This window comes from Stutzerimonas stutzeri (assembly GCF_013522825.1).
GTDB classification, from domain to species: Bacteria; Pseudomonadota; Gammaproteobacteria; order Pseudomonadales; family Pseudomonadaceae; genus Stutzerimonas; species Stutzerimonas stutzeri_AK.
This window is the reverse complement of the sequence record NZ_JAAMQZ010000034.1, coordinates 1-48094: the sequence shown is the minus strand read 5'-3', so window position 1 is coordinate 48094 and position 48094 is coordinate 1. Positions and strand designations below refer to the sequence as shown.

43 protein-coding genes and 2 pseudogenes are annotated in these 48094 nt (G+C 63.3%); 24 read left to right on the top strand and 21 right to left on the bottom strand.

The features are described from left to right. The 6 genes and pseudogenes from G7020_RS24130 to lnt form a co-directional block, all read left to right on the top strand. A pseudogene (locus tag G7020_RS24130) lies at positions 1-106 on the top strand (IS110 family transposase); the annotation flags it as partial. Positions 107-329: 223 nt separating this feature from the next. Further along, on the top strand, positions 330-1658 hold the full coding sequence (gene miaB, locus G7020_RS18535) for a tRNA (N6-isopentenyl adenosine(37)-C2)-methylthiotransferase MiaB (RefSeq protein WP_181086615.1): 1329 nt from the start codon (positions 330-332) through the stop codon (positions 1656-1658). Positions 1659-1851: 193 nt separating this feature from the next. Further along, positions 1852-2844, top strand: a complete 993-nt coding sequence (locus G7020_RS18530; RefSeq protein WP_181086614.1) for a PhoH family protein — start codon at positions 1852-1854, stop codon at positions 2842-2844. Beyond that, a complete protein-coding gene (ybeY, locus tag G7020_RS18525; RefSeq protein WP_181086613.1) occupies positions 2837-3298 on the top strand; it encodes an rRNA maturation RNase YbeY in 462 nt (153 codons plus the stop codon). Before G7020_RS18530 ends, ybeY begins: the two co-directional genes overlap by 8 nt. 39 nt (positions 3299-3337) lie before the next feature. After that, positions 3338-4183 carry an HlyC/CorC family transporter gene (locus tag G7020_RS18520; RefSeq protein WP_181086612.1) on the top strand — a complete coding sequence of 282 codons (846 nt, stop codon included), beginning with the start codon at positions 3338-3340 and terminating at the stop codon, positions 4181-4183. A 94-nt stretch (positions 4184-4277) separates the two neighbouring features. After that, positions 4278-5789 (top strand): apolipoprotein N-acyltransferase, encoded by a 1512-nt coding sequence (gene lnt / locus G7020_RS18515; RefSeq protein WP_181086611.1) that lies wholly within the window; start codon positions 4278-4280, stop codon positions 5787-5789. Between the two features lie 192 nt (positions 5790-5981). Here the strand turns inward: lnt and G7020_RS18510 are convergent, their stop codons facing one another. Next, complete coding sequence (locus G7020_RS18510; RefSeq protein WP_181086610.1) at positions 5982-6776, bottom strand: YdcF family protein; 795 nt, start codon at positions 6774-6776, stop codon at positions 5982-5984. A gap of 82 nt (positions 6777-6858) precedes the next feature. Then, complete coding sequence (locus G7020_RS18505) at positions 6859-7308, bottom strand: hypothetical protein (protein WP_181086609.1); 450 nt, start codon at positions 7306-7308, stop codon at positions 6859-6861. 250 nt (positions 7309-7558) lie between these two features. Here G7020_RS18505 and leuS point away from each other — a divergent pair, with 250 nt between their 5' ends. The 7 genes from leuS (at position 7559) to lipA (ending at position 16201) form a co-directional block, all read left to right on the top strand. Further along, positions 7559-10165, top strand: a complete 2607-nt coding sequence (gene leuS, locus G7020_RS18500; RefSeq protein WP_181086608.1) for a leucine--tRNA ligase — start codon at positions 7559-7561, stop codon at positions 10163-10165. A 45-nt stretch (positions 10166-10210) separates the two neighbouring features. Next, positions 10211-10816: an LPS assembly lipoprotein LptE gene (lptE, locus tag G7020_RS18495; protein ID WP_181086607.1), complete on the top strand. Its 606-nt coding sequence runs from the start codon at positions 10211-10213 to the stop codon at positions 10814-10816. A gap of 39 nt (positions 10817-10855) precedes the next feature. Beyond that, the gene (holA, locus tag G7020_RS18490) at positions 10856-11884 is read left to right on the top strand and encodes a DNA polymerase III subunit delta (protein ID WP_181086606.1); all 1029 of its coding nucleotides are present in this window, start codon (positions 10856-10858) and stop codon (positions 11882-11884) included. A 150-nt stretch (positions 11885-12034) separates the two neighbouring features. Next, positions 12035-12193 carry an alternative ribosome rescue factor ArfA gene (gene arfA / locus G7020_RS18485; protein ID WP_181086605.1) on the top strand — a complete coding sequence of 53 codons (159 nt, stop codon included), beginning with the start codon at positions 12035-12037 and terminating at the stop codon, positions 12191-12193. Positions 12194-12254: 61 nt separating this feature from the next. Then, complete coding sequence (locus G7020_RS18480; RefSeq protein WP_181086604.1) at positions 12255-13553, top strand: lytic murein transglycosylase; 1299 nt, start codon at positions 12255-12257, stop codon at positions 13551-13553. Between the two features lie 140 nt (positions 13554-13693). Beyond that, on the top strand, positions 13694-15010 hold the full coding sequence (locus tag G7020_RS18475) for a methyl-accepting chemotaxis protein (protein ID WP_181086603.1): 1317 nt from the start codon (positions 13694-13696) through the stop codon (positions 15008-15010). A 138-nt stretch (positions 15011-15148) separates the two neighbouring features. Beyond that, positions 15149-16201 carry a lipoyl synthase gene (gene lipA, locus G7020_RS18470; RefSeq protein WP_181086602.1) on the top strand — a complete coding sequence of 351 codons (1053 nt, stop codon included), beginning with the start codon at positions 15149-15151 and terminating at the stop codon, positions 16199-16201. A gap of 94 nt (positions 16202-16295) precedes the next feature. Here lipA and lipB read toward each other — a convergent pair whose 3' ends face one another. From lipB to G7020_RS18415, 11 genes are all read right to left on the bottom strand, one after another. Continuing rightward, entirely contained in the window at positions 16296-16952 is a 657-nt protein-coding gene (gene lipB, locus G7020_RS18465) for a lipoyl(octanoyl) transferase LipB (protein ID WP_181086601.1), read from the bottom strand. 58 nt (positions 16953-17010) lie between these two features. After that, a complete protein-coding gene (locus G7020_RS18460; RefSeq protein ID WP_181086600.1) occupies positions 17011-17295 on the bottom strand; it encodes a DUF493 domain-containing protein in 285 nt (94 codons plus the stop codon). Positions 17296-17361: 66 nt separating this feature from the next. After that, positions 17362-18519, bottom strand: coding sequence for a D-alanyl-D-alanine carboxypeptidase family protein (locus G7020_RS18455; RefSeq protein ID WP_181086599.1), 1158 nt, complete (start codon positions 18517-18519; stop codon positions 17362-17364). A 62-nt stretch (positions 18520-18581) separates the two neighbouring features. Then, positions 18582-19574, bottom strand: a complete 993-nt coding sequence (locus G7020_RS18450; protein WP_181086598.1) for a septal ring lytic transglycosylase RlpA family protein — start codon at positions 19572-19574, stop codon at positions 18582-18584. After that, positions 19571-20548, bottom strand: coding sequence for a lytic murein transglycosylase B (gene mltB, locus G7020_RS18445; protein WP_181086617.1), 978 nt, complete (start codon positions 20546-20548; stop codon positions 19571-19573). The genes G7020_RS18450 and mltB overlap by 4 nt, the downstream gene beginning before the upstream one ends. A gap of 43 nt (positions 20549-20591) precedes the next feature. Continuing rightward, positions 20592-21737: a rod shape-determining protein RodA gene (gene rodA, locus G7020_RS18440; RefSeq protein WP_258189391.1), complete on the bottom strand. Its 1146-nt coding sequence runs from the start codon at positions 21735-21737 to the stop codon at positions 20592-20594. Next, entirely contained in the window at positions 21734-23623 is a 1890-nt protein-coding gene (gene mrdA / locus G7020_RS18435) for a penicillin-binding protein 2 (protein WP_181086597.1), read from the bottom strand. Before mrdA ends, rodA begins: the two co-directional genes overlap by 4 nt. An 18-nt stretch (positions 23624-23641) precedes the next feature. Beyond that, complete coding sequence (gene rlmH / locus G7020_RS18430) at positions 23642-24109, bottom strand: 23S rRNA (pseudouridine(1915)-N(3))-methyltransferase RlmH (protein ID WP_181086596.1); 468 nt, start codon at positions 24107-24109, stop codon at positions 23642-23644. A gap of 7 nt (positions 24110-24116) precedes the next feature. Continuing rightward, positions 24117-24476 carry a ribosome silencing factor gene (gene rsfS / locus G7020_RS18425; RefSeq protein ID WP_181086595.1) on the bottom strand — a complete coding sequence of 120 codons (360 nt, stop codon included), beginning with the start codon at positions 24474-24476 and terminating at the stop codon, positions 24117-24119. Between the two features lie 14 nt (positions 24477-24490). Further along, positions 24491-25150 carry a nicotinate-nucleotide adenylyltransferase gene (gene nadD / locus G7020_RS18420; protein WP_181086594.1) on the bottom strand — a complete coding sequence of 220 codons (660 nt, stop codon included), beginning with the start codon at positions 25148-25150 and terminating at the stop codon, positions 24491-24493. Continuing rightward, positions 25150-26415 (bottom strand): glutamate-5-semialdehyde dehydrogenase, encoded by a 1266-nt coding sequence (locus G7020_RS18415; RefSeq protein ID WP_181086593.1) that lies wholly within the window; start codon positions 26413-26415, stop codon positions 25150-25152. Before G7020_RS18415 ends, nadD begins: the two co-directional genes overlap by 1 nt. Before the next feature lie 192 nt (positions 26416-26607). Here G7020_RS18415 and G7020_RS18410 point away from each other — a divergent pair, with 192 nt between their 5' ends. Beyond that, entirely contained in the window at positions 26608-27924 is a 1317-nt protein-coding gene (locus tag G7020_RS18410) for a bifunctional DedA family/phosphatase PAP2 family protein (protein WP_181086592.1), read from the top strand. A gap of 4 nt (positions 27925-27928) precedes the next feature. On the opposite strand, the gene G7020_RS18405 is transcribed toward G7020_RS18410, so the two are convergent. The 3 genes from G7020_RS18405 to G7020_RS18395 form a co-directional block, all read right to left on the bottom strand. Further along, positions 27929-28519, bottom strand: coding sequence for an LON peptidase substrate-binding domain-containing protein (locus tag G7020_RS18405; protein ID WP_181086591.1), 591 nt, complete (start codon positions 28517-28519; stop codon positions 27929-27931). A gap of 152 nt (positions 28520-28671) precedes the next feature. After that, complete coding sequence (locus G7020_RS18400) at positions 28672-29403, bottom strand: LrgB family protein (RefSeq protein ID WP_181086590.1); 732 nt, start codon at positions 29401-29403, stop codon at positions 28672-28674. Further along, positions 29400-29762, bottom strand: coding sequence for a CidA/LrgA family protein (locus tag G7020_RS18395; protein ID WP_181086589.1), 363 nt, complete (start codon positions 29760-29762; stop codon positions 29400-29402). Before G7020_RS18395 ends, G7020_RS18400 begins: the two co-directional genes overlap by 4 nt. Before the next feature lie 185 nt (positions 29763-29947). On the opposite strand from G7020_RS18395, the pseudogene G7020_RS24125 reads away from it, so the two are divergent. Next, a pseudogene (locus G7020_RS24125) lies at positions 29948-30073 on the top strand (MaoC family dehydratase); the annotation flags it as partial. Between the two features lie 136 nt (positions 30074-30209). Then, complete coding sequence (locus G7020_RS18390; RefSeq protein ID WP_181086588.1) at positions 30210-30851, top strand: oxidoreductase; 642 nt, start codon at positions 30210-30212, stop codon at positions 30849-30851. Positions 30852-31045: 194 nt separating this feature from the next. Here G7020_RS18390 and orn read toward each other — a convergent pair whose 3' ends face one another. After that, a complete protein-coding gene (gene orn / locus G7020_RS18385) occupies positions 31046-31588 on the bottom strand; it encodes an oligoribonuclease (RefSeq protein ID WP_181086587.1) in 543 nt (180 codons plus the stop codon). Between the two features lie 39 nt (positions 31589-31627). After that, on the bottom strand, positions 31628-32422 hold the full coding sequence (locus tag G7020_RS18380) for a class I SAM-dependent methyltransferase (RefSeq protein WP_181086586.1): 795 nt from the start codon (positions 32420-32422) through the stop codon (positions 31628-31630). A 123-nt stretch (positions 32423-32545) separates the two neighbouring features. Between G7020_RS18380 and rsgA the strand changes: the two genes are divergently transcribed. Then, positions 32546-33568 carry a small ribosomal subunit biogenesis GTPase RsgA gene (rsgA, locus tag G7020_RS18375; protein WP_181086585.1) on the top strand — a complete coding sequence of 341 codons (1023 nt, stop codon included), beginning with the start codon at positions 32546-32548 and terminating at the stop codon, positions 33566-33568. Positions 33569-33773: 205 nt separating this feature from the next. On the opposite strand, the gene motB is transcribed toward rsgA, so the two are convergent. Continuing rightward, on the bottom strand, positions 33774-34748 hold the full coding sequence (motB, locus tag G7020_RS18370) for a flagellar motor protein MotB (RefSeq protein WP_181086584.1): 975 nt from the start codon (positions 34746-34748) through the stop codon (positions 33774-33776). Positions 34749-34754: 6 nt separating this feature from the next. Continuing rightward, positions 34755-35606, bottom strand: a complete 852-nt coding sequence (motA, locus tag G7020_RS18365) for a flagellar motor stator protein MotA (RefSeq protein ID WP_181086583.1) — start codon at positions 35604-35606, stop codon at positions 34755-34757. Positions 35607-35777: 171 nt separating this feature from the next. Here motA and G7020_RS18360 point away from each other — a divergent pair, with 171 nt between their 5' ends. The 6 genes from G7020_RS18360 to G7020_RS18335 all read left to right on the top strand — a co-directional run bounded on the left by G7020_RS18360 (position 35778) and on the right by G7020_RS18335 (position 44680). After that, the gene (locus G7020_RS18360) at positions 35778-37283 is read left to right on the top strand and encodes an HDOD domain-containing protein (protein ID WP_181086582.1); all 1506 of its coding nucleotides are present in this window, start codon (positions 35778-35780) and stop codon (positions 37281-37283) included. A gap of 45 nt (positions 37284-37328) precedes the next feature. Next, positions 37329-38144, top strand: coding sequence for a rhodanese-like domain-containing protein (locus G7020_RS18355; RefSeq protein ID WP_181086581.1), 816 nt, complete (start codon positions 37329-37331; stop codon positions 38142-38144). Positions 38145-38155: 11 nt separating this feature from the next. Then, entirely contained in the window at positions 38156-39055 is a 900-nt protein-coding gene (gene asd, locus G7020_RS18350) for an archaetidylserine decarboxylase (RefSeq protein WP_181086580.1), read from the top strand. A gap of 521 nt (positions 39056-39576) precedes the next feature. Further along, the gene (locus G7020_RS18345; protein WP_181086579.1) at positions 39577-41382 is read left to right on the top strand and encodes a molecular chaperone; all 1806 of its coding nucleotides are present in this window, start codon (positions 39577-39579) and stop codon (positions 41380-41382) included. Positions 41383-41443: 61 nt separating this feature from the next. Beyond that, positions 41444-43510 carry a GGDEF/EAL domain-containing response regulator gene (locus tag G7020_RS18340; protein WP_181086578.1) on the top strand — a complete coding sequence of 689 codons (2067 nt, stop codon included), beginning with the start codon at positions 41444-41446 and terminating at the stop codon, positions 43508-43510. Positions 43511-43606: 96 nt separating this feature from the next. Further along, complete coding sequence (locus G7020_RS18335) at positions 43607-44680, top strand: NAD(P)-dependent alcohol dehydrogenase (RefSeq protein WP_181086577.1); 1074 nt, start codon at positions 43607-43609, stop codon at positions 44678-44680. A 76-nt stretch (positions 44681-44756) separates the two neighbouring features. Here G7020_RS18335 and serB read toward each other — a convergent pair whose 3' ends face one another. Further along, positions 44757-45971 (bottom strand): phosphoserine phosphatase SerB, encoded by a 1215-nt coding sequence (gene serB, locus G7020_RS18330; RefSeq protein WP_181086576.1) that lies wholly within the window; start codon positions 45969-45971, stop codon positions 44757-44759. Between the two features lie 302 nt (positions 45972-46273). Between serB and G7020_RS18325 the strand changes: the two genes are divergently transcribed. Next, positions 46274-47794 carry an AhpA/YtjB family protein gene (locus tag G7020_RS18325; RefSeq protein ID WP_181086575.1) on the top strand — a complete coding sequence of 507 codons (1521 nt, stop codon included), beginning with the start codon at positions 46274-46276 and terminating at the stop codon, positions 47792-47794. The last annotated feature ends 300 nt before the right edge of the window (positions 47795-48094 follow it).

The window sequence follows — 48094 nt, the reverse complement described above, 5'->3', positions numbered from 1 at the left end:
CGGCAAACAGATCGTCTGCGCGGCGATGCGTAAATTGCTCTGTATCGCCTATGGCGTGTTGAAATCCGGCGAACCGTTCAACCCCGAACTCGCTATTGCGAAGTGAGGGGCAAGACGGTATCTACAACTGACGACTGCCACCTGTAGGGCCGAATTCATTCGGTCAAAGATGCGCAGCCGAACAAGTTCGGCCCTACAAGCTCCCGCCATGCGGCAGCCCTTTTACTTGAAGCTTGCGGCTTGAAGCTTGCCGCTGTTCTTACGCTTTTCTCCCCCTCTTCCTGCGCCTATAATCGCCGGTCATTTTTTGCACAACGCCGGCCCGTAACATGACCCGCAAGCTCTACATCGAAACCCACGGCTGCCAGATGAACGAGTACGACAGCTCGCGCATGGTGGACCTGCTGGGCGAACAGCAGCCGCTCGAAATCACCAGCAATCCGGCCGAGGCCGATGTGATCCTGCTCAACACCTGCTCGATTCGCGAGAAGGCGCAGGAGAAAGTCTTTTCGCAGCTGGGTCGCTGGCGCGAACTGAAGCAGGGCAATCCCGAGCTGGTCATCGGCGTCGGCGGCTGCGTGGCCAGCCAGGAAGGTGCGGCGATCCGCGACCGTGCACCCTACGTGGACGTGGTATTCGGCCCGCAGACCCTGCATCGCCTGCCGGAAATGATCGATGCGGCGCGCACCACCCAGCAGCCGCAGGTGGATATCTCCTTCCCCGAAATCGAGAAATTCGACCGCCTGCCGGAGCCCCGCGTCGACGGCCCGACGGCCTACGTCTCGGTCATGGAAGGCTGCAGCAAGTACTGCACCTTCTGCGTGGTGCCCTATACCCGTGGTGAAGAAGTCAGCCGGCCCTTCGATGACGTGCTGGCCGAGGTGATCCACCTGGCCGAGCACGGCGTGCGCGAAGTCACCCTGCTCGGGCAGAACGTCAACGGCTATCGCGGCGCGACCCATGACGGGCGCAGCGCCGACCTGGCCGAGCTGATCCGCGTGGTGGCCGCCATCGACGGCATCGACCGCATCCGCTACACCACCAGCCATCCGCTGGAATTCTCCGACGCCCTGATCCAGGCGCACGCCGAGGTGCCGGAGCTGGTGAAGTACCTGCACCTGCCCGTGCAGTCCGGCTCCGATCGCGTACTGGCCGGCATGAAGCGCAACCACACGGCGCTGGAGTACAAGTCGCGCATCCGCAAGCTCAAGGCGGCGGTGCCGGACATGCTGATCAGCTCGGACTTCATCGTCGGTTTCCCCGGCGAGACCGACAAGGATTTCGAGCAGACCATGAAGCTGATCGAAGACATCGGTTTCGACTTCTCCTACTCCTTCGTCTACAGCTCGCGCCCCGGCACGCCGGCGGCGGACCTGGCCGACGACACCCCGGAAGAGGTGAAGAAGCAACGCCTGGCGATCCTGCAACAACGGATCAACCAGCAGGGCTTCGAACACAGCCGGCGGATGGCGGGCACCACCCAGCGCATCCTGGTCACGGATTACTCGAAGAAAGACCCCGGCATGCTCCAAGGTCGCACCGAGCACAACCGTATCGTCAACTTCCGCTGCGACAACCCGCGCCTGATCGGCCAGTTCGTCGACGTGCACATCGACGACGCCCTGCCGCACTCGTTGCGTGGCACCCTGCTCGGCTGAAGCCAGACCAGGTTGGGCTGTTGCGCCTTACCCCGTACCGTAGGGCCGAACGTGTTCGGCCACGCCCATTGTCCGAATGCATTCGGCCCTACGGGAATGTCATTCAGCTGCGTGATTGCTTGCCGCTGCTTTTTTCCTTCTACAGCGCTATTCTTCAGTTCCTTATCTGCCGAGCACGGTCAATCAAAAGCCCTTGAACGCCCCCACCGAACCGCTACGTTTTACCCTCGAACCCTTCGAAGCCAATCGCTTCGCCAATCTCTGCGGCCAATTCGACGAGCACCTGCGACTGATCGAACAGCGTCTGAACCTGGAGATTCGCAACCGCGGCAACCAGTTCGAGCTGGTTGGCCCGAGCGATGTCGCCAGATCTGCCGAAAGCCTGCTGCGTCGCCTGTACCGCGAGACCAAGAGCACCGAGCTGTCGCCGGATCTGGTTCATCTGTTTCTGCAGGAATCGGGCATGGAGGAGCTGGTCAACCCCTCCACCACGCCGAACATTTCATTGCGCACCCGCAAGGGCAACATTCGCCCGCGCGGCGCCAACCAGCAGCGCTACGTGCAGTCGATCCTCGATAACGACATCAACTTCGGCATCGGCCCGGCGGGCACCGGCAAGACCTATCTGGCCGTCGCCTGCGCCGTCGATGCGCTGGAGCGCGAGCAGATCCGCCGCATCCTGCTGGTGCGCCCGGCGGTGGAAGCCGGCGAGAAACTCGGCTTCCTGCCCGGCGACCTCGCGCAGAAGATCGACCCCTACCTGCGCCCGCTGTACGACGCGCTCTACGAAATGCTCGGCTTCGAGCACGTGGCGCGGCTGATCGAGAAGCAGGTGATCGAGATCGCGCCGCTGGCCTATATGCGCGGTCGCACACTGAACAACAGCTTCATCATCCTCGACGAAAGCCAGAACACCACGCTGGAACAGATGAAGATGTTCCTCACCCGGATCGGCTTCGGCTCCACCGCGGTGATCACCGGCGACATCACCCAGGTCGACCTGCCGCGCGGCACCAAATCCGGCCTGGCGCATGTAATCGACGTGCTCAAGGACGTCAACGGCATCAGCTTCACCCACTTCCAAGCCAAGGACGTGGTGCGCCACCCACTGGTGCAACGCATCGTCGAAGCCTACGAGGCCTTCGAAGACAAACAGCCGCCAGTGAGCAGGCCAGCCCGTGATTGAACTCGACCTGCAGTGCGCCAGCAGCGGTGCAACGCCCGCCGAGGCGGACCTGCGCCGCTGGTGCGAACTGGCCCTGCGCCAGCGCAGTGCGGACTCCGAACTGACCATTCGCCTGGTCGATGAGCCCGAAGGCCGCGAACTGAACCGCACCTGGCGGCAGAAGGATTACGCCACCAACGTGCTGTCGTTTCCCGCCGATGTGCCGGAAGGTCCGGGCGGCGTGCCGCTGCTGGACATTCCCCTGCTCGGCGACCTGGTCATCTGCGTGCCGGTGGTCGAGCGCGAGGCCGCCGAACAGGGCAAGGCACTGGCTGCGCACTGGGCGCATCTGGTCATCCACGGCTGCCTGCACCTGCTCGGCTACGACCACATCGACGACGATGAAGCCGAAGAAATGGAAAGCCTCGAACGTCAACTGCTGGCCGAACTGGGTCACCCCGACCCCTACGAATAGCCCGCACGGGCATCTACAAGAGACCATCGAGTCAAAGACATGAGCGAAGATCGATCGAGCAACGGGCAGAAGTCGTGGTTTGGAAAAATCACCCAGGCTTTTGCCCAAGAGCCGAACAGCCGCGAAGAACTGCTGGAGACCCTGCGCGGCGCCCACCAGAACAAACTGCTCGACAGCGAAGCCCTGGCCATCGTCGAGGGTGCCATCCAGGTCGGCGACCTGCAGGTGCGCGACATCATGGTGCCGCGCTCGCAGGTGATGAGTATCAGGGCCGACCAGTCGCCGAAGGAGTTCCTGCCGGCGATCATTTCCGCCGCGCACTCGCGCTACCCCGTGGTTGGCGACAGCCTCGACGAAGTCATCGGCGTGCTGCTGGCCAAGGACCTGCTGCCGCTGATCCTGCAGGACGAGCAGCCCAATTTCGACATCAAGGACCTGCTGCGCCCGGCGACCTTCGTCCCCGAATCCAAGCGCCTCAACGTGCTGTTGCGCGAGTTCCGCGCCAACCACAGCCACATGGCCATCGTCATCGACGAGTACGGCGGCGTCGCCGGCCTGGTGACCATCGAGGACGTGCTGGAGCAGATCGTCGGCGATATCGAGGACGAGCACGACATCGAGGAAGACAGCTACATTCGTCCGTTGCCCAGCGGTGATTTCCTGGTCAAGGCGCTGACGCCCATCGACAGTTTCAACGAGTTCTTCCAGAGCGAATTCCCCGATGAAGAGTTCGATACGGTCGCCGGCCTGGTCATGAACAGCTTTGGCCACCTGCCCAAACGCAACGAGGTGGTGGAGATAGACCGCTTCCGCTTCCGTGTTCTCAACGCCGACAGCCGCCGCGTGCATATGCTGCGACTCACCCGCATGGCGGAAAACCGCTAGCACAGCGGGAGGCTGGAGCGGGATCGGCCCTTCGTCCAGCCTTCCAGCCTCAAGCGCTTCTATCGGCTTCTATCGTCTTTCAAAGGATTTGCCGATGCACTGGATCACCCGCTCCGGCTGGCCGGGCAACCTACTGGCGCTGGCCGCCGGCGCCCTGGCCACCCTCTCGCTGGCGCCCTTCGATATCTGGCCGCTGGCGCTGCTCTCGGTCGGCCTGCTTTATCTCGGCCTGCGCGAACCGGCTGCGAAGCAGGCCGCGGGCCGTGGCTGGTGCTATGGCTTCGGCCTGTTCGCCTCGGGTGTCAGCTGGGTGTATGTCAGCATCCACGACTTCGGCTCCGCGCCACCATTGCTGGCCGGCGCCCTGACGCTGGGCTTCGTCGCCGGGCTTGCGCTGTTCTTCGCCCTGCTGGGCTGGGTCTGGGTACGTTGGCTGCGCCAGACGAACGCCCCCCTGCCCGACGCGCTGGCCTTCGCCGCCCTCTGGCTTGCCCTGGACGCCCTGCGCGGCTGGGTACTGACCGGCTTCCCCTGGCTGTACGTCGGCTACAGCCAGCTCGAAGGCCCGCTGGCCGGCCTCGCGCCGCTGGGCGGCGTCTGGCTGCTGAGCTTCGTGATCGCACTGAGCGCAGCCCTGCTCATCCAGCTGCCACGCCTGCTGACGCAAAAAGCCTCGCTGGCGGTCGCGCTGGTGGTTCTGGTTACGCTCTGGGGCGGCGCGCTGGGTCTCGGCCAGCATGCCTGGACCAACGCCAGGGGCGCGTCCATCAGCGTCGCGGCCATGCAGGGCAACGTCGCCCAGAGCCTCAAATGGGACCCGCAAAAGCTCGAAATGCAGCTGCTGCTCTACCGCGACATGACCTTCCGCAGCCGCCCTGCCGACCTCATCGTCTGGCCGGAAACGGCGGTACCGATCCTCAAGGATCACGCCGAAGGCTATCTGGGCATGATGAGCCGCTTCGCCGAAGATCGACAGTCGGCACTGATTACCGGCGTGCCGGTACGCCAGCCGAACGCCGACGGTGAGCTGCGCTACTACAACGGCCTGACCAGCACCGGCGACGCTCAGGGCACCTACCTCAAGCAGAAGCTGGTGCCCTTCGGCGAATATGTACCGCTGCAGGACGTGCTGCGCGGGCTGATCGCCTTCTTCGACCTGCCCATGTCCGACTTCGCCCGTGGCGAGCCGGGGCAGGCGCTGTTGCAGGCCAAGGGTTACCAAATCGCCCCCTTCATCTGCTACGAAGTGGTCTACCCCGAGTTCGCCGCCAGCCTCGCCGCGCAGAGCGACATCCTCCTCACCGTCAGCAACGACGCCTGGTTCGGGCGCTCCATCGGCCCGCTGCAACACCTGCAGATGGCGCAGATGCGCGCGCTGGAAGCCGGTCGCTGGATGATTCGCGCCACCAACAACGGCGTCACCGTCCTGATCGACCCATACGGTCGCATCACCGAGCGGATTCCCGCGTTCGAGCAAGCCGTGCTCTACGGTGAAGTCACGCCCATGCAGGGCCTGACGCCCTACCTGCAATGGCGCTCCTGGCCGCTGATCGTGCTGTGCGCGGCGCTGCTGGGCTGGGCGGTGTTCAGGCGGAGAAACGGATAACGACTCACCCTGCCCTCGGCTCGCCAAAGCGTGACCCGATCGCGTGGTGGATTGATTAAACGACGGAAGCGCCTGCGGCGATTCCATCCTACAAAACCGGACAGACCGTAGCCTGGATTAGCCGAAGGCGTAATCCGGGTATCCGAAGGCGTAATCCGACGATCCAAACACTCAAGCCGACCTGCTTTTCGTTCAGCCCTCCCAACCTCCAGCGCTCTTATCGGCCCCTTCGTATAACAGCGGATAAACCAGCAGCCCCGCCGCCTCGTTGAGCAGCATGCCGCTCTGCCAGACGGCCTTGGTCTCCGGCAGCCAGCCGCCGAAAGGCCGGCCATGCGGGACGCCGAGAAAGCCCACCGGCGCGGCGATCACCTCAAGGCCATGCTGCTCGAAGCACCAGCGCGAGCGCGGCATGTGCGCGGCAGAGGTCACCAGCACGATGCGCTGGATGCCGGCGGCCTTGAGCATTTCGGCGCTGTACAGGGCATTTTCCCAGGTAGTGCGGCTGTGCTCTTCCAGCCAGCGCACAGGCGTATCGAAATCCCGCTGCAGGGCTTCAGCCGCCAACAGGGCCTCGCTCGGCGGCTTGCCATAATGCAGCCCACCGCTGGCCAGGATCGGCAGGCCCGAGTCCTTGGCCAGCCGTGAGGCATAGCGCAGCCGTTCGAGGGCGATATGGCTGGGCTGGTCCGAACCCCAGCCCGGATCGGCCTGTTCGCGACCGGCGCCGAGCACCACGATCGCCTGCGCCTCCCTGTTCAGACTGCTCCACTGCGCGCGCTCCAGCGCCGGCTCGCTTTCCAGCGCCCGCGCGGCCCACTCCACCGTGACCGGCAGGCTCATCAGCCACAGACCGCCAAACCCCAGCACGAAGCAGAGCGCTGCCAGCCGTGGCGCCCGTCGCCGCAGCCACCAGGCCGCGAGCAGCAGCAACAACAGGCCGCCAGGGGGCAATATCAACTGTTTGAAGAAATAGCGAATCGGCATGCCCGGCTCCTACGTGGCGGTAGCCGCAACTCTACTCTTCAAGGCATTCAACATGCAGCCGCTGACTGCAATCAAATAGCCATCAATGCTTGGGATAGGTATGTAAACGCTGCCGCGCACGCAGCAGTTGCGAGCCGCAGGACGTACAGGCAGCCGGGCCGGCGGCTTCCGGCCAGTTCACCGTCGCGCCACAGATCGCACACGTCAGCACCTGTCGAAGGGCAAGAGGGGCCTGCTTGCACGCCTTGCCTGGATGCTGGCGCAAGGCGCGCAGCGTAGGTCGCGCAGCCTGACGCAGCATCTGCGCCTGCTCCTCGGCAGCCGCATGCCAGCCCGACAACCATTGCGCATCCTGCTGCAGATACGCCCGTATCAATTCAAACTCCGCCGGCGTCAGCCCGCCGACTTCCAGTTCGCCACCAACATCCCCGCCTGCGCTCGCCGCTCGCTCAGCCTCCTCCAGGGCCAGCGTCAGCCGTTGCAGCACACGTCCATACAGGTTGCCCTCATCCACCTGGCGCTCTTCAGTCATGATTCACCTCTTTGCTCGTCCCGCCCCCGTTACAAGCGTAGCTCAGGCTCAGGCATCCAGGCCGTCTGCGACAAACGGGGCGCACGGCAAATCGGGTTTCCCTCGATCAAGGGGGGTCATGTATGCTACTGGGCTTTCAGGCTTCCGCATCCAGCCCGCAGTGCCGCCGCCGTAGTCAGACGGCGAGCCGGCATGACGCAACCCGCGCTGCTTCGCGGACAGCCAGCCACTTCTTCCTATGCCAGTAGCCATGCACGAACAGTATCAGCCCCGCGAAATCGAAGCCGCCGCGCAGTCCCACTGGGACACGCAGAAATCCTTTGAAGTAAGCGAACAGCCCGGCAAGGACACGTTCTATTGCCTGTCGATGTTCCCCTACCCCAGCGGCAAGCTGCACATGGGGCACGTGCGCAACTACACCATCGGCGACGTGATCGCCCGCTACCAGCGCATGCAGGGCAAGAACGTGCTGCAGCCCATGGGCTGGGACGCCTTTGGCATGCCGGCGGAAAACGCCGCTATCCAGAACCAGGTCGCGCCCGCCAAGTGGACCTACTCGAACATGGCGTACATGAAGGCGCAGTTCCAGCGCCTGGGCCTGGCCATCGACTGGTCTCGCGAGATCACCACCTGCAAGCCGGATTACTACCGCTGGGAGCAGTGGCTGTTCACCCGCCTGTACAAGAAGGGCGTGATCTACCGCAAGAACGGCACCGTGAACTGGGACCCTGTCGACCAGACCGTACTGGCCAACGAGCAGGTCATCGACGGTCGCGGCTGGCGCTCCGACGCGCTGGTGGAAAAGCGCGAAATTCCCATGTACTACTTCAAGATCACCGCCTACGCCGATGAGCTGCTGGAGAGCCTGGACGAACTGGACGGCTGGCCGGAACAGGTCAAGACCATGCAGCGCAACTGGATCGGCAAGTCCCGCGGCATGGAGATCGGCTTCCCCTACGACGTCGCCAGCATCGGCAACGAAGGTGTGATGAAGGTCTTCACCACCCGCCCCGACACCCTGATGGGTGCCACCTACGTCGCCGTGGCCGCCGAACACCCGCTGGCCACGCGCGCAGCCCAGGGCAACCCCGAGCTGCAAGCCTTCATCGACGAATGCAAGCGTGGCGGCGTGGCCGAAGCGGACATCGCTACCCAGGAAAAGAAGGGCCTGGCCACCGCCCTGCGCGTACAGCACCCGCTGACCGGCGAACTGCTGCCGGTGTGGGTCGCCAACTACGTGCTGATGGGCTACGGCGAAGGCGCTGTCATGGCCGTGCCGGCGCATGACGAACGCGACTTCGAGTTCGCCAGCAAGTACGGCCTGCCGATCAAGCCGGTGGTGCGCACCAGCGCGGGCGACGAAACGCCTGCCCCTTGGCAGGACGCCTACGGCGAACATGGCGAGCTGATCAATTCCGGCACGTTCGACGGTCTGGACTTCGACGGCGCCTTCGACGCAATGGAAGTCGCCCTGCAGAACAAAGGCCTCGGCCAGGCCCGCACCCAGTTCCGCCTGCGCGACTGGGGCATCAGCCGTCAGCGCTACTGGGGCTGCCCGATCCCGATCATCCATTGCCCAAGCTGTGGCGACGTGCCGGTGCCGGAAGACCAGTTACCGGTGGTGCTGCCCGAAGACGTGGTGCCGGACGGCGCTGGCAGCCCGCTGGCCAAGATGCCGGAATTCTATGAGTGCAGCTGCCCGCAGTGTGGCGCCGCGGCCAAGCGCGAAACCGACACCATGGACACCTTTGTGGAGTCGTCCTGGTACTACGCCCGCTACGCCTCGCCCCACTACGACAAGGGTTTGGTCGACCCGGTTGCAGCCAACCACTGGCTGCCGGTGGACCAGTACATCGGCGGTATCGAGCATGCCATCCTGCACCTGCTGTACGCGCGGTTTTTCCACAAACTGATGCGTGACGAAGGTCTGGTGACGTCCAACGAGCCGTTCAAGAACCTGCTGACCCAGGGCATGGTGGTGGCCGATACCTACTACCGCCTGCAGCCCAATGGCAGCCGTCAGTGGTTCAATCCAGCCGAAGTGGACATTGAGCGTGACGCGAAAGCCAAGATCATTGGCGCCTCCCTCAAGGCCGACGGCCTGCCGGTGATCATCGGCGGCACCGAGAAGATGTCCAAGTCGAAGAACAACGGCGTCGACCCGCAGGCGATGATCGATGCCTACGGCGCCGATACCTGCCGCCTGTTCATGATGTTCGCCTCGCCGCCGGACATGAGCCTGGAGTGGTCCGACTCCGGCGTCGAAGGCGCGAGCCGCTTCCTGCGTCGCGTCTGGCGTCTGGCCCATGCCCACGTCAGTGCCGGCCTGCCGGGCACGCTGGACCTCGCCACGCTGTCGGACGAGCAGAAGGCCGTGCGCCGCGCGATTCATCTGGCGATCAAGCAGGCCAGCATCGATATCGGCCAGCATCACAAGTTCAACACCGCCATCGCTCAGGTGATGACCCTGATGAACGTGCTGGAGAAGGCCGCGACAGACAGCGGGCAGGACCGCGCGCTGTTGCAGGAAGGCCTGGAAGCGGTTGCACTGCTGCTGGCACCGATCACACCGCATATCAGTCATGAGCTCTGGCAGCAGCTGGGCAAGCAGGGTGCGATCATCGATGCGGCCTGGCCCGCCGTGGATGAGAGCGCATTGGTACAGGACAGCCTGACGCTGGTGGTGCAGGTCAACGGCAAGTTGCGTGGCCAGATCGAAGTGTCGGCCAGCGCCAGCCGCGAAGAAGTCGAGGCCAGTGCGCGCGCCAACGAGAACGTGGTGCGCTTCACCGAAGGCCTGACCATTCGCAAGGTCATCGTGGTGCCGGGCAAGCTGGTCAATATCGTCGCAAACTGATTTTGCCGTGGCGCACAGCGCCGGGGCTGGCAAGGGGATAACAGGATGGTCAAACGCAATCTAATGATGGTCGCTCTGGCGTTGCTGCTCAGCGCCTGTGGCTTCCAGCTTCGCGGAACCGGCGCAAGCGGCTTCGCCCTTGAGGAAATCAACCTGCAGGCACGCAACAGCCATGGCGACACCGTCCGGCAACTGGAAGAACTGCTTGGCAACAGCGGCGTGCGAGTCCATCCCGGCGCGCGCTACACCCTGGATCTGGTCCGTGAGCAGAACCGTCAGCGCACGGCCAGCTACACCAGTTCGTCGCGCAGTGCCGAATACGAGCTGACCAGCGTACTTGACTATCAATTCCGCGGCCCGCAGAACACCGTGCTGCTGGAAGACAGCATCGAGGTGCAGAAAGTCTACGTACACGACAGCAGCAACCTGATCGGCTCCGATCAGGAAGCCAACCAGTTGCGCGTGGAAATGCGCCGCGAACTGCTCCAGCAGTTGAGCATGCGCATCAGCGACATTACCCCGGCGCAGCTCGACCAGTTGCAGCAGACCGCCGAAGCCCGCCAGCGCGCAGAGGCCGAAGCCATTGAGGCACAGCGGCGTGAGCAGGGTGCGCAACCACAGCAATCGCCCATCGACCTGCCGAACCAGTGACCATCGGGAGCCCTTGCGGCTCCCGAATTTCTATCGATCATGAAACTCTCCCCCGCCCAGCTCGGCAAACACCTGCAAGGCCCGCTCGCGCCTGTCTACGTGGTCAGCGGCGATGAGCACCTGCTGTGCCAGGAAGCCTGCGACGCCATTCGCACCGCCTGCCGCCAACAGGACTTCAGCGAACGCCAGGTGCTCAATGTCGAAACCGGCTTCGACTGGGGCCAGCTCGTCGAAGCTGGCGCCAGCCTCTCGCTGTTCGCCGAAAAACGTCTTCTGGAACTGCGCATACTCAACGGCAAGCCTGGCGACAAGGGCGCGGCGGCGCTGATCGATTACCTGACACGGCCCGCCGAAGACACCGTGCTGCTGATCAGCCTGCCGAAACTCGACGGTAACACCCAGAAAACCAAGTGGGCCAAGGCGCTGATCGATGGCAAGCAGGTGCAATTCCTGCAAATCTGGCCAGTGGATGCCACACAACTGCCCCAGTGGATTCGCCAGCGCCTGTCGCAGGCCGGGCTGGCCGCCGATCAGGAAGCCGTGGAGCTGATCACCGCACGGGTCGAAGGCAACCTGCTGGCCGCCGTACAGGAAATCGAGAAACTCAAACTTCTCGCCGAAGCTGGCCAGATCACCGCAGCAACCGTCCAGGCCGCTGTCGCCGACAGCGCCCGCTACGATGTCTTCGGTCTGATCGATGCGGCACTGCAAGGCCAGCCCGAGCATGTCCTGCGGATGCTCGACGGCCTGCGTGGTGAGGGAGTCGAACCGCTGTTCATCATGACCATGCTGGCCCGCGAAGTGCGTCAGCTGGCCAATATCGCCCTGCTCTACAGCCAGGGCGTTCCTCTCGACCGGGCTTTCAGTCAGGCCCGCCCGCCGGTCTGGGACAAACGCCGCCCTTTGGTCAGCAAGGCCCTGCAACGCCACGATGCCAGTGGCTGGCAGCGGCTGCTGCTGAGCGCCCAACTCATCGATGAACAGATCAAGGGCCAGGCCGAAGGCGATCCCTGGGTCGGCCTGAGCGACCTTTGCCTGCAACTGAGCGGACGACGGATCGGGCTTTAGCGCACCTGGCCGAACAAGTTCTGCTCTACGCGCCCTGCACGCTTCCAAAGCCATGCCCCGTAGGGTCGAATTTATTCGACCACTTCCCCGCTGGACATTTTTTGCACAACGCCTATGATGCGCCCAACTCCAACCCCAGAGGACGAGCCCATGGCAAAGAGCCAAAAGCGACCGAACAAGGCCAAATCACTGGTAGCGCAACCGCTGTTCCGCAGCCGCCAGGAACAACCGAAAAAAGGCAAAGGCAGCTACCGCCGCGAAGCCTCCCAGTCCGAAAACTGGGGGGCTTCACTCCTTCTGGCGGCTTGAAAAGCCAAGCCATTCAAAGCGTGCTAATGTCACCCACCGATGTCCTGTCGAGAAGTGGTGCATGCTTTACACCTTCGCCCCCGTTGTACTGCCAAGAATCCTGATAGCCGCTTCAGCCCTGAGTATCATGGCTGCCTGCGCCGCCGAGCCTCTTGCCCAGTCCACACCGAACACTGATACACAGCACGCCGTACTGTCCCAGGCTGCAGATGCCGCCCCAGCTACTGAAGCCGACTTGCCGCAACCAAGCTTCGCCCAGTGGCGCGACGCCTTTCGCGTAGAAGCCCTGCAGGCCGGCGTGCCGGCAGCGCTGTTCGACCGCGCCTTTGCCGGCGTCACTCCCGATCCAAGCATCATCACCGCTGATCGCAGCCAGCCGGAATTCACCCGACCGGTCTGGCAATACCTCGAAGGCGCCCTCGCCGCACAGCGCGTGGATGGCGGCAAACGCCTGCTGAGCCAGCACGAGGCGACCCTCGCGGCCATCGAGGCGCGTTATGGTGTAGGGCGCAATACGCTGGTGGCAATCTGGGGGCTGGAAAGCAACTTCGGCAAGATCATGGGCGACAAGTCGGTGATTCGCTCACTGGCCACCCTGGCCCATGAAGGACGCCGTCCCGGCTTTGCCAAGACCCAGCTGCTGGCCGCCCTGGACATTCTCCAGCACGGTGACGTTTCTCCCGACAACCTGCGTGGTTCCTGGGCTGGGGCCATGGGGCAGACCCAGTTCATTCCCACCACCTACAACACCTATGCCGTGGACTTCGACGGCGATGGCCGGCGCGACATCTGGAACAGTTCCGCCGATGCGCTGGCCTCGGCGGCTCACTATCTGCAGTCCTCAGGCTGGAAAAAGGGGCAGCGCTGGGGTTTCGAAGTCGCACTGCCGAAGGGGTTCGACTATGCGCTGGCCGACAGCAGCATCCGCAAGCCTCTGAGCGAATGGCGCGGCATGGGCGTCCAGGGCCTGCCGGGCGGCGAGCAGGAGGCGAGCGCCAGCCTGCTACTGCCCGCCGGCCATCGCGGCCCGGCGTTTCTGGTGCTGGATAACTTCCGCACCATCCTGCGTTACAACAACTCGTCCTCCTATGCACTGGCCATCGGCCTGCTCTCCGAGCGTTTCGATGGTGCCGGCCAGGTTCGCGCCAGCTGGCCGCTGGGCGAGCAGCCGCTGAGCCGCTCCGAACGGCTGGAATTGCAGGAACGCCTGGCTGCCAGAGGCTTCGATCCGGGCACTGCGGACGGCATCATCGGGGCCAACACGCGCAGCGCCATTCGCGGCTTTCAGCAACAGTTGGGGTGGCCCGCCGATGGGCATCCAACCCAGGAACTGCTGGGTCGTTTGCGCAGCGCTCGTTAAGCCTGCGGCGTGCTTGCGCAAAGCCGAATGTTCGGCTGCACTCTCAAGGATTTCATCGGCAAGCGCTTCGCCGGTTAGCCGGTTAGCCGGTTAGCCGAGACAAAGACACACCCTATGGGATTCTCATGGAGATGCTGCCCATGTTCAACGGTCGTCTCAAGCAGCAGTTGGCCGAAATGCAGGACGAACTCTCCAGCACCCGGCAGATCAAGGACTCGCTCTACAGCGAAATGCTGGTGATCGAATTCGACCCCAAGGGCAGGGTTCGCTTCGCCAACGACAATCTTCTGGAGGCCTTGCAGTACCGCAGGGATGAATTGATCGGTCGCGCACTGGACGAACTGATCCCCGACTCCTTCCGCAGCCATCCCAATCATCCTGCGCTGCTGAGCGCCCTGCGCACTCCGGAGCACTGGAGCGGAGCCTTCCGCCTGCTGCGCGGCGATGGCAAAGAGGCCTGGTTGCGGGCCATCTGGCAACCGGTAAACAACGGGCGCGGCGAGCTGCAGTATTTCACGCTCTGCGCCAACGACCTGACCGCCACCATCACCACCGCCAAGGAGCACGAAAGCCTGATCAAGGCGCTGCTGCGCTCCACGGCAGTGATCGAGTTCGACCTGACCGGTCAGGTCATCACTGCCAACGAAAACTTCCTGCGCGTCATGGACTATCGCCTGGACCAGGTCCAGGGCAAGCATCACCGGCTGTTCTGTTCACCCGAGGAGGCCGACTCGCCGGAGTATCGCGAATTCTGGGCGCAGCTCAATCGAGGTGAGTTCGTCGCTGGGCGCTTCAAGCGTCTCGACAGCATGGGCCGCACCGTATGGCTCGAAGCCTCCTACAACCCGGTCCTCAATGCCCATGACAAGCTTTACAAGGTGGTCAAGTTCGCAACCCTGATCACCGACCAGGTCAATCAGGAACAAGCCGTATCGGAAGCTGCCGGCATCGCCTACGACATTTCCCGCAAGACCGACCAGAGCGCCGACAAGGGTGCTGCCGTGGTGCAGCAGACGCTGGATGTGATGCAGCAGATCGTCGAAAAGGTCCAGGAAGCCGCCGCCGGTATCGAGGCCCTGGACAAGCAGTCTCAGCTGATCAGCACCATCATGCAGACCATTCGCGGCATCGCCGACCAGACCAACCTGCTGGCCCTCAACGCGGCCATCGAGGCGGCCCGCGCCGGTGACCAGGGCCGTGGCTTCGCGGTGGTCGCCGACGAGGTGCGCCAGCTGGCTGGCCGCACCAGCCAGGCCACCGAGGAAATCGTCGACGTGGTGCAGAAGAACCAGAGCCTGGCGCAGGCCGCGGTGCAGAGCATGGCCAGCGGTCGCGAGCAGGCCGAGCAGGGGCTGCAACTGGCCGACGAAGCCGGCGCGGTGATCGTCGAGATCCAGCAGGGCGCCAAGCGAGTCGTGGACGCAGTGGGTCACTTCAGCAGCCATCTGAAGAGCTGATCAAGCGGCTGCTTCGATTGATGAACGTTCCCCTGCTCTGCGCGGGCACCCTCAATCAACGGTCAGTGCCTGTGATAAACTGCGCGGCGGCCACGAGCCGCCTCGTCCACGGAGCCTCTAGCGGAGCCCAGAAAGCCGATGTCCGATATCTCCCAGCCCAAAACCGTTGCCAGCGGCGAAAAATTCCGCACCACTCAGGGCATCACCGCGATCAAGGACGGGCAGAAGCGCCGCGCCTCGAGCGATCCCCAGGTGTTCGAACCCAAGCCCAAGTGGCTGCGGGTCAAGGCTCCCAGCGGTAGCCGCTTCGAAGCGGTCAAGCGCAATGTCGGCGAACATCGGCTGAGCACCGTGTGCCAGGAATCCCACTGTCCGAACATGGGCGAATGCTGGTCCAACGGTACCGCCACCATCATGCTGATGGGCTCGGTGTGCACCCGCGCGTGCCGCTTCTGCGCGGTGGATACCGGCAACCCCAACGGCTGGCTGGATCAGGAGGAGCCACAGAACACCGCCAAGTCGGTAGAGCTGATGGCGCTGCGCTATATCGTGTTGACCTCGGTGGACCGCGACGATCTGGACGACGGCGGTGCCGCACACTACGCCGCCTGTGTACGCGCCATCAAGGAGCGCACCCCGCAGGTGGTAGTCGAGGCCCTGACCCCGGACTTCGACGGCGACCTGCAAGCCATCGAACGTGTAGCGGACTCAGGCCTGGAAGTCTTCGCGCAAAACGTCGAGACGGTCAAACGCCTGACCCATGAAGTACGCGACCCCCGCGCCGGCTACGAGAAGACCCTGCGCGTGCTGGAGCACGCCAAGCGCCATCGTCCGGATTTGCTGACCAAGACCAGCCTGATGCTGGGCCTGGGCGAAAGCGACGAGGAAGTGCTGCAGACCATGGATGACCTGCGCGCCATCGGCGTGGATATTCTCACCCTCGGCCAGTACCTGCAGCCGACCCGCAACCACCTGCCGGTCAAACGCTGGGTCAGCCCGGAAGAATTCAACCGCTTGCGCGATATCGGCCTGGAAAAGGGCTTTATGGAAGTCGCCGCGGGCCCGCTGGTGCGCTCCAGCTACCGGGCCGACCGGGTGTTCGAGAAGAACAACCTGGGCCTGGCCGCCCCGGTGCCCGTGCCGGGCCAGGCGTTCGACAGCAGCCTGATTCCGGCACTCAACCTGAACTGAAAACCCGGATTACGCCTTCGGCTAATCCAGGCTACGGGCCGATCGGGCCGAATAACGCCTGCTGGAGGCAGGCGTTTCATATCCGCCATGCTTCTTAGCAATCTATTGCGCCCGTCAGCGTCTGCTGCTGCGTGTAACCGAGGTGCTTGACCAGCTGTTCACGCAGGCGGGCACTGACCTCGGAAAACGCTACCGGTCCAGCGACCAGATCGGCCAGCTGGGTCATGCTCATGCCGGCGTAGCCGCAGGGATTGATCCGTCCGAAGGGTTCCAGATCCATGTCCACGTTCAGCGCCAGGCCATGAAATGAGCGACCGTTGCGGATTCGCAGGCCGAGGGATGCGATCTTCGCGCCGTTGACGTAGACACCAGGCGCATCGGGCCTGGCTACGGCCTGCACATCGTAGCTGGCAAGCAGATCGATCAGGCTTTGCTCGATGCGGCTGACCAGTTCACGCACGCCGATCCCCAGACGCCTGACATCCAGCAACAGGTAACACACCAACTGCCCTGGGCCATGATAGGTCACCTGACCGCCACGGTCGGCCTGCACCACCGGAATGTCGCCGGGCAGTAACAGATGCTCGGCCTTGCCGGCCTGCCCCTGAGTGAACACCGGCAGATGCTGCAACAGCCAGATCTCGTCGTCGCTGGCTGGGCCGCGCGTATTGGTGAAGCGCTGCATGGCCTGCCATGCAGGCTCATATTCGGTCAGACCAAGCTCTCGTACGCCGAGCACGGAGCCGCTCATCGACGGGCTCCGAAGGCGCTTCGCACAGGCAGCCTGGCGTGCAGGAAGGCGGCGCTCATCAGAGCACCATTTGCACGCGCCCGGTTGCACGCAGGTCGACGTGAATCGCCTGCAGCTGTTCGACTCCAGTCGCGGTGATCAGCACCTGGACGGAGAGGAAGCGCCCGTTACGGCTGTCGCGTATCACCAGTGTGGTTTCATCGAAATCCGGTGCGTGCCGACGTATCACCTCGACCACTGCCTCGCGGAAACCCTCTCCGGCCTCGCCGATTACCTTGATCGGGTAACGCTCGCAGGGGAATTCGATTTTTGGCGCCTGTGTATCGCTTGTACTTTCGTTCATGGCTGTGACGGACTCGTGATCCGCAAGCGCATCCTGGCGGGGTGGCCAGGACGCACGCAAGGGTTGTCAGTTGAATAGGTTGAAGAAGAACAATCGAATGCTATCCCAAAACCGACGGAACAGCCCACCTTCTTCAACCGTTTGCAGAGCGATCAGGTCAGAGCTGTGCAGCACCTGATCGTTGAGGCTGACCTCGACCTTGCCAATCACATCACCCTGCTGGATGGGTGCGGTCAGCTCGGGGTTGAAGGCCATGCCAGCCTGCAGCTTGTCCAGCTGGCCGCGCGGCAGGGTCAGAGTCAGATCCTCGGCCAGTCCGGCGCTGACCTGATCCTGCTGGCCTTTCCAGACACGGGATTTGGCCAGCTCGACGCCCTGCTGGTAGAAAGTGCGTGTCTCGAAGAAGCGGAAACCGTAGGTCAGCAGCTTCTGTGTCTCAGCGGCGCGCGCCTGCTCGCTGCTGGTGCCGAACACCACGCTGATCAGACGCATGCCGTCGCGTACCGCCGAAGCCACCAGGCAGTAACCCGCCTCTTCGGTATGCCCGGTCTTCAGGCCATCGACCGTCTTGTCGCGCCACAGCAGCAGGTTGCGGTTAGGCTGCTTGATGTTGTTCCAGAGAAATTCCTTCTGCGCGTAGATATCGTAGTGCGCCGGGTCCTCGTAGATGATCGCACGAGCCAGCTTGGCCATGTCGGAGGCCGAAGAGTAGTGCTCCGGGTGCGGCAGGCCGGTGGAGTTGACGAAGTGAGTGTTGCTCATGCCCAGACGCTGCGCGGCGGCGTTCATCAGGTCGGCGAAGGCTTCCTCGCTGCCGGCGATGTACTCGGCCATGGCCACGCTGGCATCGTTGCCGGACTGGATGATGATGCCGTGCAGCAGGTCGTCCACCGAAACCTGGGTATTGACCTGGATGAACATCCGCGAGCCGCCGGTGCGCCAGGCCTTTTCGCTGACGGTGACCATGTCGCTCTCGGCAATCTTGCCCTTCTGGATTTCCAGGGTGGCGATGTAGGCGGTCATCAACTTGGTCAGGCTGGCGGGGGGCAGGCGCTCGTCGCCGCCGCTCTCCACCAGTACCTTGCCGCTGGCGGCATCCATCAGCACGTAGGATTTGGCCGCCAGTTGTGGCGCTGAAGGGATGACCGGCTGGGCCAGCGCAACCGGCGCCACCGTCAGCAGGACAAGAAGAAACAGGCGATGCACGAAGGTGGTGATAGTCATTGCTCTCTCGAAAATGGATATAGGCAAAACAGAATCGGTGTCATGGGTTCCGCTACGGCACATCATTCGCCTCGCACCCGCCGTGGCTGACCGAGGTTGGCGAGACGCACGCTCTGCTCGATCTGCTCGGCCTCGTCCACCGAGTCGATGGGGCCAAGGCGAACCCGATGCAACACCTGCTCGCGATGGACCACCGAGCTGACGAATACCGGCGCGCCGGTCATGCCGCTGAGCTTGTCGCGCAGCAACTGGGCGGCATCCGGGTTGGCGAATGCGCCGACCTGCAGAAACAGGCCGGATGCGACAGCGCCACCGTCGTTGCCGACTTCCACCGGCAGCGTAGCACCGGCATGCTGCGCCGGTGGCGGCGTGTACTGTTCGACCGGCTGGGCCAGCGTGCTGGCGGCAGGCTTGCTGGCAACCTTCTGCGGCTGGGCCAGGACCATTGGAGGCTGCTGGCCGCGGTCGGCCCACCACTGCACGGGGTCGATGCCCTCGACCTTGACCCGCGCCGTTCCCGACTCGGCGAAGTTCAGCTTTTTTGCCGCAGCGAAGGACAGGTCGATGATGCGATCCGAATAGAACGGACCGCGATCATTGACCCGCAGCACCACGGTCTTGCCGTTGTCGATATTGGTCACCCGGACATAACTGGGCAGCGGCAAGGTCTTGTGCGCGGCGCTCATGCCGTACAGATCGTACTTCTCGCCATTGGCGGTCGGCTGCCCGTGAAACTTGGTGCCGTACCAGGACGCCGTACCGGTCTCCCGGTAGTTGCGCCCATCACCTATCGGATAATAGGTCTTGCCCAGCACCGTATAGGGATTGGCCTTGAACGGGCCGAAATGGGGCGTCGGCACCGCATCGGGAATCGCCGATACATCCACGTCCCACCAGGGTGCGCCATCCTGATGTGGCCGCGAATAGCTTTCCGGGCCGCTGATAGCGCCGCCCTTCACCACTGCAGGAGGTGACGAAGGTGGTTTGGAGGAGCAGCCGACGACCAGCGAAATGGCCGTCACCAATCCCAGCAGCCGCATCTGCAGACTAGTCATTGCGCCCCCTTGGCTTCGGCGAGCTGTTCGGCGAGCTGATGCACCGCCATGGCATACATGACGCTGCGGTTGTAGCGCGTGATGACATAGAAGTTCGGCAGGCCGATCCAGTACTCGTCACCCTCGGCCCCCTCCAGGCGGAAGGCGGTCACCGCCGTGTCGTCGGCGATCGTGTCGTCGCTGTGCCAGCCCAGCTCGTGCAGTTCGGCAGCCTTCAGGACCGGCTCCAGACCCTCGGTGAGGCCTTCGGCATGCCGTTCGCCCTTTACCGTGGCGCGCGCCACGACCGGCTCGCCGGCTTTCCAGCCGTGCTGCTTGAAATAATTTGCGGCGCTGCCGATGGCATCCGTGGGGTTTTTCCAGATGTCGATGCGACCATCATCATCGAAGTCCACCGCATAGGCGCGGAAGCTGCTCGGCATGAACTGCGGCAGCCCCATGGCACCGGCATACGAGCCGGTAAGCGTCAACGGATCGACCTGTTCTTCACGCGTCAGCAACAGGAACTCCTTGAGTTGCTGGCGAAAGAACGGCTGGCGCGGAGGATAATCGAAGCCCAGCGTGGCCAGTGCATCGATGACCCGGTGGCTGCCGGTATTGCGGCCATAAAAGGTTTCCACACCGATGATCGATACGATCACTTCAGCGGGTACGCCAAAGTCGGCTTCGGCACGCGCCAGCGCGGCTTCGTTCTCGCGCCAGAAATCGACACCCTGGGCCACGCGCGAATCAGTCAGGAAGATGGGCCGGTATTCCTTCCAGGGCTTGACCCGCTCGGCCGGTCGCGAGATGGCGTCGAGAATCCCTTGCTTGCGCTCCGCCTGGGCCAGCAGATCGACCAGCTGCTCACTGACAAAACCGTAATCCTGGGTCATTTCGCGGACGAACTCGGCGACCTTCTCGCCTTCGTAGTCGGCTGCGTCAACCAGCTGAGTGCCGGCGAGCACACCAAAGAGGCCCACGCCGCAGAGCACACGCGTCAACCGGGTATTACGTAGTGATTTCAAGACATTCACTCTAAACCTGCGCGATCCACTTGCGATGGGTGTGGATCGACATCAAAACCCCGAACCCCGCCAGCAGGGTCACCAATGACGTTCCACCAAAACTGATAAAGGGCAGCGGCACACCCACTACCGGCAGCAGCCCGCTGACCATACCGATGTTGATGAAAACATAAATGAAAAATGTCATGGTCAGCGCACCGGCAAGCAGCTTGCCGAACAGCGTCTGCGCCTGGACCGTGATGATCAGGCTGCGCGCAATCAACAACAGATAGACCAGCAGCAGCAGGCAGACGCCAACCAGGCCGAACTCCTCGGCCAGGACGGCAATGATAAAGTCCGTATGGCTTTCGGGCAAAAAATCCAGATGAGACTGGGTGCCCAGCAGCCAGCCCTTTCCGAACACGCCGCCCGAGCCGATTGCAGCCTTGGACTGGATGATGTTCCAGCCGGTGCCCAGCGGATCGCTTTCCGGGTCGAGAAAGGTCAGTACACGCTGTTTCTGATAGTTGTGCAGGACGAAATACCACATCCCCACGGCAACCGGCACCAGCGCCGCCAGCGCACCGAAAACCCAGCGCCAGCGCAGGCCGGCGATAAACAGCACGAAGGCGCCGGACACCATCACCAGCAATGCAGTGCCCAGATCCGGCTGTTTGAGGATCAGCGCGAAAGGCACCAGGATCAGACACAGGCTGATGGCCGTGTGCTTGACGCCGGGCGGCAACGCACGGGTAGACAGATACCAGGCAATCGTCATCGGCATGATGATTTTCATGAATTCCGACGGCTGGAAGCGAATCACCCCGGGGATATTGATCCAGCGGGTCGCGCCCATCGCCGTGTAGCCGAAGAACTCCACCCCGAACAGCAGCGCCACCACCGCCAGATAGCCCAGCGGCACCCAGCGCGCCATGAAGCGTGGCTCGAACTGAGCGATGACCAGCATGGCCGCCAGGCCTATACCAAACGAAGTGGCCTGTTTGATCAGCATCTCCCAGTGCTTGCTGCCGGCCGAATAGAGGATGAACAGGCTGCCTGTCGCCAGCAACAGCAACAACAACAGCAACACACCATCGATATGCATGCGCTGCAGCAGTGTCGCGCGGCGGCGCATCACATCGGTGGTCGAAAGCGTTCGGTCGAAAGTCCCGCTCATGGCTTGCCTGCCTCGGCGCTCAAGGGGAGCGCGTACTCGGCCTTCAGTTGCCCGTATTCATCGAGCAGCCAGGCATCCATCACCTGCTTGGCCACCGGTGCCGCGACGCCGGAGCCCGATTCGCCGTTCTCCACCATCACCGCCACGGCGATCTGCGGATCGTGTACGGGCGCGAAGGCGACGAACAGGGCGTGGTCACGATGACGTTCGTTGAGTTTGCCACTGTCATAGCGCTCGCCCTGCTTGATCGCCACCACTTGCGCTGTACCGCTCTTGCCGGCAATGCGATACAGCGACATATCGCCGACCTTTCTCGCTGTGCCGCGTGCGCCATGCATCACCTGCTCCATGCCATTGATGGCTGCATCCCAGTAGCGCGGATCGCGCAATTCGATATCCGGCAACGGCTGCGGGTCGATCGGCAACTCGCCCTCGATACGCCGCGCCAGATGAGGCCGAATCCACTTGCCCTGGGTAGCCATCAGCGCTGTCGCCTGGGCCAGCTGCAGCGGCGTGGTCTGCATGTAACCCTGACCGATGCCGAGAATCACCGTTTCACCCGGATACCAGGCCTGGCGATAGCGTGCGCGCTTCCAGTCGCGCGAGGGCATCAGGCCGGCGGTTTCCTCGAACATGTCCAGCGATACCCGCTGGCCGATGCCGAAGCGGGTCATGTAGTCATGCATCCGGTCGATGCCCATCTTGTGGGCCATATCGTAAAAGTAGGTGTCGTTGGAACGGGCGATGGCCAGCTCCAGATCGACCCAGCCATCGCCGCCACGGTTCCAGTTGCGATACTTGTGCTTCACGTTCGGCAGCTGGAAGAACCCCGGATCGAACACCTTGCTCTTCTCGGTGACCACACCGGTATCGAGACCGGCCACTGCCATCATCGGCTTGATGGTCGAGCCCGGCGGGTACAGGCCACGCAGAACACGGTTGAACAGCGGGCGGTCGATCGAGTCGCGCAGTTCGCCATAGGCCTTGAAGCTGATGCCGGTAACGAACAGATTGGGGTTGAAGCTCGGCTGGCTGACCATCGCCAGCACCTCGCCGGTGGCCGGCTGCAGGGCTACGACCGCGCCACGACGTCCGCCGAGCGCGGCCTCGGCCGCTTCCTGCAGTTCCAGGTCGAGGGTCAGCGTCAGGTCCTTGCCGGGAATCGGATCGGTGCGCTTGAGCACCCGCAACACGCGGCCACGGGCGTTGGTCTCGACCTCTTCGTAGCCGACCCGGCCATGCAGCGAGTCCTCGTAGAACTTCTCGACACCGGTCTTGCCGATATGGTGCGTGCCACTGTAATTGACCGAATCGAGCTGTTTGAGCTCGGTCTCGTTGATGCGACCGACATAGCCGACCGAGTGAGCGAAATGCTCTCCCTGCGGATAGTGACGGACCAGCTGCGCCGCGACCTCGACCCCAGGGAGCCGGAACTGATCGACCGCGACACGGGCAATCTGCTCCTCGGACAGTTCGTACATGATCGGCACCGGCTCGAAGGGGCGTCGCCCCTGCAGCACGCGTTTCTCGAACAGCTCGCGCTCCTCGGCGGACAACTGCAGCACCTCGACCACCGTATCCAGCGTCTTGCGCCAGTCACCGGCACGCTCGCGGGTCACGGTAAGGCTGAAGCTGGGACGGTTATCGGCGATGATCCGCCCATCTCTATCGAAGATCAGTCCACGATTGGGCGGAATGGGCTGCACATGAACGCGATTGTTCTCCGACAGCGTCGAGTGATGCTCGTACTGCACCACCTGCAGGTAGTACATCCGCATGATCAGCACAGCGGTCATCACCAGCACCAGCAGCCCGCCCACGATTACCCGTCGACGCACCAGCTGGGCATCCTTTTCGTGGTCTTTCAGGGGAATCGGCTGGGACATCCTGGGCTATTACTGACTTCACTTGTGATAAGGGTGCCCTGACAGCAATGTCCAGGCACGGTAGATCTGCTCGCCGATGAGAATACGCACCAGCGGATGCGGCAGGGTCAGCGGCGACAGCGACCAACGCTGCTCGCTACGCGCGCAGACTTCAGGCGCCAGCCCTTCCGGGCCGCCCACCATCAGGTTGACGTTGCGTGCATCGAGCCGCCAGCGCTCCAGCTCAGCCGCCAGCTGCTCGGTACTCCAGGGCCGCCCCGTCACTTCGAGGGTGACGATGCGTTCGCCCGGCTGAACCCTGGCCAGCATGGCCTCGCCTTCCTGGCGAATCAACCGTGCCACGTCGGCATTCTTGCCGCGTGTGTTGAGGGATATTTCATGCAGTTCCAGCGGCAGTTCGGACGGCAGACGCCGGGCATATTCGTGCCAGCCATCCTCGACCCAGCGCGGCATCTTCGAGCCTACCGCGATCAGCTTGATCCGCACGGCTGGACTATTCCTGTTCGCCCGCGTGCTGTGCGCGGCTCTGCTCGGCGCCCTGCCAGAGACGTTCGAGGTCATAGAACTGGCGCGTCGGCACCTGCATCACGTGCACCACCACGTCGCCCAGGTCGAGCAGCGCCCACTCGCCGCCGTCCAGCCCCTCGCTGCCGAGCGGGCGCACGCCCTGCTCCTTAACCTTCTCGAGTACGTTGTCCGCCAGCGACTTCACGTGACGGCTGGAGGTACCGCTGGCGATCACCATGAAATCGGTGACGCTGGTCTTGCCGCGCACATCGATGGTGGTGATGTCGCTGCCTTTCAGGTCTTCCAGGGCGCTCACGACCAGCTGGACCAAAGATTCATTCTGCATAACTTGAAACAACCTCAGTTCGACGCCCGGTAAAGTCCGTGCGCATTGATATAAGCCAGGACGGCGTCGGGCACCAGAAAACGCACCGAGCGGCCACTGGCCAGAAATTGACGGATTCGCGTGGCCGACACCCCGAGAGGCGCCTGCCAGACAAAGGCGATCTGCCCACCGCTGCCGGTCAGCGCCAGCGGATCGTTGACGCTGCGCGCCGCCTGCAGATCGCGCAGGGCTTCTGGCGCTTCGCTGTCGGCGTCCGGACGCTGCATGACGAGGATATGGCAGTATTCGAGCAACTCGTTCCAGCGGTGCCAGCCAGGCAAACCGCAAAAGGCGTCCCAGCCGACGATCAGAAACAGCTGGTCGTCTTCGGCCAGTTCGGCACGCAGGGACTCCAGCGTATCGATGGTGTAGGACGGTTTGTCGCGCTCCAGCTCGCGCGCATCGACCACCAGCAACGGCAGGCCGTCCACCGCCAGGCGCACCATGGCCAAGCGATCCTGCGCCGAGCAACTGGGCGTTTCGCGGTGCGGCGGACGGAAGTTGGGCAACAGTCGAACCTCGTCCAGCCCAAGGTATTCGGCCACCTCCAGCGCCCCGCGCAAATGGCCGATATGCACGGGGTCGAAGGTACCGCCGAGCAGGCCGATGCGCCGTGGTGTGCGAGTCGAATCCATCAAGTACGCACGTGACCGTCGCCGAAGACCAGGTACTTCTCGCTGGTCAGGCCTTCCAGACCAACCGGGCCGCGCGCATGCAGCTTGTCGGTGGAGATGCCGATCTCGGCGCCCAGGCCATACTCGAAGCCATCGGCGAAGCGCGTCGAGGCATTGATCATCACTGACGCCGAATCGACCTCGGTGATGAAGCGCCGCGCATCGCTGAAATTCTCGGTGACGATGGCATCGGTATGTTGCGAGCCGTAGCGGTTGATGTGCTCGATGGCTTCATCCAATGAGTCGACCACGCGGATCGACAGGATCGGCGCGTTGTACTCGGTGCTCCAGTCCTCTTCGCTGGCGACCAGCACGGCGTCGCCAAGCAGTTCGCGGGTGCGCGGGCAACCGCGCAATTCAACGCCTTTGTCGCGGTAGATGGCAGCCAGCGGCGGCAGCACGCGCGCGGCAACTGCGTCATGTACCAGCAGGGTTTCCATGGCGTTGCACGGCGCGTAGCGCTGGGTCTTGGCGTTGTCGGCGACGCGGATGGCCTTGTCCAGGTCCGCCGCCACATCGATGAAGACATGGCAGATGCCGTCCAGATGCTTGATCACCGGCACCTTGGCGTCACGACTGATGCGCTCGATCAGGCCCTTGCCGCCGCGCGGGACGATGACATCGACAAACTCGGGCATGCTGATCAGTGCACCGACAGCGGCACGGTCGGTGGTTTCCACCACCTGTACCGCGGCTGCTGGCAGCTGGGCCTCGGCCAGGCCCAGCTGGATGCAGCGGGCAATCGCCTGGTTCGAGTGAATCGCCTCGGAGCCGCCGCGCAGGATGGTGGCGTTGCCCGACTTGAGGCACAGGCTGGCCGCGTCGATGGTCACGTTGGGCCGAGACTCGTAGATGATCCCGACCACACCCAGCGGCACGCGCATCCGACCGACCTGGATGCCCGAGGGCAGGTAACGCATGTCGCGGATCTCGCCGATGGGGTCCGGCAGGGTCGCGACCTGGCGCAGGCCTTCGATCATGTCGTCGATACGCGCCGGAGTCAGCGCCAGGCGATCGAGCATGGCCTCGTCGAGGCCATTGGCGCGCCCGGCGTCGAGATCCTGCCGGTTGGCGCTGATCAGTTCGTCGCGTGCCGCATCCAGTGCAGCCGCCGCGGCATGCAACGCCCTGTTCTTCTGCGCGGTGGAGGCGCGCGCGAGCACGCGTGACGCCTCGCGCGCGGCGCGACCAAGGCGGGTCATGTAATCGAGTACGGACTCGGTCATTGTCTGGCTGGCCTGAATGAAGGGAAAGCGGCAGATTATAGCCCTCCCGCGCCGCCTGCGCACAGCGAAGCGCTCGAACGGTACCGCACGTTGCGGTCTCGTGCCTCGACAGGCGCTGGCGCTATCATCACGCGCCTGAAACCAGTCCACTTCCGAGCGGGTCGAAACCCTCCCGACCCAAGGAAAAGCCCCATGCCCGAATGGCTCGCCCCTCTCGCCCGCTGGCTGGCCGATTACCCACAGTGGCTGGGCCTGATCCTGTTTCTGGCGGCCTGCCTGGAATGCCTGGCGGTGGTCGGCCTGCTGTTACCCGGCACCGTGCTGCTGTTCGCCCTGGCCGCGCTCGCCGGCAGCGGCATCCTGACGCTCGGCGAAACGCTGTTGCTGGGCTTCGTCGGCGGACTGCTCGGCGATCTGCTGTCCTACGCGCTGGGGCGCCGCTATCACCAGAGCATCCGCAGCCTGCGCGGCCTGCGCAACCATCCCGAGTGGCTCGTCCGTGCCGAGTTGTATGTCGCTCGCTACGGCGTCGCCAGCCTGCTCGTGGGGCGTTTCATCGGTCCGCTGCGGCCCATGCTGCCGCTCACCGCAGGCATGCTCGACATGCCGTTCGGACGTTTCCTGCTGGTCAGCCTGGCGGCAGCGGCGGGCTGGTCGATGGCCTATCTGCTCCCAGGCTGGACCGCCGGCGCCGCCGTGCGCCTGCCACTGCCGGAGGGCTTCTGGGGCGAAGCGGGCATCATCCTCGCAGCCCTGTTGCTGCTGGTCGGCGGCGTGACGCATTACAGCCTGCGCCAGTTGCGCTGGGTCAGCCCGCTGGCGGCGCTTTTCGGCGCGCTGATCCTGCTGGGCCTGCTCTTCGGCTGGCCACACCTGGTGGAGTTCGATGAAGGCCTGATGACGGTGATCCAGGGCGAGCGCAGCCCGATCTTCGACCGTTTCATGGTGCTGGTGACGCGTACCGGCGACTACCACACCCAACTCTGGGCTGCCGTCCTGCTGTGCCTGCTGCTGATTCTCGGCAGACAGTGGCGCGCGGCGGCTTTCGCCATCCTCACCCTTCTGGGCACGGCGCTGGCCAACGGCGCACTGAAGGCGGCATTTGCACGAATACGCCCGGAAATACTGCTCGAACCCCTCGACACCTTCAGCTTTCCCAGCGGACACAGTTCGGCGGCCTTCGCCTTCTTTCTCACTCTCGGCGTTCTGGCCGGACGCGACCAGCCACCTCGACTGCGTCTGACCTGGGTGCTGCTGGCAGCCCTGCCCGCCACCGCCATCGCGCTGTCACGGGTCTATCTCGGCGTGCACTGGCCAACCGACGTGATTGCCGGCGCACTGCTGGCGGCAACGGTCTGCGCGGCCAGCCTGAGCATCGTGCAATGGCGCACGCCGCTGGACACGCTGCCCCCCAGGATCTGGTGGCTGATATTGCCGGCCACGCTGGGCCTGATCGGGGCGCTCACGCTGTGGACATTGCCGGAGGGCATGCTGCTCTACCGCTATTGATCGCTCACTGCGCGCCCTCACCCTGCAACTGTTCCAGCCATAGCTGAATGCACTCCAGCTGGCGCAGCGGATCATCCAGACGCAGCAGTTCGAGTTTCTGTTCCGGCTGGAACGGCAGCAGATAGCCCAGCTGATACGCCAGGGATCGCTGCCCCCCAGCCGTCCCACCCATGCCCAGGGCCTCGACCATCGGATGCTGGCCGAGCGCTTCGCGCAGGCTGGCCAGTTCGGCATGCTGCTCGGCCAGCGGCAATTCATCAGGTTCGCTACGCCAATCGACCTCGGCCAGGGCAAGCTGATCAGGCTGAACCTCGCTCGTCCCCACGTCGAAACGCCGACCGCCCTCGACGCGAATGCCCAGCAGGCCATTGGGGCGCTGCTGCCAGTCGCGGATCAGCGCCTCGCAACCGGTCCGGGCAAACGCCTTCGCCGCCGCGCCGACCTCACTGCCCTCGATGATACGCACCACGCCAAAGCCGTGCCCCGCCTTCAGGCAGCGACTGACCATATCCAGATAGCGCGCCTCGAAGATCTGCAAATCGAGCATGCAACCGGGAAACAGCACGGTATCGAGGGGGAACAGCGGCAGCTTCATCAAATCTCCTTATCAGGCCATTGAAAAACGTAGGCGAGGCAGGCAAGACAAGACAAAAACAGGCGAGGAAGCGGAGTTTAGTGGTCTAAATGAGCATTCCGAGCCTGTTTTTAACGCAGTATTGCCAACGCAGGTAGTTTTTCAACGGCCTGTTACAGCCAAAAAATCACGGCCAACGGCAGCAACACCGCCGTCATCACACCCATAAGGCTCATCGCCAGTGCCGCAAACGCGCCGCACTCGTCACCCTCCTGCAACGCCTGGGCGGTGCCCACGGCATGCGCGGTCAGACCCAGCGCCATACCACGCGCCGCAGGATGCTGAACACCAAAGCGGCGCAACAGTTCCGGACCGAAGATCGCTCCGATGATGCCGGTGATCATCACGAACACCGCAGCCAGCGCCACCACCCCGCCGATCTGCTCGGCCACCAGCATGGCGATGGGCGAGGTCACGGACTTGGGCGCCAGCGTCATCAGGATCATCCGCTCGGCGCCGAAGGCCCAGGCCAGCGCCATGCCCAGCGCCGTCGCCACGCTGCCCGCTATCAGCAGCGTCAGCATGATCGGACCGAACAATTCGCGAATCCGCCGCAGGTTGAGGTACAGCGGTACCGCCAGGGCTACCGTGGCCGGCCCCAGCAGGACGGTAAGCATCTGCGCGCTGAACCGGTACTCCTCATAACCGATGCCACAGACCAGCAGAATGCCCACCACCAGCAGCATCGACACCAGCACCGGCTGCAGAAAGACCCAGCGGGTCTTTTCATAGGCGGCGAAGGCCAGCTGGAAGGCCGCCAGGGTGATGGCCACACCGAACAGCGGATGATGAATCACCGCCTCCCAGGCCGCCTGCCAGGCCGCCTGCCACTGCAAGGCAATCATGTGCGCGCCCTCTTGCGCTGCTGGCGGCGGATCAACAGCTGCATCAGCCAGCCGGTAAACACCAGAGACACCACCAGCGACAGCACCAGCACGCCGACAATGGCCCAGAAATCATCGAGAATCGCCTGGGTATAGGCCATCACGCCAACCGCTGGCGGCACCAGCAACAGCGGCAGATAACGCAACAGGCTGCTGGCCGCGAGCTGCAGCGATTCACTCGCGCTACCGCGGATCAGCAACGCCACGAACAGCAGCAGCAAACCGATGATCGGCCCCGGCAGCATCGGCATGAAGAGCACATTGAGTGCGGTGCCGAGCAATTGGAACAGCACCAGCCAGGTCAGCCCGCGTAGCAGCATGGGAGAACCTCCGAAACAGGAAAACGCAAGTATAAGCAGCCCGCCATGCTGACGTTCAGCTATCACGCCGCGCAGATCTATGCACCGATATTCGCAGCAGGCATGTCTGGTTGGATTCGACATCATCTGCGTGCTGATCTGGCAGGCAAACAGAACGACAACCCCGGAGGACCTATGCCGCAGGCACGCTGCCCGACGCCAACGAGAGGAATCCCGGCCAGTGGCTGCTCAAGGCCCGTGTCGTGATGGAAATCCAAGGCGAGGAAAAGCTCGCCTATATTGCCGAGACACTGGCGCTCTGCATCCTCTGAGGCAGAAGGAGAGCCGACCGATACATTCGGGACTTGCCCAATGGCAGCAGGCCGGACCACTATCGGAGCGGGAACCGGCCAGCAACGGAGCGACCGACGCGGCCCACACCGACTGATCGCCACAGGAAGCCAAACCATGTATCTGACGCCCCAGCGCATTTTGCTTGCCGGCGCCACCGGCCTTACCGGCGAGCACCTGCTCGATCGCCTGCTCAATGAACCCACCGTCGAAAGCGTCCTGGCGCCCAGTCGCAAGCCGCTGGCCGAACATCCACGCCTGCACAACCCGGTCGGGCCGCTGCAAGCGCTACTGCCGCAGCTGAGCGGCAGCTTCGATACCGCCTTCTGCTGCCTGGGCAGCACGCTCAAGGAAGCCGGCAGCCAGGAAGCTTTCCGTGCCGTCGATCATGATCTGGTGGTGAATTTCGCCAGACACGCCCGCGAACTGGGCGTCCGGCATCTTCTGGTCATCAGCTCCCTGGGCGCCAGTGCGGACAGTTCGATCTTCTATTGCCGGGTCAAGGGCGAGATGGAAAACGCCCTGCGCGCCCAGAACTGGCCCCAGCTGACCATCGCCCGCCCCTCGCAACTGCTCGGCCCGCGCATGGAGGTGAGACCGGTGGAACGCCTGACCGCCCCGCTCTCCTATCTGCTACCGGGAAAATACCGGGGCATCTCGGCCTGCACCCTGGCCCGCGCCCTCTGGCGTCTCGCACTGGAAGACGACAAGGGCACACGGGTGATTGAGTCGGACGAATTGAGAAGGCTGGGGCGGTAAAGCGGCTGGACGCTGGACGCTGGACGCTGGACGCTGGACGCTGGACGCTGGACGCTGGACGCTGGACGCTGGACGCTGGACGCTGGACAGCGTGCGGGGCGGCAGCGAAGTATCGTCAAGCTCGTTCTGCTTTTACTTCCAGCTTCAAGCTGCTTCTCGTCCAGCCTTCCAGCCTCAAGCGCTTCTATCGGCTTTTAACCCTTGATGAAATGCTCGCGGTAATGGCGCAATTCCGCGATTGACTCACGAATATCATCCAGCGCCAGGTGCGTGCCGCCCTTCTTGAAGCTCGCGAGCACTTCGGGAGCCCAGCGGGCGGCCAGCTCCTTGAGGGTCGAGACGTCGAGGTTGCGGTAATGGAAATAGGCCTCCAGCGTCGGCATCCGCCGATAGAGGAAGCGCCGATCCTGGCAGATGCTGTTGCCGCAGATCGGTGATTTGCCCTTGGGCACCCATTGCTCGAGAAACGCCAGCGTCTGCGCTTCTGCCTGCTCGGTACTGATCCGGCTCTCGCGCACGCGCTGGGTCAGCCCCGAGCCGCCATGCTGGCGGGTATTCCATTCGTCCATGCCGGCGAGTATCTCATCGCTCTGATGAATGGCGATGACCGGCCCCTCGGCCAGTACATTGAGCTGGCTGTCGGTGACGATGGTGGCCATCTCGATGATGACGTCATGGTCCGGGTCCAGACCGGTCATTTCCAGGTCGATCCAGATCAGATTCTGCGGGTTGTGCATGGTGGGCTCCTTGAAGGTGGCGTGCAGTCTAACAGCCCATCAGCCGCTCGCATGAGCGCGACGGCCTGGGCGCCAGATCAACAGTCGCGAGTGGCGCCAGTCATCCAGCGGCAGCATCTCCTCGGCCTCGACGCCCGGCACCCCGAAGCTGTTGCTGATCAGCAGCGCATCGACTCGCATCTCGGCGCAGGCCTTGTCCCACAGGGCCGGCATCGGCGCCGGGGAAAGAAAGCAATAGACCACATCGTATCGATCCAGCGGCTCACGCCAGAAGCTGCGCAAATACACGCGACAATTGGGCTGCAGCAGGCAGCGCAGGCGGCACAGGACAAAAGCCAGCGGGGCGGTTTCGACCCCGACGAAATGCCCATGCGGATAAGCCTTGGCCAGCCGCAGCAGCGTACCGCCAAGACCACTGCCCAGGTCAATGAAGCGAAACCCCTGAGGCAGCAGAGCCAGCCGCCGGCTCAACTGCTGCTCGGCGGCGGAGCCGGTGAGGTAAAGCGGGACGCGCTCGAACAGCGCATTCCAGTTCAGCAGCAGCAATGCGACGAAACCGGACAACAGCAGCCAGGGCGGCAGCGAATGATCCTGCAGCAGCACCAGAGCCGGCACGAAGCAGAGGTTGATCGGCAGCCACCAGCGCGACAGGCCGCACAGCTGCCCAATCGAAGCGGCCAGCACACCCTGTACGCAGGCCGCCACCAGCAGACTGACCGGCCATGCCGCCAGTCGCGCAAGCAGCAACAGCAGCAGCCAGGTGACCAGCAACCCCGCAAGCTGGCTGACCAAGGCCAGCAACGCGGGAAACCGCGCAAATGAAAAGGCAGGCATGGATATTCGCACCGGTACGGGAGGCCGCCGAGTCTAACGGGCCCAGAGGGCCACATACAGTCCCGCGGCGCTGAATTCCCGCATGCTAGAATCATTCGATTTCCAGCCTGGATACCCACGCAAATGGCCAAACGCCAACTCAACCGCCGGCAAAACTGGCGCATCGAGAAAATCCAGGAAGAGCGCGCCTCGCGGGCAGCACGTCGGGAGTCGCGCGCGATCGAAGAATTGGAAGGTGGCGACCTGGGGCCGGAGCAGACCGGCCTGGTCATCGCTCACTTCGGCGTACAGGTCGAAGTCGAGGCACAGGATGGTGAGCAGCGCGGGCAGGTTTTCCGCTGTCATCTGCGCGCCAATCTGCCGGCGCTGGTGACCGGCGACCAGGTCGTCTGGCGCCCAGGCAATCAGGGCATTGGCGTCATCGTCGCGCAGCTGCCGCGCCACTCCGAATTATGCCGCCCAGACACCCGTGGCCAGCTCAAGCCGGTAGCAGCCAACGTCGACCTTATCGTGATCGTCTTCGCCCCGTTGCCGGAGCCGCATGCCAACCTCATCGACCGCTATCTGATCGCCGCCGAACACGCCGGCATCACGCCTCTGCTGCTGCTGAACAAGGCGGACCTGATCGATGCACAGAACGAAACGGCACTTGAAGCGCTGCTTTCGGTGTATCGCACCCTGGGTTATCCGCTACTGGAGGTCTCGGCCCATGAGGGCGCCGGCATGGACGCGCTCAGGGCGTGCCTCGACGGCCACGTCAGCGTGTTCGTCGGGCAATCCGGGGTCGGCAAGTCGTCTCTGGTGAACAGCCTGCTGCCTGGCGTCGACACCCGCGTCGGGCCGCTGTCGGAGCTGACCGGCAAGGGCACCCATACCACCACCACCGCACGGCTGTTCCACTTCCCTGGTGGCGGCGAGCTGATCGACTCTCCCGGCATCCGCGAGTTCGGCCTCGGCCACGTCAGCCGAGCCGATGTGGAAGCGGGCTTCATCGAGTTCCAGGACCTGCTGGGACATTGCCGTTTCCGCGACTGCAAGCACGACCGCGAACCCGGCTGCGCCCTGCTCAAGGCCCTCGACGAAGGCCGCATCCGGCCACAGCGCATGGCCAGCTATCGGTACATTCTCAGCGGGCTGGCGGAATGAACATGCTTGAGGCTTGAGCTGCTTTTCAATCCGTTCGTCGGGTCGGTGAAGCGTGACCCGACCTACGAAGCCCAGCCATTCGTAGGTCGGATTAGCCAAAGGCGTAATCCGACGACCCGAAGCATAATCCAACGAAAAAAGCACTCCAACGAGCAAGACCAGCGCCTGACAGCCTGCTCACCGGACCTGTGAAGCGTGCCCCGATCTACTCCTCGAAGTTCAGCACCCCTTCCTCGAAGATATTCAGCCGTTCACGCAGCTGGGTCGGCTGCAGCGGTTCGGAGGGCGATGCGGCTTCGCTCGAACCTTGCGCCGCAGGCGTGCCCTGCTCGGACTGTTCTCCTTCGATGCTGCGCTGCGCCTTCTTGGTCAGAACCAGCATGTCGATGCGTCTATTGATCGGGTTGAACGGGTCTTCGCGGTCGTATAACGCCGAGGATGCATAACCCACCACTCGGGCGATCTGTTCCTCCGGATAGCTGCCAGCGACCAGCGTGCGCCGGGCGGCGTTGGCGCGGCTGGCCGACAGTTCCCAGTTACCGAAGTCACGGTTGCCGACGTAGGGTTTGGCATCGGTATGCCCGCTGATGCTGATCTTGTTCGGAATCGCGCGGATGGTATCGGCCATGGCCAGCAGAATGTCTTCGAAGTACGGCTGCAGCTGGGCGCTGCCCAGGGCGAACATCGGTCGATTCGCCGCATCCACGATCTGGATACGCAAGCCGTCCTGGGTGATCTCGAACAGGATCTGATCCTTGAAGCGGGTCAGGTCGGGATTTTCCTCGATCTTGTTCTGCAACTCCTGCAGCACGATATTCAGGCGTTCGCGCTCCATCTGTTCGGAGAGCCCCTCCAGTTGATCGTCATCGAGCGACGAGGGCTTCTGCTCGATGGCTGGGTCCGGCTGGTCGTTGAGGGTCCGGTCCGGTGCCGGTGTGGGCGTACCGCCCAGATCGATGACGAAAGGACTTGCGCTCTCGGTGAAGCCGATGGGGTCCTGGAAGTAACCGGAAATGGCGCGTTTCTGCTCCGGCGTGGCCGATGACATCAGCCACATCACCAGAAAGAACGCCATCATTGCGGTCGCAAAGTCGGCAAAGGCAATCTTCCAGGCGCCACCATGGTGGCCAGCGGCGGTCTTCTTGACCCGCTTGACGATAATTGGCTGGTTATTGTCCATCGCGCGTCAATTACCGCGCATGGCTTGTTCGAGTTCCATGAAGCTCGGTCGATGAGCAGGCAGCAGCACCTTGCGCCCGAACTCCACCGCCAGGGTGGGCGGCATACCGGAAGCGGAAGCGACCAGCGTGGCCTTGATGCCCTCGTACAGATTCAATTCTTCCTTGGCATCGTGCTCGAGCGCCGCCGCCAGCGGACCGAAAAAGCCATAGGAGGCGAGAATCCCGAGGAAGGTACCGACCAGAGCGGAACCCACCTTGTAGCCGATCATGGCGTTGTCGGCCTCGGCGAGAATCGACATGGTGATCACGATGCCCAGCACGGCGGCGACAATACCCATCGCCGGCAGACCGTCAGCGACTCGGGCCACGGCGTGGGATGGGTGCTCCAGCTCTTCCTTGAGGCTGGCCAGCTCCATGTCGAACAGGCCTTCCAGCTCATGCGGAGCCATATTGCCGGACGACATGATGCGCAGGTAATCGCAGACGAACTCGGTCATTCTCGCGTCCTTGAGAATGGCCGGATACTTGCTGAAAATCGGGCTGGCAGCAGGCTCCTCGAGATCCGCCTCGATGGCCATCATGCCCTCGCGACGGCTCTTGTTGAGGATTTCGTAAAGCAGGCTCAGCACTTCCAGGTAATACTTCTGGCTGAACCTGGAGCCGAACATCTGCAGCGATTTCTTGAAAACGATTTTGCTGGTACTGCCAGGATTGGCCTGGAGAAAACCGCCAAGCGCCGCGCCGCCGATGATCAGCACTTCAAAGGGATGAATGAGCGCGCCGATCTTGCCGCCAGACAGCACGAAACCACCGAATACGCTGGCGAAGACTACGATGATGCCGAGAATTTTTACCATAAAGAGATACGTCTAGAGCCTTGACACAGAGGCATCCGAATACGGACCGCGCCACTTTCGCGCACTCGAACTTGGGGCCACAGGCGGGAGCATGAAAAGAATTATTCGGGTTATCGGAACTTTTGCGCCAGACTAAAGGTCGTCCCGACGAAAAGCCAGTTCGGTAGCAAAATGACCACAAATTTATTTCCGCGCACGCTTGCGGCCTGGATCAAGGCTCTGGATGCCATCGTGCTGCCTGCTTTTGCCGACGTCCATGCCAGCGTTCAGCAGGCCTTGCGCGACAGCAGCCTGTCCATGGGCCAGATTGCCGAGCTGATCCAGCAAAGCCCGGTGATGGCGCTCACGGTCATTCGTGACGCCAATCGTCACGCCGCCAGCCCTGCGGAAAGCCTGGAGGTGGCGCTCAGCCGTATCGGCCTGAAACGTGCCGAAGCCCTGTTCGCACTCATTCCACCGGTTCATGCCCAGGATATCTGCCCTGCCCTGCGGCAAATCATCCTGATCAGTCGCCACGCCAGCCAACAGGCCAACGGCCTGTTCGCCGCACGCCTGGCGCGCCTCTGGCAAGAAATCCACTGGAGCAGCCTGCTGTTTCTCTCCCCGGCATGGACACTGGTCGCCGCCTATCCGCAGCTTCTGGATATCTGGGAGCAGCGCGTGCTGGTCAGGCGTGAGCCGGTAGCACGGGTCGAACAGGACATACTGGGCGTGTCGCTGCCGGAACTCTGTGCAAGCCTGGCCAGCCATTGGGGGCTGCCCGAGTGGATCGCCCAGGGCTACCGGATACTCAATGGCAACCGCCGCATGCTGATCAGGGCGCTGCACATTGCCCGCGACAATGAACACCCCCTGCACCAACAGCAAATGCTCGATGCCGATCCGCAACTGCGCCGCTGGCTCACACTGCCGAGCAATACCATTCTGCTCGCCAATGGCCTGGCCCTGTCGGCGCATCATAGCTGGAGCGACACGCACTCTCTGCGCTGGCAGCGTCTTACCGGACTTTACTTGCAGGTGCCGCTGAATGAATTGCAACAGATGGTTCATCAGCAAGCCGTCACCAGCGCCAGAGAGACAGGCCCCACCGACCTCTGGCATCCCGCCCAGGCGCTGCTATGGCCCGCCGGGAGCCGCTTCCAGCTGGCCAGAACGCCAGGCTTACCCAGTGGCGAAAGCCTGGCGGCATGGCGCGAGCATTGCCGCGAACTGCTGAGCGAGCGTTGCCCTTACGACAATGTCCTGCAACTGACCGCAACCGCCTGCAAGGCCCTGACCTGTACAGGGATGCAGCGAGTACTGCTGATGCTCGTCGACCGCAAGCAACAGCGCCTGATCGCCCAGCAGGCCAGCGGTCTTGCGCCATCGGCGACTCGCCTGGTTCTGGAGCCCGAACAAAGCCAGGTATTGCGCAGACTGCTGGAGAAGCCGGCGCTGCTGCGCCTGAAGCCCGATAACGTGGCGCAGTTTTCGGCCATGCTGCCGGGGGCGCTGAAGACGCTGTTCCACAGCTCGCACCTGCTGCTGCGCTCGATTGGTCATGACGACCGCGTCGTCATGCTGGTGGTGGCCGACCAGGGCAACAGCGAATTCAGCGAAACGAGCCTGCAGGCATTCGGTAAAACCGTGCAATGCATCGAGCGTGCCCTGGCGACGTTCAGCAAGCGCGGACGCTGAGCTTTTTCGCTAGACTTCGCCCTTCCAGCCCGATCGAGACTTGCCGTGTCCGTCTTCACTTCACTGCCCCTGGTTATCGAACCTGTCGAACTGGCCGAACGCCTGGGGGCGCCCGAACTGATCCTCGTCGACCTGACCAGTCCGTCGCGCTATGCCGCAGGCCACCTGCCCGGCGCCCGCTTCGTCGACCCCAAGTCGACCCAGCTCGGCCAGCCGCCAGCGCCGGGGCTGCTGCCGGAAAAAGCCCGCCTGGAAGCCCTGTTCGGCGCACTGGGCCACCACCCGGACGCCGTTTATGTGGTGTACGACGACGAGGGCGGCGGCTGGGCCGGTCGCTTCATCTGGCTGCTGGATGTCATCGGTCATCATCGCTACCACTACCTCAACGGCGGCCTGCACGCCTGGCTGGCCGAGCAGCGTGACCTGTCCCAGGACGTGCCCGCGGCCATCGACGCGCGCGCAAGCCTTGCGCTCGATGACGCCCCCAGCGCAACCCGCAACTATATCGAAAGCCGTCTCGGCGCCGATGACCTGGTCATCTGGGATGCCCGCTCGCCACAGGAATACCGTGGCGAAAAGGCCCTGGCGGCCCGCGCCGGCCACATTCCCGGCGCGATCAATTTCGAATGGACCGCCGCCATGGACCCAGCCCGCGCCCTGCGCATCCGCGAGGACATTGCCGAACAGCTGCAGGCACTCGGCATCAGCCCTGACAAGGAAATCATCACCCACTGCCAGACGCATCACCGCTCCGGCTTCACCTACCTGCTGGCCAAGGCCCTGGGCTATCCGCGCGTCAAGGGTTATGCCGGCTCCTGGGGCGAATGGGGCAACCTGCCCGATACGCCGATCCAGCAATGAAAAGGTCATCCATGAAAGATCGCTTGTTCGTTCTCAGTCAGTACCTGCTGCCGCACCACCTGATCTCGCGCCTGGCCGGCTGCCTCGCCGAATGCCGCCTGCCCTGGGTGAAGAACACCTTCATCAAGTGGTTCATCCGTCATTTCAAGGTAGACATGCGCGAAGCGCAGATCGAGGAACCGACGGCCTACGAGCACTTCAACGCCTTCTTCACCCGCGCCCTGAAAGACGGCGCCCGCCCGCTGGACCCGACCCCCGGTGCGATCCTCAACCCCTGCGACGGCGCCATCAGCCAGCTCGGCAGAATCGACCAGGGCCGCATCTTCCAGGCCAAGGGCCACAGCTACAGCGTGATGGAGCTGCTCGGCGGCGATCACGAACGTGCCGCGCCCTTCATGGGCGGTGACTTCGCCACCGTCTACCTGTCGCCCAAGGATTACCACCGCGTCCATATGCCGCTGGCCGGCACCCTGCGGGAAATGGTCTACGTGCCGGGACGCATCTTCTCGGTCAACACCGTGACCGCCGAGGGCGTACCGGAGCTGTTCGCCCGCAACGAGCGCGTGGTCTGCCTGTTCGATACCGAACGCGGGCCGATGGCCATGGTGCTGGTTGGCGCAATGATCGTCGCCAGCATCGAGACCGTCTGGGCCGGGCTGGTCACACCGCCCAAGCGCAGCCTCAGAACCACCCGCTACGATGAGGCGGCACGCGCGCCCATTCACCTGGAAAAAGGCGCCGAGATGGGCCGCTTCAAACTCGGCTCGACCGTCATCCTGCTGTTCGGGCCGGATCAGGTGCGCTGGGCCGAAGAACTGACCGCCCTGACCCCGGTCTGCATGGGCGAAAGCCTGGGCCAGAGCAAACCGGTGGCGCCGGCTGTTACGGTGGAAATCGATCAGGCGCCCTGAGAACCTGTTCAAAGTCTGCTGCGCGTCGGCACTGCTGCGTTAAAAACAGGCTCGGACTGCTCATTTACAGCTGTAAACTCCGCGTGATTCGCTGCGCTCACCCTGCGGGCCAGCCTGCGGCTGTTACTTCGCTGCGCTACGTTTCTCGCCTGTTTTTGCCTTGCATTGCTCTAGCTCGCGAGACTTTAAACAGGTTCTGAGCGGCTACACCGCTGATCCAGGGCGATCGCACTATGGCGTTTCGTTCGATAAAAGCGCTGGAGGCTGGACGAAAAAACGCCATGTGCGCTCGAAGCTGGATCGCTTGTCGTTCAGCCTCCAGCTTTCCAGCGCTTTTTTCGGCTCTTTGAGCGCATGGCGCGATCGCCCTGACCGGTGATCGCCTCGGGCTGTTAAAGGCCATCATGTCCGCTATGATGGCCAAACCATGATGTCAATCTAATACCAAAGAGAAGGCTAATGCGTGAAGCTCAGTCAGCACTTCTGACTGAGCGCTGAAGACAATCTGCGGAGTTCGTCGCTTGGAAAATCCCAGTCAGCCACTGCTATTGCGCGTACCCACGCCGGATTGCCAGGGGTTGTCCTTCTGCGAACCCAGCGTGCGCGATCTCAAGGCATGGCTGGCCGGCCTGCCCAAGGCCAACCTCGGTGAAACCGCACGGCTGCTGTACCAGGCCATGCGCGAACTCAACCAGTTGCGCACCTCGACCCAGAACCGCCTGCAACTGCTGGAGCTGATGCGACCGGAAATCCATTTCGTTTGTCGCCAGCTGGAGCGCTACCTGCTCAACCAGCCAATCGTCCTTGGCGAACAACCGCGCAAGGTCGCCAGCCTGTGCCAGGCACTGCAGAATCACCTGGCAGTCGGCTACAAGATGATTACCGTGAGGCTGGCGCCCCAGGCCGGGCGCGAACGCCTGCAACTGCTCACCATCGTGCTGCAGCGGGCGATCCACAGCCTCTGCGCCATACTGGCGCGTTCCACTCAACTCTACAGCCCGCCTCCCGAAGGCCTCTGGCTGGAACTGCACCAGCTCTACATCATCGCCGTCGAGCACGGCGTACAAAGCACCCTGGTGCGCGACGACCTCGCCTATCGCTCCGCGGGGCTGAGCGCCGAGCGCAGCTATATCGTCGCCCTGATGCTTGGCAGCGCCCGCTGCAACCAGCTGCGCCAGCAGAGCATCGCCCAACTGGCGCAGGCGCTCGAACCCTGGAGCGTCCTGGTTCGCCTGCAACCCGCGCAGCATTCGTCCAGTCTGCTGGTGCTATCACCCCGTCTCGACGGCCCGCCGCGTTATCGCTCGATGCTCAAAGCCGAGGAGTTGCCACATCAACTGGGCATCGATCCGCAGGCGCTGGTGGACGCGATACAGGCTCACCTGCAGGGCATACCAGGCACCGCCGGGGTCGAACTGGAAATTCCCGCAGGGCTGAGCCCCGATCTGCTGCAGCACCTTGGCTCGGCCTGGGGCAATGCGTCCGAACGCAGCTTTCAGCGCTCACCCGCGCGGGGCAGCCTGCAGCTGTGCATCGGCATGAGCGCCCTGCATTACCATCTCGCCGGCCAGCGGCCCTTTACCGAACTGCTGCAAAGGCCCGACGCCGCCCGCTCGGCGACCTTCAAACTGAACAACGCAGCCCCCGACGTCTGGGCGGTGGCCTTCGATGCACAGCCGGTGAATGAGGCGGGCCTGCTGCCCAGTGACAGCATCGAATTCGTCCGCCCCGCCACCGCCACACCGGAAGATACCTCGCAGTCGAGGGTCGAAAGCGCCTTCCCGACCCATGAGGTGCAGATGGTCAACCACAGCCCCGGCGGTTACTGCCTGTTATGGTCGGGGGAAACACCGGCGCAGCTGCAGGCCGGCGAATTGCTCGGCCTGCGCAATGGCGCCGACGAGAGCTGGAGCGTCGCCGTCGTGCGCTGGGTGCGCCAGGTACGCGGCAGCGGCACGCAGATGGGCGTTGAGCTGATCGCCCCCCATGCGCATCCCTGCGGCCTGCGTTTGCTGCGCAAGACCGATCAGGGGAGCGAATACCTTCGCGCCCTGCTGCTGCCGGAAATCAGCGTGATTTCCCGCGCAGCGACACTCATCGTGCCGCGTCTGCCATTCCAGGAAGGACAGAAAGTCCTGATCAACCAGAACGGCGAAGAACACCGCGCCCTGCTGCGTCGTCGCCAGAGCGGTTCCAGCAGCTACAATCAGTACGAGTATCAACTGGTCGGTCTTGCAGCCATACCCCAGGAGACCCCTGTCACAATGCGGGGAGCCCAGGGGATATCGGGGGGTGAAGATTTTGACTCACTCTGGAAGTCGCTGTAGATTGCGGCTCACTGTTTTTTAGCCCCAACGCCCCGCCATGGTGCGTTCCAAAGCAGCTGCCATGTCCCCGCAAAAGAAAACCGTCCGCCTGCTGATCCTCGAAGACTCGCAAAATGAAGCCGAGCGACTGGTCAGTCTGTTTCGCAATGCCGGCCAGGCAACACGGGTACACCGACTTACCTCCGGCGAGGATCTGGCAGAAGCGCTCCAGCAGACCTGGGACCTGCTGATCAACGCCCCCTCCAGCGCCAACCTCGAACCCAGCGAAGCCACCGGCACGCTTCGCAAGCAGGGCAAGGACATCCCCGTCATCCAGCTGATCGATGGCAACGACATCGAGGCGATTACCGAAGCACTCATGCTCGGCGCCCAGGCCGCGCTACCGCAACACGAGGATGAATGGCTGATCCTGGTAGCCAGTCGGGAGCTGGCCAATCTCGAAGATCGCCGGGCCCGCCGCTCGGCCGAGCTGGCGTTGCGTGAAGCCGAAAAGCGTTGCCAGCTGTTGCTGGAAAGCTCGGTGGACGCCATCGCCTATGTCCATGACGGCATGCATATCTACGCCAACCGCGCCTATCTGGAGCTGTTCGCCTACGAAGATGTCGAGGAGCTGGAAGGCATGCCGATGATCGACCTGATCGCCAGCTGCGATCAGGTCGAATTCAAGAGTTTTCTGAAGAACTACCAGAGCATCCCGGACAATTCCGAACTGGTATGCAAGGGCGTGCGGGCCGACGGCAGCGATTTCAAGGCACGCATGAGTTTTTCCCCTGCCAGTTATGACGGCGAACCCTGCATCCAGGTGGTCATCCGCGCGGAAAGCGACAACGCCGAACTGGCGAAACTGCGCGAAATCAGCACACAGGACCCCCTGACCGGCCTGCACAACCGCAACCACTTCCTGGAGCTGCTCGACAGCGCCGTCCAGGAGGCGGTCAATAGCGGACAGGGCGCCAGCCTGGCCTACATTCGCGTCGATCGCTTCGCCGGCCTGCAGACCGACATCGGCCTCGGCGACGCTGACCGCCTGCTGGCCGAACTCGCCCGGCTGCTGCGCGGCCACTTTGCCGAAACGGTCCAGCTCGCCCGCTTCGGCGACGACGTATTCGCCGCGTTGCTCAATGGCGTGACACCGCAGCAGTGCGAGCCCCAGCTCACCGAACTGCTGCACAAGGTCGAAGGGGCCCTGTTCGAGATCGCCGGTCGCACCGTGCAAACCACCCTGAGCATCGGCGTCGCCCCCCTCGACGAACAGACCGCCAAGGCGCGCAGCGTGATCGACCGCGCTCACCGCTGTGCCGAAGAACTGGGCAATGGCAATGCGCTGCGCCTCTACGATCCGGCAGTCGAACTGGCAGCCGCCGCCAACCGCGGCGATGTCCTCGCCATGCTGCAACAGGCCCTGGACAAGAACAGCTTCCGCCTGCTGTTCCAGCCGATCATCAGCCTGCGTGGGGACAGCCACGAACATTATGAAGTGCTGCTGCGCCTGCTCGACCCGCAAGGCGAGGAAGTACCGCCCAGCATTTTCCTCGACGCGGCGAAGGAAACCGGACTGGCCGTCAGAATCGATCGCTGGGTGTTGCTCAACTCCATCAAGCTGCTCGCCGAACATCGCAACAAGGGCCACAGCACGCGGCTATTCCTCAACCTGTCGAGTGACAGCCTGCAGGACCCTTCATTGCTGCCGTGGCTGGGTGCGGCACTCAAGGCATCGCGCCTTCCTCCGGATTCACTGGTCTTCCAGATCGCCGAAAGCGACGCTGTCGCCTACCTGAAACAGGCCAAGGTATTGACCCAGGGACTGATCGGGCTGGGCTGCCACAGCGCACTCAATCAGTTCGGCTGCACACTCAACCCTCTCAATACGCTCAAGCATCTGAATGCCGACTTCATCAAGATCGATGGTTCCTACACCCAGGACCTGAGCCGTCAGGAAAACCAGGAAACGCTCAAGCAACTGCTGGCCAGCCTGCATGAGCAGGCCCGACAAACCATCGTGCCCTTCGTCGACAGCGCGACCGTACTGGCCACGCTCTGGCAGGCTGGCGTCGGTTATATCCAGGGTCAATACCTGCAGGGTCCCAGCCAGTCGATGGATTACGATTTTTCCTCGGACGAGGAATGACCGGCCAGCAGCGCAACCCCAAGCCTTGACCCCGGTCATCCGGGCTTCACCCTGTTGCACTAGAGTGGGTGAACTTCACCAGCCAGGAGAACCGACATGACCATGATGAAAGCCGCCATATTCGTCGAGGCGGGCCGCATCGAGCTTGCCGACAAACCCATTCCCGAGCCGGGTCCCAACGATGCCCTGGTGCGCATCACCACCACGACCATCTGTGGCACCGATGTGCATATCCTCAAGGGCGAGTATCCGGTCGCCAAGGGCCTGACCATCGGCCATGAACCGGTGGGCATCATCGAGAAGCTGGGCAGCAACGTGCAGGGCTATGAGGAAGGCCAGCGCGTGATTGCCGGCGCCATCTGCCCGGATTTCTCCTCCTACGCCAGTCAGGACGGCGTCTCCTCTCAAGCGGGCGGCTGCAGCTGCCACGGCTACAAACCCATGGGTGGCTGGCGCTTCGGCAACACCATCGACGGCACCCAGGCCGAGTACGTGCTGGTACCCGATGCCCAGGCCAACCTGGCCCCGGTGCCGGATGCGCTCACCGACGAGCAGGTGCTGATGTGCCCGGACATCATGTCCACCGGCTTCGGCGGCGCGGAAAAGGCTGATATCAGGATCGGCGACATCGTGGCCATTTTCGCCCAGGGACCCATCGGCCTGTGCGCCACCGCCGGCGCCAAACTGCGCGGCGCCAGCTGCATCATTGTCGTGGATGGCGTCGACTCGCGCCTGGAAATCGCCAAACGGATGGGCGCCGACATCACGCTGAACTTCAGGAACGTCGACGTGGTCGAGGAAATCCTCAGGATCACCGGCGGACGCGGCGTGGACGCCGCCATCGAGGCCCTCGGCACCCAGCTCACCTTCGAGCAATCCCTGCGGGTACTCAAGCCCGGCGGCACCCTGTCCAGCCTGGGCGTCTATTCACAGGACCTGAGCCTCCCGCTCGGCGCCCTTCATGCGGGCCTGGGCGACCACAAGATCATCACCTCGCTCTGCCCCGGCGGCAAGGAGCGCATGCGTCGTCTGCTCAACGTGGTCGCCTCCGGTCGCGTCGATCTCGCCCCGTTGGTCACCCACGAATACAAACTGGACGCCATCACCGATGCCTACGACCTCTTCGCCAACCAGCGCGACGGCGTGCTGAAGATCGCGATAAAGCCGTAACGGCAGTTGCAAGCCTGTAGGAGCGAGCCATGCTCGCGAATAAGCTCTTTCGCGGGCATGGCCCGCTCCTACGCTTTTATTCCACCCCTTCCCTGTCTCTGAACCCCAGCAGGTAGAGAATCCCGTCCAGGCCCAGGGTGGAGATGGCCTGTTTGGCCGACTGTTTGACCAGCGGCTTGGCGCGGAAGGCGACGCCCAGCCCGGCCAGCCCGAGCATGGGCAGGTCGTTGGCGCCGTCGCCGACGGCGATGGTCTGCTCCAGACGCAAGCCTTCCTTCTGTGCCAGCTCACGCAACAGGTCGGCCTTGCGCTGGGCGTCGACGATGGGCTCCAGCGCCACGCCGGTCAGCTTGCCATCGACGATTTCCAGCTCATTGGCATAGACGTAATCAATGCCAAGCTTCTGCTGCAGTTGCCGCGCGAAATAACTGAAGCCGCCCGACAGGATCGCCGTCTTGTAACCCAGCCGTTTGAGCTCGGCGAACAACAGCTCGGCGCCTTCGGTCAGCCGCAGGCTGGCGCCGACCTCGGCCAGCACGCCTTCCTCCAGGCCTTCGAGCAGCGCCAGGCGCTCCTTGAAGCTGGCCCGAAAATCCAGCTCGCCGCGCATCGCCCGCTCGGTGATTTCCGAAACCTGTTCACCCACGCCTGCCGCCTTGGCCAGTTCGTCGATGACTTCAGCCTCGATCAGCGTCGAATCCATGTCGAACACCGCCAGGCGGCGATTGCGACGGAATACCGAGTCGCGCTGGAAGGCGATATCGACGTTCAGCTCCTGCGCGACGCTGAGAAACTCCTCGCGCAGCGCCGCCGTATCGGCAGGCTCGCCACGTACCGAAAACTCGATGCAGCCCTTGCCCAGCTCTTCCGGCATGTCCAGCGGCATGCGCCCGGAGAGCCGGTCGATATGGTCGATATTCAGGCCGTATTTGGCGGTGATCGAACTGACCCGCTGCAACTGCTCGGCAGTGACCTTGCGTGTCAGCAGCGTAACGATGTGGCGCGGTTTGCCCTGGCCGGCCACCCACTGCTGATAATCGGCTTCGGCGACCGGCGTGAAACGCACCTGCTGGTCATGCTTGTACCCCATGAACAGCACGTCCTTGAGGACGGAAGACGCTCGCTCGTTATCCGGGATTTCCACCAGAATGCCGAACGACAGGGTGTCGTGGATCACCGCCTGGCCGATATCGAGAATGCTGACACCACCCTGGGCGAGCACTCCGGTAATGGCAGCCGTCAGGCCGGGACGATCTTCCCCGGTGATGTTGATCAGGACGATTTCGCGCAAGGCGCAGCTCCCATGGCAAAGAAGGCAGGCATTCTACAACAGCCGACGCGCCGCTGGCGGCTGCACGGATATCAGCGCCAGGCGCTTAAAAGCCGAAAAGAGCGCTGGAAAGCTGAGGGCTGAACGAAAAGCAATCCGCGTAGCACACAAACCCGTGCTTTTCGTCCAGCTTTCCAGCCTCCAGCGCTTATATCGAAGTACTTGAGCGTTGCAATTCGTCAGCTTTGCAGCAGAGATCTTCAGCCCCCGGTGTGCTTTCCGTATACTGCGCGACACTTTCCTCATGAGTAGAGCCGCGCTCTGTGAACCGGCCCGCATCCGTCAAGCCTGACAACTTCTTCCTGCTGATCTACCACGCACTGCGCCAGCGTCGAATCCCGCTGGTGCTGCGGGTGGTCAGCCATACCCTGCTGCTGGTCATGCTGGCATTGCTGATCCACGCCTGGGTCATGGGCATGCAGTTCAAGCACGCCATGGAACAGCAGGCCGACGCCCTCGGCCAGAGCCTGGTCGTGCAGACCGCCACCTCGGCCACCGACTTGCTGGTGGCCAATGACATCCTCAGTCTCAATGTGCTGCTGAGCAACCTGGTGAGGAATCCACTGGTAGCCCATGCCGCCATCTACAGCGTGGACAACCGGGTGCTGGCCGAATCCGGCTCGCGCCCCCAGCGCAACCTGCTCGGCGACGAAGAAGGCCTCTACTCCACACCCATCAGCTTCCAGGAAGTGATTGCCGGCCATCTGCGCATCAGCCTGGACCTCCGGCAATTCCGCCAGCCGATGACCATCAGCCTGCAAAGCATGGGGCTGCTCAGCCTGATCCTGCTGGTGCTCACACTGGTGCTGAGCATGCGCCTGGGCCGGCAGCTGTCAACGCCGCTGATGCAGCTGCGCCTGTGGCTGCGTGATCCGGATGATCCGGCACCTGGCGCCTGGCGGCAGGATGAGATCGGCGATCTGGCGCGGCAACTGCAGGCACGCCTGGTACCTGAAGCACCCGAGCCGGAAATCGAACTCGACGACAGCCTGCATGATGTCTACACGGCGGATTTCAAGATGCCGGCTCCGAGCCGCGACAGCACGCATATCGGGCTGGACGACGATGACGCACTGGAGCCCGTGGAGGATCGCGCTCCTCTGCTGGCCAACGACGCGGACGACTTCGACCCGTTCGATGACGATCCGCCTTTCGATGAGCCGCCACCACGCCCCGCGCCCGCGCCACAACCTGTCATGGCCGGGAAAAGCGCCGTACTGGCGATACAACTCGGCGCCCAGGAGCAGCTGCGCCGCCTGTCGCGCACCCGCCTGACCGAACTTCTGCAGCGCTACCGCGACTGCCTGCAGCAGGCTGCAACGCTCTATCAGGCCGAACTGCATACGCTCAACGATGGCAGCAGCCTGATGCTGTTTCACAGCCAGGACGACGAACAGAACTACCTGACCCACGCCATCTGCTGCGGCGAGCTGATGCGCGCCCTCGGCCATGCCCTGCAGATCGAGGTAGCCGACAGCGGCATCACCCTGCACCTGCAACTGGGCTTGACCCAGGGCGAGGATCTGTACGATCTCGGTCAGGGCGATCTGCTGCTCAGCGAGCCCGCGCAGGCCGCGCTGGCCATGTCCCTGCACAGCCGCAACCTGCTGCTGATCGAACGGGAAATCGGCGACGATGCGCTGATCCGCCAACGCGCCCGCGTCCGCCCCATCGCCAGCCCGGAGGGCGCCTGCTGCGTCGAGCGCCTCCTCGAACCCTATCCGTCACTGCTCGAACGGCAGCTGGCGCGCATGCACGAGCTGCGCACCCGCCGGCTGGATTAAGGCTGACGCCCTTGTAGGAGCGGGCCACGCCCGCGAACGCGAAGCGAACAGCGGATTGCACGGTCGTAGGTCGAATTAGCCGAAGGCGTAATCCGACGATCCAAAGACACGATCCGGCAACAGACACCGGCCTTTAACGCGCCTGAACGTCCGCTCGTCGGGTCGGTGAAGCGTGACCCGACCTTGTATCTCGACTGCAGCCTTTCAGGAGGTGATAGTCCCCGGCTGATCATCGGGGGAGAGAGTGCAAGTAGTACCCGCCCTTAAGCTTCGAGCTTGTGACGTAGATAACGCTGCACT

Coding starts and splice junctions, on each gene's coding strand:
- miaB (WP_181086615.1), top strand. CDS start 330: ATGACCCGCAAGCTCTACATCGAAACCCACGGCTGCCAGATGAACGAG.
- G7020_RS18520 (WP_181086612.1), top strand. CDS start 3,338: ATGAGCGAAGATCGATCGAGCAACGGGCAGAAGTCGTGGTTTGGAAAA.
- lnt (WP_181086611.1), top strand. CDS start 4,278: ATGCACTGGATCACCCGCTCCGGCTGGCCGGGCAACCTACTGGCGCTG.
- G7020_RS18510 (WP_181086610.1), bottom strand. CDS start 6,776: ATGCCGATTCGCTATTTCTTCAAACAGTTGATATTGCCCCCTGGCGGC.
- G7020_RS18505 (WP_181086609.1), bottom strand. CDS start 7,308: ATGACTGAAGAGCGCCAGGTGGATGAGGGCAACCTGTATGGACGTGTG.
- leuS (WP_181086608.1), top strand. CDS start 7,559: ATGCACGAACAGTATCAGCCCCGCGAAATCGAAGCCGCCGCGCAGTCC.
- lptE (WP_181086607.1), top strand. CDS start 10,211: ATGGTCAAACGCAATCTAATGATGGTCGCTCTGGCGTTGCTGCTCAGC.
- holA (WP_181086606.1), top strand. CDS start 10,856: ATGAAACTCTCCCCCGCCCAGCTCGGCAAACACCTGCAAGGCCCGCTC.
- arfA (WP_181086605.1), top strand. CDS start 12,035: ATGGCAAAGAGCCAAAAGCGACCGAACAAGGCCAAATCACTGGTAGCG.
- G7020_RS18480 (WP_181086604.1), top strand. CDS start 12,255: ATGCTTTACACCTTCGCCCCCGTTGTACTGCCAAGAATCCTGATAGCC.
- G7020_RS18475 (WP_181086603.1), top strand. CDS start 13,694: ATGTTCAACGGTCGTCTCAAGCAGCAGTTGGCCGAAATGCAGGACGAA.
- lipA (WP_181086602.1), top strand. CDS start 15,149: ATGTCCGATATCTCCCAGCCCAAAACCGTTGCCAGCGGCGAAAAATTC.
- lipB (WP_181086601.1), bottom strand. CDS start 16,952: ATGAGCGGCTCCGTGCTCGGCGTACGAGAGCTTGGTCTGACCGAATAT.
- G7020_RS18460 (WP_181086600.1), bottom strand. CDS start 17,295: ATGAACGAAAGTACAAGCGATACACAGGCGCCAAAAATCGAATTCCCC.
- G7020_RS18455 (WP_181086599.1), bottom strand. CDS start 18,519: ATGACTATCACCACCTTCGTGCATCGCCTGTTTCTTCTTGTCCTGCTG.
- G7020_RS18450 (WP_181086598.1), bottom strand. CDS start 19,574: ATGACTAGTCTGCAGATGCGGCTGCTGGGATTGGTGACGGCCATTTCG.
- rodA (WP_258189391.1), bottom strand. CDS start 21,737: ATGAGCGGGACTTTCGACCGAACGCTTTCGACCACCGATGTGATGCGC.
- mrdA (WP_181086597.1), bottom strand. CDS start 23,623: ATGTCCCAGCCGATTCCCCTGAAAGACCACGAAAAGGATGCCCAGCTG.
- rsfS (WP_181086595.1), bottom strand. CDS start 24,476: ATGCAGAATGAATCTTTGGTCCAGCTGGTCGTGAGCGCCCTGGAAGAC.
- nadD (WP_181086594.1), bottom strand. CDS start 25,150: ATGGATTCGACTCGCACACCACGGCGCATCGGCCTGCTCGGCGGTACC.
- G7020_RS18415 (WP_181086593.1), bottom strand. CDS start 26,415: ATGACCGAGTCCGTACTCGATTACATGACCCGCCTTGGTCGCGCCGCG.
- G7020_RS18410 (WP_181086592.1), top strand. CDS start 26,608: ATGCCCGAATGGCTCGCCCCTCTCGCCCGCTGGCTGGCCGATTACCCA.
- G7020_RS18405 (WP_181086591.1), bottom strand. CDS start 28,519: ATGAAGCTGCCGCTGTTCCCCCTCGATACCGTGCTGTTTCCCGGTTGC.
- G7020_RS18400 (WP_181086590.1), bottom strand. CDS start 29,403: ATGATTGCCTTGCAGTGGCAGGCGGCCTGGCAGGCGGCCTGGGAGGCG.
- G7020_RS18395 (WP_181086589.1), bottom strand. CDS start 29,762: ATGCTGCTACGCGGGCTGACCTGGCTGGTGCTGTTCCAATTGCTCGGC.
- G7020_RS18390 (WP_181086588.1), top strand. CDS start 30,210: ATGTATCTGACGCCCCAGCGCATTTTGCTTGCCGGCGCCACCGGCCTT.
- orn (WP_181086587.1), bottom strand. CDS start 31,588: ATGCACAACCCGCAGAATCTGATCTGGATCGACCTGGAAATGACCGGT.
- G7020_RS18380 (WP_181086586.1), bottom strand. CDS start 32,422: ATGCCTGCCTTTTCATTTGCGCGGTTTCCCGCGTTGCTGGCCTTGGTC.
- rsgA (WP_181086585.1), top strand. CDS start 32,546: ATGGCCAAACGCCAACTCAACCGCCGGCAAAACTGGCGCATCGAGAAA.
- motB (WP_181086584.1), bottom strand. CDS start 34,748: ATGGACAATAACCAGCCAATTATCGTCAAGCGGGTCAAGAAGACCGCC.
- motA (WP_181086583.1), bottom strand. CDS start 35,606: ATGGTAAAAATTCTCGGCATCATCGTAGTCTTCGCCAGCGTATTCGGT.
- G7020_RS18360 (WP_181086582.1), top strand. CDS start 35,778: ATGACCACAAATTTATTTCCGCGCACGCTTGCGGCCTGGATCAAGGCT.
- asd (WP_181086580.1), top strand. CDS start 38,156: ATGAAAGATCGCTTGTTCGTTCTCAGTCAGTACCTGCTGCCGCACCAC.
- G7020_RS18340 (WP_181086578.1), top strand. CDS start 41,444: ATGTCCCCGCAAAAGAAAACCGTCCGCCTGCTGATCCTCGAAGACTCG.
- G7020_RS18335 (WP_181086577.1), top strand. CDS start 43,607: ATGACCATGATGAAAGCCGCCATATTCGTCGAGGCGGGCCGCATCGAG.